Source organism: Pricia antarctica (assembly GCF_900101815.1).
Classification (GTDB): Bacteria; Bacteroidota; Bacteroidia; order Flavobacteriales; family Flavobacteriaceae; genus Pricia; species Pricia antarctica.
Genome location: NZ_FNAO01000004.1, coordinates 1 through 57,671 on the forward strand (window position 1 = coordinate 1; position 57,671 = coordinate 57,671).

General features: G+C 43.9%; 50 protein-coding genes and 1 pseudogene. 18 read left to right on the forward strand and 33 right to left on the reverse strand.

Annotated features, from left to right (window positions below; genetic code table 11):
* Positions 1-96: 96 nt before the first annotated feature.
* The 4 genes and pseudogenes from BLT07_RS07570 to mnmE all read right to left on the reverse strand — a co-directional run.
* Positions 97-468: pseudogene (locus BLT07_RS07570) on the reverse strand (protein-tyrosine-phosphatase); the annotation flags it as partial.
* Positions 469-978: 510 nt separating this feature from the next.
* Entirely contained in the window at positions 979-1,446 is a 468-nt protein-coding gene (locus tag BLT07_RS07580) for a DUF6428 family protein (protein WP_091867397.1), read from the reverse strand.
* Between the two features lie 48 nt (positions 1,447-1,494).
* Positions 1,495-1,824, reverse strand: coding sequence for an ArsR/SmtB family transcription factor (locus tag BLT07_RS07585; protein WP_091867399.1), 330 nt, complete (start codon positions 1,822-1,824; stop codon positions 1,495-1,497).
* 411 nt (positions 1,825-2,235) lie between these two features.
* Positions 2,236-3,696: a tRNA uridine-5-carboxymethylaminomethyl(34) synthesis GTPase MnmE gene (gene mnmE / locus BLT07_RS07590; RefSeq protein WP_091867401.1), complete on the reverse strand. Its 1,461-nt coding sequence runs from the start codon at positions 3,694-3,696 to the stop codon at positions 2,236-2,238.
* A gap of 126 nt (positions 3,697-3,822) precedes the next feature.
* Here mnmE and BLT07_RS07595 point away from each other — a divergent pair, with 126 nt between their 5' ends.
* A complete protein-coding gene (locus BLT07_RS07595) occupies positions 3,823-4,284 on the forward strand; it encodes a hypothetical protein (RefSeq protein WP_091867403.1) in 462 nt (153 codons plus the stop codon).
* A 253-nt stretch (positions 4,285-4,537) separates the two neighbouring features.
* Entirely contained in the window at positions 4,538-4,903 is a 366-nt protein-coding gene (locus BLT07_RS07600) for a DUF4870 domain-containing protein (protein WP_091867405.1), read from the forward strand.
* 76 nt (positions 4,904-4,979) lie between these two features.
* Here BLT07_RS07600 and dnaN read toward each other — a convergent pair whose 3' ends face one another.
* From dnaN to BLT07_RS07620, 4 genes are all read right to left on the reverse strand, one after another.
* Positions 4,980-6,098 carry a DNA polymerase III subunit beta gene (gene dnaN, locus BLT07_RS07605; protein WP_091867407.1) on the reverse strand — a complete coding sequence of 373 codons (1,119 nt, stop codon included), beginning with the start codon at positions 6,096-6,098 and terminating at the stop codon, positions 4,980-4,982.
* Positions 6,099-6,228: 130 nt separating this feature from the next.
* Positions 6,229-7,893 (reverse strand): gliding motility-associated ABC transporter substrate-binding protein GldG, encoded by a 1,665-nt coding sequence (gene gldG, locus BLT07_RS07610; RefSeq protein ID WP_091867409.1) that lies wholly within the window; start codon positions 7,891-7,893, stop codon positions 6,229-6,231.
* Between the two features lie 102 nt (positions 7,894-7,995).
* Entirely contained in the window at positions 7,996-8,727 is a 732-nt protein-coding gene (gldF, locus tag BLT07_RS07615) for a gliding motility-associated ABC transporter permease subunit GldF (protein ID WP_091867411.1), read from the reverse strand.
* Positions 8,728-8,889: 162 nt separating this feature from the next.
* Positions 8,890-9,720, reverse strand: coding sequence for an SAM hydrolase/SAM-dependent halogenase family protein (locus BLT07_RS07620; RefSeq protein WP_091867413.1), 831 nt, complete (start codon positions 9,718-9,720; stop codon positions 8,890-8,892).
* A gap of 155 nt (positions 9,721-9,875) precedes the next feature.
* On the opposite strand from BLT07_RS07620, the gene BLT07_RS07625 reads away from it, so the two are divergent.
* Together BLT07_RS07625 and BLT07_RS07630 are read left to right on the forward strand one after the other, a co-directional pair.
* The gene (locus tag BLT07_RS07625) at positions 9,876-10,829 is read left to right on the forward strand and encodes a PhoH family protein (protein WP_091867415.1); all 954 of its coding nucleotides are present in this window, start codon (positions 9,876-9,878) and stop codon (positions 10,827-10,829) included.
* Between the two features lie 34 nt (positions 10,830-10,863).
* Entirely contained in the window at positions 10,864-11,811 is a 948-nt protein-coding gene (locus tag BLT07_RS07630) for a phosphoribosylaminoimidazolesuccinocarboxamide synthase (RefSeq protein WP_091867417.1), read from the forward strand.
* Between the two features lie 54 nt (positions 11,812-11,865).
* On the opposite strand, the gene BLT07_RS07635 is transcribed toward BLT07_RS07630, so the two are convergent.
* The 14 genes from BLT07_RS07635 to BLT07_RS07705 form a co-directional block, all read right to left on the reverse strand.
* Positions 11,866-12,537: a 3'-5' exonuclease gene (locus BLT07_RS07635; protein WP_091867419.1), complete on the reverse strand. Its 672-nt coding sequence runs from the start codon at positions 12,535-12,537 to the stop codon at positions 11,866-11,868.
* On the reverse strand, positions 12,534-14,453 hold the full coding sequence (locus BLT07_RS07640; protein WP_091867420.1) for a DUF294 nucleotidyltransferase-like domain-containing protein: 1,920 nt from the start codon (positions 14,451-14,453) through the stop codon (positions 12,534-12,536). Before BLT07_RS07640 ends, BLT07_RS07635 begins: the two co-directional genes overlap by 4 nt.
* A 304-nt stretch (positions 14,454-14,757) precedes the next feature.
* The gene (locus BLT07_RS07650) at positions 14,758-15,237 is read right to left on the reverse strand and encodes a Dps family protein (RefSeq protein ID WP_091867424.1); all 480 of its coding nucleotides are present in this window, start codon (positions 15,235-15,237) and stop codon (positions 14,758-14,760) included.
* Between the two features lie 97 nt (positions 15,238-15,334).
* Positions 15,335-16,186: a formate/nitrite transporter family protein gene (locus BLT07_RS07655; protein WP_091867426.1), complete on the reverse strand. Its 852-nt coding sequence runs from the start codon at positions 16,184-16,186 to the stop codon at positions 15,335-15,337.
* A gap of 85 nt (positions 16,187-16,271) precedes the next feature.
* Positions 16,272-17,582: an NAD(P)/FAD-dependent oxidoreductase gene (locus tag BLT07_RS07660; RefSeq protein ID WP_091867428.1), complete on the reverse strand. Its 1,311-nt coding sequence runs from the start codon at positions 17,580-17,582 to the stop codon at positions 16,272-16,274.
* A 179-nt stretch (positions 17,583-17,761) separates the two neighbouring features.
* Positions 17,762-20,791, reverse strand: coding sequence for an aminotransferase class III-fold pyridoxal phosphate-dependent enzyme (locus BLT07_RS07665; protein ID WP_091867430.1), 3,030 nt, complete (start codon positions 20,789-20,791; stop codon positions 17,762-17,764).
* Positions 20,788-22,506: a signal peptidase I gene (gene lepB / locus BLT07_RS07670; RefSeq protein ID WP_091867432.1), complete on the reverse strand. Its 1,719-nt coding sequence runs from the start codon at positions 22,504-22,506 to the stop codon at positions 20,788-20,790. The genes BLT07_RS07665 and lepB overlap by 4 nt, the downstream gene beginning before the upstream one ends.
* A gap of 32 nt (positions 22,507-22,538) precedes the next feature.
* Complete coding sequence (dapB, locus tag BLT07_RS07675; protein WP_091867434.1) at positions 22,539-23,240, reverse strand: 4-hydroxy-tetrahydrodipicolinate reductase; 702 nt, start codon at positions 23,238-23,240, stop codon at positions 22,539-22,541.
* Between the two features lie 24 nt (positions 23,241-23,264).
* Entirely contained in the window at positions 23,265-23,918 is a 654-nt protein-coding gene (locus tag BLT07_RS07680; RefSeq protein WP_175455280.1) for a DUF5683 domain-containing protein, read from the reverse strand.
* Complete coding sequence (locus BLT07_RS07685) at positions 23,911-24,816, reverse strand: ParB/RepB/Spo0J family partition protein (RefSeq protein ID WP_091867436.1); 906 nt, start codon at positions 24,814-24,816, stop codon at positions 23,911-23,913. The genes BLT07_RS07680 and BLT07_RS07685 overlap by 8 nt, the downstream gene beginning before the upstream one ends.
* 21 nt (positions 24,817-24,837) lie before the next feature.
* Positions 24,838-25,611 (reverse strand): ParA family protein, encoded by a 774-nt coding sequence (locus BLT07_RS07690; protein WP_091867438.1) that lies wholly within the window; start codon positions 25,609-25,611, stop codon positions 24,838-24,840.
* Between the two features lie 114 nt (positions 25,612-25,725).
* A complete protein-coding gene (locus BLT07_RS07695; RefSeq protein WP_091867441.1) occupies positions 25,726-26,058 on the reverse strand; it encodes an FtsB family cell division protein in 333 nt (110 codons plus the stop codon).
* Between the two features lie 54 nt (positions 26,059-26,112).
* The gene (gene udk / locus BLT07_RS07700) at positions 26,113-26,721 is read right to left on the reverse strand and encodes a uridine kinase (RefSeq protein WP_091867443.1); all 609 of its coding nucleotides are present in this window, start codon (positions 26,719-26,721) and stop codon (positions 26,113-26,115) included.
* Between the two features lie 82 nt (positions 26,722-26,803).
* Positions 26,804-28,432, reverse strand: a complete 1,629-nt coding sequence (locus BLT07_RS07705) for an acyl-CoA carboxylase subunit beta (RefSeq protein ID WP_091867445.1) — start codon at positions 28,430-28,432, stop codon at positions 26,804-26,806.
* A 134-nt stretch (positions 28,433-28,566) separates the two neighbouring features.
* On the opposite strand from BLT07_RS07705, the gene BLT07_RS07710 reads away from it, so the two are divergent.
* The 3 genes from BLT07_RS07710 (at position 28,567) to ettA (ending at position 31,649) form a co-directional block, all read left to right on the forward strand.
* On the forward strand, positions 28,567-29,550 hold the full coding sequence (locus BLT07_RS07710; protein ID WP_091867447.1) for a Gfo/Idh/MocA family protein: 984 nt from the start codon (positions 28,567-28,569) through the stop codon (positions 29,548-29,550).
* A 125-nt stretch (positions 29,551-29,675) separates the two neighbouring features.
* Positions 29,676-29,858, forward strand: a complete 183-nt coding sequence (locus BLT07_RS07715) for a CAL67264 family membrane protein (protein ID WP_026809274.1) — start codon at positions 29,676-29,678, stop codon at positions 29,856-29,858.
* A 99-nt stretch (positions 29,859-29,957) separates the two neighbouring features.
* Complete coding sequence (ettA, locus tag BLT07_RS07720; protein ID WP_091867449.1) at positions 29,958-31,649, forward strand: energy-dependent translational throttle protein EttA; 1,692 nt, start codon at positions 29,958-29,960, stop codon at positions 31,647-31,649.
* Between the two features lie 78 nt (positions 31,650-31,727).
* On the opposite strand, the gene BLT07_RS07725 is transcribed toward ettA, so the two are convergent.
* Complete coding sequence (locus BLT07_RS07725) at positions 31,728-32,546, reverse strand: MBL fold metallo-hydrolase (protein WP_091867451.1); 819 nt, start codon at positions 32,544-32,546, stop codon at positions 31,728-31,730.
* A gap of 277 nt (positions 32,547-32,823) precedes the next feature.
* On the opposite strand from BLT07_RS07725, the gene BLT07_RS07730 reads away from it, so the two are divergent.
* The 6 genes from BLT07_RS07730 to BLT07_RS07755 all read left to right on the forward strand — a co-directional run bounded on the left by BLT07_RS07730 (position 32,824) and on the right by BLT07_RS07755 (position 40,732).
* The gene (locus tag BLT07_RS07730) at positions 32,824-33,711 is read left to right on the forward strand and encodes a hypothetical protein (RefSeq protein WP_091867453.1); all 888 of its coding nucleotides are present in this window, start codon (positions 32,824-32,826) and stop codon (positions 33,709-33,711) included.
* Positions 33,712-33,983: 272 nt separating this feature from the next.
* On the forward strand, positions 33,984-34,436 hold the full coding sequence (locus BLT07_RS07735; RefSeq protein WP_091867455.1) for a hypothetical protein: 453 nt from the start codon (positions 33,984-33,986) through the stop codon (positions 34,434-34,436).
* A gap of 5 nt (positions 34,437-34,441) precedes the next feature.
* On the forward strand, positions 34,442-35,800 hold the full coding sequence (locus tag BLT07_RS07740) for a DUF5458 family protein (protein WP_091867457.1): 1,359 nt from the start codon (positions 34,442-34,444) through the stop codon (positions 35,798-35,800).
* Between the two features lie 287 nt (positions 35,801-36,087).
* Positions 36,088-37,128 carry a DUF4138 domain-containing protein gene (locus BLT07_RS07745; protein WP_091867458.1) on the forward strand — a complete coding sequence of 347 codons (1,041 nt, stop codon included), beginning with the start codon at positions 36,088-36,090 and terminating at the stop codon, positions 37,126-37,128.
* Positions 37,125-37,664, forward strand: a complete 540-nt coding sequence (locus tag BLT07_RS07750) for a conjugal transfer protein TraO (RefSeq protein ID WP_091867460.1) — start codon at positions 37,125-37,127, stop codon at positions 37,662-37,664. Before BLT07_RS07745 ends, BLT07_RS07750 begins: the two co-directional genes overlap by 4 nt.
* A 260-nt stretch (positions 37,665-37,924) precedes the next feature.
* Positions 37,925-40,732 (forward strand): DUF5011 domain-containing protein, encoded by a 2,808-nt coding sequence (locus tag BLT07_RS07755; protein WP_091867462.1) that lies wholly within the window; start codon positions 37,925-37,927, stop codon positions 40,730-40,732.
* 63 nt (positions 40,733-40,795) lie between these two features.
* On the opposite strand, the gene recG is transcribed toward BLT07_RS07755, so the two are convergent.
* A complete protein-coding gene (gene recG, locus BLT07_RS07760; protein WP_091867463.1) occupies positions 40,796-42,901 on the reverse strand; it encodes an ATP-dependent DNA helicase RecG in 2,106 nt (701 codons plus the stop codon).
* A 118-nt stretch (positions 42,902-43,019) separates the two neighbouring features.
* Here recG and BLT07_RS07765 point away from each other — a divergent pair, with 118 nt between their 5' ends.
* Positions 43,020-45,140, forward strand: coding sequence for a M1 family metallopeptidase (locus tag BLT07_RS07765; RefSeq protein WP_091867465.1), 2,121 nt, complete (start codon positions 43,020-43,022; stop codon positions 45,138-45,140).
* 77 nt (positions 45,141-45,217) lie between these two features.
* Positions 45,218-46,129: a patatin-like phospholipase family protein gene (locus BLT07_RS07770; RefSeq protein ID WP_091867467.1), complete on the forward strand. Its 912-nt coding sequence runs from the start codon at positions 45,218-45,220 to the stop codon at positions 46,127-46,129.
* Positions 46,130-46,141: 12 nt separating this feature from the next.
* On the opposite strand, the gene BLT07_RS07775 is transcribed toward BLT07_RS07770, so the two are convergent.
* From BLT07_RS07775 to BLT07_RS07810, 8 genes are all read right to left on the reverse strand, one after another.
* Positions 46,142-46,660, reverse strand: a complete 519-nt coding sequence (locus BLT07_RS07775) for a DUF7935 family protein (protein ID WP_091867469.1) — start codon at positions 46,658-46,660, stop codon at positions 46,142-46,144.
* A gap of 117 nt (positions 46,661-46,777) precedes the next feature.
* On the reverse strand, positions 46,778-47,548 hold the full coding sequence (locus tag BLT07_RS07780) for a hypothetical protein (RefSeq protein ID WP_091867470.1): 771 nt from the start codon (positions 47,546-47,548) through the stop codon (positions 46,778-46,780).
* Between the two features lie 218 nt (positions 47,549-47,766).
* Positions 47,767-49,485: a phytoene desaturase family protein gene (locus BLT07_RS07785; RefSeq protein ID WP_091867472.1), complete on the reverse strand. Its 1,719-nt coding sequence runs from the start codon at positions 49,483-49,485 to the stop codon at positions 47,767-47,769.
* 51 nt (positions 49,486-49,536) lie between these two features.
* Positions 49,537-50,226, reverse strand: a complete 690-nt coding sequence (locus BLT07_RS07790; protein WP_091867474.1) for an SGNH/GDSL hydrolase family protein — start codon at positions 50,224-50,226, stop codon at positions 49,537-49,539.
* Between the two features lie 86 nt (positions 50,227-50,312).
* Positions 50,313-50,774, reverse strand: a complete 462-nt coding sequence (locus BLT07_RS07795; protein ID WP_091867476.1) for a hypothetical protein — start codon at positions 50,772-50,774, stop codon at positions 50,313-50,315.
* A 167-nt stretch (positions 50,775-50,941) separates the two neighbouring features.
* Entirely contained in the window at positions 50,942-52,477 is a 1,536-nt protein-coding gene (locus BLT07_RS07800) for a S10 family peptidase (RefSeq protein WP_091868204.1), read from the reverse strand.
* 364 nt (positions 52,478-52,841) lie between these two features.
* A complete protein-coding gene (locus BLT07_RS07805) occupies positions 52,842-53,606 on the reverse strand; it encodes a TIGR02757 family protein (protein WP_091867478.1) in 765 nt (254 codons plus the stop codon).
* A 144-nt stretch (positions 53,607-53,750) separates the two neighbouring features.
* Positions 53,751-54,428, reverse strand: a complete 678-nt coding sequence (locus BLT07_RS07810; RefSeq protein WP_091867480.1) for an ABC transporter ATP-binding protein — start codon at positions 54,426-54,428, stop codon at positions 53,751-53,753.
* Between the two features lie 183 nt (positions 54,429-54,611).
* Between BLT07_RS07810 and folE the strand changes: the two genes are divergently transcribed.
* Positions 54,612-55,211 carry a GTP cyclohydrolase I FolE gene (folE, locus tag BLT07_RS07815; RefSeq protein WP_091867482.1) on the forward strand — a complete coding sequence of 200 codons (600 nt, stop codon included), beginning with the start codon at positions 54,612-54,614 and terminating at the stop codon, positions 55,209-55,211.
* 120 nt (positions 55,212-55,331) lie between these two features.
* Positions 55,332-55,634, forward strand: coding sequence for a hypothetical protein (locus tag BLT07_RS07820; protein WP_091867484.1), 303 nt, complete (start codon positions 55,332-55,334; stop codon positions 55,632-55,634).
* Positions 55,635-55,648: 14 nt separating this feature from the next.
* Here BLT07_RS07820 and BLT07_RS07825 read toward each other — a convergent pair whose 3' ends face one another.
* The gene (locus BLT07_RS07825; RefSeq protein ID WP_175455281.1) at positions 55,649-56,449 is read right to left on the reverse strand and encodes a helix-turn-helix domain-containing protein; all 801 of its coding nucleotides are present in this window, start codon (positions 56,447-56,449) and stop codon (positions 55,649-55,651) included.
* 411 nt (positions 56,450-56,860) lie between these two features.
* Between BLT07_RS07825 and BLT07_RS07830 the strand changes: the two genes are divergently transcribed.
* On the forward strand, positions 56,861-57,670 hold the full coding sequence (locus tag BLT07_RS07830; protein WP_217633301.1) for a collagen-like protein: 810 nt from the start codon (positions 56,861-56,863) through the stop codon (positions 57,668-57,670).
* Position 57,671: the final 1 nt, after the last annotated feature.

Here is a 57,671-nt window from a genome sequence, read left to right on the forward strand (position 1 = left end):
TTCTCGAATTCCGTTTGTTCTTCTTTTCTCATGGTTCTGTCTGAATAAAATTAATGATTAAAATTTATTTCAGACAGAGTTCAGTTTACACTCTCTAACCGGGTGTTCGTTTTCAGCGTATTTTATACTGTAAACGGGATTGTTGCCTTCTGAAATCGTTTTGACTTCAAATCCTGAATTTTGCAAAGTTTTCGCGACCATCGGGAAAAGTGCCGTGCTTTCCGTACCACCTGAATAACAGAAAACATTTTTGATATGGAAATGGTACGCCAATGTCTGCGCCCAAACCTGGGACAAGTGGCTTCTTCGTGAATTGTGCGTGCAGATGAAATTTATGCGTATTTCTCTACTGTAATTTAGTTTGGACTGGATAAAATCGACCAATGGGCGCAAGGTTTGTTTACGTTCTTTAGAAATTGTTGAAGTATCCAATTTTTCGATTATCAATTTTACTGTATGTCCAATCATATACCTATGTTTAAATTCCCACGATTTCATTTCTTCGATCCATTGGTACGTTGTCTCTCTTAAACCATCGAGTTTCCCCAATTTTTCGCGACAACCAATTTCCCTAAACCCACATTTTTTGTACAATCGAATACTGGCGGTGTTTTCTCACATAATGCCGCATACCAATCTCTATACTCCTTAGGATTCACTGATTTCAATCAGCATTTGTAAAAGTCGGGTTACGATACCCTTACCCTGTGCTGAAGTTGGCGCATAAACGCTTACCTCTGCGACGCCGCCATAAACACATCTTTAGGAAACTTTTGACAGGGAAGCCCAGCCCAGCATATTTTCATGTTCCACAATGGTAATACGAACCCCAACCGCAAGTGCTTTTTATCCCATTCTTCCAAGGATGGAACATTTGTTTCAAATGTTGCATTTCTGATTTTGATTTCCGTTTTATAAATTCGGGCAATACTGTCCAAAATATTTTTATCAATTTTCCGAAAATCCATAGTGCTGAATTTAACAACAACCGCTATTAGGTTCGCAACAAGTTGTGGGTGTCAGCTCCGAAAGTTTCTTTTTTGGGGTATCAGTCGGGATACCGCAATCGTCCTTTGCCAAACAGTCGGTCTGTTTTGTTGTCAACAAGAAGTTAGTTCCGTCAAAATCAAGTCCGAATTTCCCGATTGTGTCGGTTTGATATTCCACTTCGATTTCCAGATCGCCCAATTCCAAGATCTTTTCCGAAAGTTCGATGATGGCCTTTAATTTTTCAGGATGTAACCTGTGGTCATAATCGTTGGCGTTCCAAAGCTGAAAGTTCGCTACTTCCTCTTTTCGTACCGTCCCGCCACAATCAATGAAATCTTTGGTTATTTTTCCCACTTCGGTAACGTGAAAGTGGTTCGGCACTAGTTCTCCGTTTGGTAATTGGAAAGCAATTTTTTCCAATTGTTCAAGTCTGTTTTTAACTTCCGATAGTTTCATAATTTTATTGTTTTATTGCGATTATACGATTGATGTACCCAAATTTTTTCAACAACAATCTTCATTAGCGATATCTTGGTCTAAAAACTGCAGCATAACATTTTTCATTTTACTCCAGTTCTCCATATTGATGCAGTAACAAACGCTTGTACCTTCTACATTGCCTTTGATAAGTCCTAAATGTTTTAATTCCTTAAGATGTTGCGAAATAGTCGGTTGGGCAAGACCGATTTCATTGACCAGATCGCCACATACACACCTGTCGATTTTGAATAGATGCTGCAAGATAGCTACCCTTGCAGGATGTCCAAAGACTTTGGCGAACAAAGAAATTTCGTTTTGTTCGTCTGTAAACATTTCTGTTTTGGTTAATCCCATCTTCTTTTATTTGTTAATTGCAATATTACGATAAAACTTTATATTAGGGAATAAAACAGCAAATTAAATGGTAACCATCCACGCATTAAATCAATTCCTATATTTCTCTTTCTAGAAAGCGATAAATCTTAACTGAAAATTGTCCATTCCAAAAAATTACGTTTATCGCTTTTTCTTTTTACACGACCGATTTTACGAGATTTTTTCTCAAAGACGCGAAACGATCCCCTAATGAGTCCCATTTTTGGTCTCTTTTAGTAGTTTCGTTAATTGACCTTTTATGGGACACTTTAGGCCATGATTAAGTCTTTGACCTTTTTCATGAGGTTTTCTTTTATAACCTTCGTCGAAAGCAGCATCAGGCAGGCCTTGAATTTTTTGAAATTAGTATGCTTCGTAAAAAATGGGAACCTATTTCCCAATACAAAAATTAGCAAAAATATTCCCCAAAAGTTCGTCGTTCGTCACTTGACCCGTAATCTCGCCAAGATGATAGAGCGCCTCTCGAACATCAATGGCCATAAGGTCGCTTGGTAGTTCTTCGTCGATCCCCAGCTGTACTTTATCGATTTCCTCAAGGGCTTTCAGCAGAGCGTTGTAGTGACGAGTGTTGGTGACAATGGTCTCGTTGTTTCGCAGGGCGCCGGTGTTGACGAACTGCAATAATCGGGATTGGAGTTCTTCTACACCTTGCCCCGTTTTGGCGGAAAGAAGCACTAAATCGGACTGCCTGGTAGACCGATTGGAAACCTCCTCGAATGGTATGCGAAATTGAGATTCGAGGTTTGAGATTTCTTCCTCTGAAAGCCTGTCGATTTTGTTGGCCACTAATACAAGAGGTTTTTGAGGATATTTATTCTTGATTTTTTTGATTTCGAGAAGCAAATCCTTAGCTTTTAATCCGGAATTTACCTGTTCGTTCGGCGCGCTTATAACCGCACTGGCGTCGAACAGGTACAACGTTACCTCCGACTTCCCAATCTTCTCAAAAGTCCGTTTAATACCCATTCCCTCGATCACATCTTCGGTCTCGCGAATACCTGCCGTATCGATAAATCGGAAGCCGATGCCCCCGATACTTATTTCATCTTCGATGGTGTCGCGTGTCGTTCCTGCGATTTCGGAGACTAAAGCGCGCTCTTCGTTTAATAGTGCATTTAGTAAGGTGGATTTCCCAACGTTCGGCTCTCCCACTATGGCTACCGGAATACCGTTTTTAATGACGTTGCCGACGGCGAAGGAATCGATCAGACGTTTGAGCACCTTTTGTATTTTATCAATCAAAGCCTTGAAATCGTTTCGGTTGGCGAATTCGACATCCTCTTCGGCAAAGTCCAATTCAAGTTCGATCAAGGAAGCAAAGTTGAGGAGTTCTTCCCGAAGGTTTTTTATTTCGTTACTAAAGCCACCACGCATTTGTTGGATAGCAATCTGATGCGAGGCAGCGTTGTCACTGGCAATCAAATCGGCTACGGCCTCGGCTTGACTGAGATCCATTTTTCCGTTGAGAAAGGCGCGAAGGGTAAACTCCCCGGCATCGGCCATGCGGCATCCGTTTCTTAGAAACAACTGAATGATCTGCTGTTGTATGTACGGCGAACCGTGACAGGAGATTTCTACCACATTCTCTCCCGTGTAGGAATTTGGGGCTTTGAAAATGGAGACCAAGACTTCATCCAAAGTTTGCTTTCCTTCAACAATGTGGCCCAACACAATGGTATGGCTCTTTTGCTCGACCAATTTTTTTCCATGGATGGATTTAAAAAAAGGAGTGGTTGCAGCGATGGCATCACTGCCCGAAATCCGGATGACGGCAATAGCGCCCGCCCCCGAAGGCGTGGCCAATGCGATGATGGAATCATTTGGAATCATTCCTCAAAAATACGTAAAATGTTGCGGAAAGCGGAAGTTCGAACGCTGGGCAATTTAACGTTAAAATTGTAGCATCGACATGGGATTAATGTATACCTTCGAACCATAAATTGACAAAGAAATCGTATGAAATATAAAAGATTTATTTCCATGGTTACGCTCACATTGGCCGTGGGCGCTTTTTCCTATGCCCAAGATGGCAATGTCGGCAATGACTCCATTTTAAAAGTGCAGCAGGCGGAGCAGAAGGCCAAAGAAATGCAAGCTCAAATAGATCAGGCCGAGAAGGAAGCTACAAGGGCGGACAAAGAGGCGAAAAAAGCGGAAAAAGCACAGAAAAAGCTGGAGAAGGAAGCGAAAAAAATCGAGGATTTAAAAGAGGACGTAATCCATACAAAAGAGGATATCGCAAAAGGAAATCGTAAAGTAAACAAGCTTCAGGAAGATATGGAGCTGGATAAAGTAAAGGGAAAACTTTCGCCCAACGATATCGATAAAATCAACAATAAAATTGAGAAAGAGAAACTGCGCGTGATTAAGAACAAAGAAAAGCTGCGCAAATTGGAAAAGAAGCTTGAAAAAAGCTAGCCTATGCTTAATGTAATTTTATAATCCCGTTCCCGTTTCAGGAACGGGATTTTTTTTTCTTTTGTGGGCCAGTGGGGCCAGTGTGACAGCGTACAGAAAAAAACGAACTCAGAGCAGTTGATATCATGAAAAAATGACCCCGCACTAGCACCTAATCTCAAACATCAACCATCTATCATCCATCATCCGGTTCATTGTAACATTTTCCATTTTGATTCGTCTTATTGATAGAAACCCTTAAAAATAATCAAAAATGGAAGTCATCAATCAAAGCAAAGCACTGGAAAGTAACAATTCATTATTGGTGCTGACTCACTTATCTCAATTATTGACCTATGTTACCGGCTTCGGCGGGCTTATCGTCCCTTTGGTCATCTGGCTCACCTCTAAGGATAAAATTGCCGGAATGGACGAGCACGGAAAGTCCATTGTAAATTTTCAATTGAGCGTGCTGCTTTTTGTGGTTCTTAGTATTCCCGCAATTCTAGTGCTCGGCTTAGGTATCTTGAGCCTGATATTTATCGGAATCATCGCCTTCGTGCTACCCATAGTCAATGCGGTAAAAGCCAGCAACCGCGAATCACCGAGCTATTTTATGACGATTCGGTTTATTGCTTAGATAATTCTGAAACCAAAAAATCCTGAACGAAATGTTCAGGATTTTTTTATCTTAAAGTGAAAAATCTCAAAAAAGATTACCCGTTCAACATCACGGGCATCACTAACATCGTTACGTTTTCCCCTTCATCGAGCCCATCGGCGGGCGTAAGGATTCCCGCGCGATTGGGAAGGCTCATTTCTAAAGTAACCTCTTCGGAGTTGAGGTTGTTCAGCATTTCGGTCAGGAAGCGGGAATTGAACCCGATTTGCATATCGTCGCCTTGGTAGGCGCAGGTCAATCGTTCTTCGGCCTTATTGCTGTAATCGATATCCTCGGCGGAAATATTCAGTTCGGTACCGGCGATCTTTAATCGGATTTGGTGCGTCGTCTTGTTGGAGAAAATCGCAACCCGACGTACGGAACTCAAAAATTGATTTCTGGAAATCGATAATTTATTCGGATTCTCCTTGGGAATCACCGCCTCGTAGTTCGGATACTTCCCATCGATCAAACGACAGATCAGTACGGTTTCCTCAAAGCTGAATTTGGCGTTACTGTCGTTGTATTCGATAAGGACATCCGACTCACTTCCCCCTAAAATCCCTTTTAACAGGTTCAAGGGCTTTTTCGGCATGATAAATTCCGCCACTTCCGAAGCGGACACATCGTCACGTCTGTATTTTACCAATTTGTGCGCATCCGTAGCGACGAAGGTCAGGTTTTCCGTGGAAAACTGAAAGAAAACGCCGCTCATCACAGGTCGTAAATCATCATTTCCCGACGCGAATATGGTCTTATCGATGGCAGTGGCCAGAATATCGCCCATTAAAGTAGTGGAACTCGGATCGGCCAATTCTACCGCTTTCGGAAACTCCGCGCCTTCGGCATAAGCCAGTGCATATTTACCGGAGTTTGAGCTGATTTCGACCGTATGGTTGTCCTCGACTACAAAAGTCAAGGGCTGTTCGGGGAAGGTTTTTAAGATATCCAATAATAAACGCGCGGGTACGGCGATGGTACCCTCACTTTCGGAATCTACTTTTAAGACCGAACTCATAGTGGTCTCCAGATCCGAGGCGGACACAGTTAGTTTGGCCTTGTTCAGGTCAAAAAGAAAATTATCAAGAATGGGCAGCGTGTTACTATTGTTGATTACGCCCCCCAAAATCTGTAGTTGCTTTAAAAGGTAAGTGCTCGATACTATGAACTTCATAGGGTAGTTTTATTTCAATTTTGTGTCAAATAGGGTTCTGGAATGTCTTGAAATTGCACGGAAAGTTCAAAAATCATGACAAACAAAGATATCTGAATTGCTCTTTTTAGCGAAACAAACTTATCAACATCTAGGCACCGTATTTTCGTCTTCTAAAAAAGGTGAAACCTAGTCCGAAAACAAGGGTTAAGACTAGCGGAAGTCCTATGTTCACTAGTTGCCACTTGGTTTTATGGGCGGCTATTTTTTGGGTATCCAAAAAGGGTATGGCCACCTTTTTATTTCTAATGTTTATAAGTCCGCTATCGTCTAACAGGTAATTGACGGCGTTTATCAAAAATTCTTTGTTCCCGTAATAATTGTTGGTCCATTTATCGTACCCCAGTTCCAAAGGACGGCCGTTGCGCACTTGATTTTTGATGATATCGCCATCGGAAACCACTAGCATTTTATTGGATTTTCCTTTTTCAAGAGGATTTCGGAGTTGCGCCGGTTTGACGCGGTTGGCGAAAACGGAGGTGAAATCGCCGGCTACCAATACAGCCAATGCCTTGTTGCCATTGGTATAATTTTCTTTTTTCGGGGAACTATGGATGATGTCGAGACTAATTTGTTTCGGCGTCCCCTCTAAACGGGATAAGGGCGAACTTTGAAGAAGTACCGTTTTTTTATTTGCATTGGCTAGCGTATCGATAGAACTGGCAAATTGTAACCGGATGGCTTCCAGATTATTATTAATAGGATGATTATTGCGCGAGAAAACCATAGGATGATAGTACCAAGGCACGGGGTTGTATTGGGATGCATTCCCTTCCCCGGTCGCCAATACGATCTGGGTAAAATACATATCGTTGACCAAATCAGGATTGACCCGGATACCGTACTTAAAAAAGAAATCGTTCAGGTTCAAGTTTCGAGGGAAGGCCATTGCGGCTTTCTGTTCGTTAAAAAGACTGTCAAGCTCCATGCTAACCGCGTCGATCAACCATATTGTTTTTCCGCCATTAACGATATACTGATCCATCACATATTTTTCACTTTCTGAAAAAGCCTCGGTCGGTTTGGCAATCAGGGCGAGATTATATCCTTTTAATTGATCTAAAGTTTTTTGCGGATTTCCGGAAACGGAATCCAGCGTTATTGCGCCGATATTGTAATAATCACGAATGGAGGTCAAAAAATCGGCTAAATAGATATCCTCAAGTTCGCCATTGCCCTTGATGACGGCAATCTGTTTCTTTTTTTGGATGGCGATTTTAGAAAACGCATCCGCAAAGGCATATTCCAATTGCTGTACGGAATTATTGACCCGCTCTTCGATAGTAGCCCCTAATTTGTTTTTCAGCAGCGGCACTTTTACCGTTTTATTCCCATAATTGACCATGGCCCACGGAAAGACGATGTCTTGCGATACCTTACTATTATCTTCCACGGTCACCTGGGCTGGTGTGAGACCCAATTTCTGTAGTCCAGCTACACTTTCCTTGATATTCTTGGTATTTTCTAAAGGATTTACGAACGTGAACTTGATGTTTCCGTTCTCCGATGCAAATTCCTCCAAAATCTGGCGGGTTTCTGTCCTCAGTTTAACGAATTCCGGGGGTAGGTTGCCTTCCAACAAAACATCGACGATGACCGGTCTCCCCAATTCCGAAACGGCATCGAGGGCAGCTTCGGATAACGTGTACCGATGGTCTTCGGTAAAATCGAATCGGGTGTATATAAAACCGGAAAGCGCATTGATCAATATCAAAAGCAATAGGGCGGCAGCGATGGAAACCAAAGTTTTTTTCATTTTTGTTGGATTTATTTTTCCGCGGCTGTGCTTCGTTTTTATTGTGAATTTGACTTTTTTTGGAATTTGAACACCTCTGGGACGCAGCCCTAGAGATAATCACTATCGTGCCGTATTTTTAAGTTGAACAACGCTAAGGAAAAGAAAGAAGGCGGTAAGACTGATAAAATAAACCAGGTCCCGCGTGTCTAAAACGCCCCTTGCGATACTTTCGAAGTGATGTTTCATTCCCAAGTTTTGAACGAGGACGGCATCTTGGCCAACGGCAAAAAGGGAGGACAAGACCTCGAAACCGTAAAACAGCAAGAAGCAGAGTAGCACCCCGATAATAAACGCCACAATCTGGTTTTCCGATAGGGTAGAGGCGAAGAGACCGATGGCAGTATAGCATCCCATTAAAAAAATAGTGCCAAAATACGAACCTATGACCGGCCCCATATCCAGATTTCCGACGGTCGTACCCAATCGAGAAACCGAATATACATATAGTAAGGTAGGCGCTAATGCAATCATTCCCAAAACAAATGTGTCCAGAAATTTTCCGAGTACCGTTTGCCAAATGCCGATAGGCTTAATATACAGGAGTTCGAGTGTGCCCAATTTCTTCTCCTCCGAAAAGCTTTTCATGGTAATCGCGGGAATCAAGAACAGAAACACCCAAGGTGCCAGCAAGAAGAAATTGCCCAGGTCGGCAAAGCCATAATCAAATATATTGAACGGACCTTTGAAAACCCACAGAAAAAATCCGTTGAGCGCCAGAAAGAGTCCGATGACCAAGTACCCGGTTACCGAGGTGAAAAAGGAGCGTATTTCACGTTTGAAGATGGCGAGCATGGGAATTGTTGAGGTTTATGGTGTTTTATTTGATCTTCGCTCAAGGCGGCTTTGCTGTACATTTCGTCATTTATATCGTATCTAGGTCCGGATTTAGCTCTACAGAGTAAATTTAATAAGATTTTGAAACCTTTTACCAGTAACTTTCACCCAGTAATCTCCCTAAAGAAAAGAAACCGTAACCGTATCGCGAAATTCCAGTCCTAACAATGTCGAAGCACCTCCCACCGTGTTCAGGTCGCTTTTATAGATAGCCAGTTCAATATAGTTCGCGGAATTAAACAGCGCCAAAAGGTCTCCCGCACCCTTGCGTTGACTCCTATCAAGATCGAAATTGATAATGTCACTGTATTTGTTGTGAATACGGCTTATTTTTGTAGATCGGGCGGCGAGTTCGTAACCCCTGCCTTTCCGATAGGCCTCAAAAAAGTTCTTGTGGATATTGGTCACCACATTTCCATAATTATCGACGTAGATAATGCTGCCGATAATTTTGTTTCCATCGTCGGTCACGCTGGGGGTGAATTCGCGAAGCTCTTTCAAAGCATTGAATGGCTTTCCAACGACTTCAAGGGTGCCTCCGCGGGCGATGTGGCAGGCCACTTTAATGAATACATCAAGAACGGGGAAAGAACCGTTATCGGGATTCGGAATATTGATTTCAACTACCTTCTGTGGCTTTTTTTCGGAAGTTATCAATCCGATAATGCCGTTATTGGAAGTGATAAAATAATGGCCGTCGATCAGAAGGGCAATGTGCTGGTTTTCAGGGGTAGGCTCGGCATCGACCCCGACAATATGGATACTGCCTTCGGGAAAATTTTTATAGGAATTTTTCAGGATGTAAGCACACTCATGAATATTAAACGGACTGATATCGTGCGAAATATCAACGATTTGGGCATCTGGTAATTCTCTGTAGATACTACCCTTAAGGCATCCGACAAAATAATCTTTGAGTCCGAAATCTGTAGTTAAGGTGATGATGGCCATGCAGCACTGTTAATATATTTTTGGAGCTACAAACTGTTTTTTGATTAAGTTTGTTAGGAACTAGTCCAATAAAAGGATGAACAAACAAAATTAATGCAAAAAAATAGCCAAGCGAAATAATTCCATATTGGCTTTCACTTAAACACTCAAAGTTTTTGAACGAACTCATACTAGAACTTACAGAAATCAGTCCAAGGGAATTTTTTGGGCAGGGCAACCAACATATCGATCTACTAAAAGAATATTTCCCTAAACTTAAAATCGTTGCCCGTGGTAACAAAATAAAGGCCTTTGGCGATGAAGAACTTTTAGAGGAGTTCGACCGCCGGATTACCATGTTGACCACTCATTTCGCCAAATACAATAAATTGGACGAAAACGTAATCGAAAGGGTGCTGACCAGTAATACGGCCGCCGACTATGAATCGCCTGATAAAAGTGGGGAGACACTGGTACACGGGGTCAATGGTCGATTAATCAAGGCCCAGACCGTGAACCAGCGTAAATTGGTCGATGCGGCCAAGAAGAACGATATGGTCTTCGCCATAGGTCCTGCCGGAACCGGCAAAACCTATACCGGTGTGGCTTTAGCTGTCAAGGCCCTGAAGGAAAAGCAGGTAAAACGTATTATTTTGACCCGGCCGGCAGTGGAAGCAGGGGAAAACCTTGGCTTTTTACCCGGAGATCTAAAAGAAAAGCTCGATCCGTACATGCAGCCCCTGTATGATGGCCTACGCGATATGATTCCCGCCGAAAAGCTCGCGCATTTGATCGATACCGATATCATCCAAATCGCTCCCTTGGCCTTTATGCGTGGGCGTACACTCGATAATGCATTTGTAATTCTTGACGAGGCCCAGAACACCACCCACGCCCAGATGAAAATGTTCCTGACCCGAATGGGAAAGAACGCCAAGTTTATGATTACCGGCGACCCTGGACAAATTGACCTGCCAAGAAGAACGGTATCGGGACTAAAGGAAGCCCTTTTGATTCTGAAAGATGTACATGGTATCGAAATCATCTACCTCGACGACAAAGATGTCATTCGACATAAACTGGTCAAAAAAGTGATTGATGCCTATAAGAATATTGAACACCAAGGTTGAGCAAGGTACGGATTAAAACCACAAACAGCGTAGCATGAACAACACTATCACCGACACTCATTTCAATTTCCCAGGCCAGAAAAGCGTTTATAAGGGCAAAGTCCGGGAGGTATATGCATTGGAAAACGATATACTGGTCATGGTCGCTACCGATCGGTTGTCCGCTTTTGATGTGGTGATGCCGAAAGGGATTCCTTACAAAGGACAAATTTTGAACCAAATCGCTACGAAAATGATGGCAGCTACGGCTGATATTGTTCCGAACTGGTTGACGGCCACTCCCGATCCGAATGTAGCGGTGGGCCATGCTTGTGAACCTTTCAAGGTTGAGATGGTAATCCGGGGCTACATGTCAGGCCATGCGGCACGGGAATATAAAGCCGGAAAACGAATGCTATGTGGGATAGCGATGCCCGAGGGCATGCAGGAGAACGATCAATTCCCCGAACCGATAATCACTCCGGCTACCAAAGCGGAGCATGGCGATCACGATGAGGACATCTCTAGGGAGGATATTTTAATTCGGAAAATTGTATCCAAAGAAGAGTATGCCGTATTGGAAAAATACACCCGGGCCCTCTTTCAGAGAGGTACCGAAATTGCCGCTGCACGCGGATTGATTTTAGTGGATACCAAATATGAATTCGGCAAGACCAAAGGCGGTGAAATCGTACTGATCGATGAAATCCATACGCCGGATTCCTCCCGCTACTTCTATGCGGATGGGTATCAGGAACGGCAGGATCGAGGAGAACCCCAAAAACAACTTTCCAAGGAATTTGTTAGGCAGTGGCTAATCCAAAACGATTTTCAAGGTCTTGAAGGGCAAAACGTTCCCGAAATGTCCGATGCTTACATCGAAACCGTATCGGAAAGGTATATTGAACTCTACGAAAATATTACCGGGGAGACTTTCATCAAGGCCGATATTTCGAATATTCAAGAACGTATCGAAAAGAACGTTTTAGGTTATTTGGGATAGTATCACAATCAACGGATGCTGATTATTTTGACGTTCAAAAAACTCCATATCGACTCATCTCAACAGCTCCTTCACCGAAAAACTCGGTTTCACTTCCAATTTCCCCAAAATATTCAAAAAGGCGATGGCAGTAATATAGGCATCACCTAAGGCAGTATGCCTATCTGTAGTGGGAATATCAAATTTTTCCGCCATCTCGTCCAATGAATAATGAGCTTGTTTTTCTAGTAACGGAGAAGCGATCAAAGTGCGCTTATACAGCGAGGAGGTATCCAAAAATTTGTTTTTTAATTTGGGAAGTCCGTGGCGTTTAAGAGCTGCATTGATCATGGCGCGGTCGAATCCGGCGTGATGTGCCACAAGAACTGAATTGCCAATAAAAGACAAGGCGAGCTGAATGGCTTCCAATTCTGTAATTTTGGGTTCCGATTCTTTCTCCAGAATACCGTGAACCGCTATGTTTTTGGCATGGTAAAAATGTTGGTACAGATACACCTCGAAACTCTGATTAACCGTTATAGAGTTGTTTTGTAAGGAGAGGGCACCTATGGAAAGTATTCTGTCTTTTTCGATATCGAGACCTGTAGTTTCCGTGTCGAAAACTACAAACCGGATTTCTTCCAGGCTCTCCGGCAGCCCGATTTCGAATTCTTTGACGTAGGCCCTCCAGAAATCGGGATAATTCCTTTTCTCTTTGCGAAACATCTTTTTTAAGAATCGCATCATCCTAACATTTGGGTTACCTTAAAACGGAATTTTATTAGTTCCTGTAGTTCTTTGATGGTCTTGAATGTACGCTTCAACTTGATTTTTTCTTCCTTTGTCAACGTATCTAAAGCTATAAAACGGCCGGAATCGTTGTGCAGTAGTCCCTGTTTTGTCCGAAATTTCAGTAAAGCCTTTGTCGCAAAGGAGCATGCGGAAAAAATAGCCTCGTTGTTGGGTTCGAGCTCCGCCAGCCGTTCAAAACGCAGTGCCGTATTGTTTATCGATTTGATTTGGTGCGAAAGTATCAAAATCCGCGCCCCATCGATCAGGGGCATCAAAGCCCTGCGTTTTACATCGAAGAAATCTTTATGTGCACCATCCTCTTCGACCAAAAAGCTACGGAAAAATCCGGTCGGTGACGGATTTTGCAGCGCGCCACTGGCCAAATGGGTGAAGAAAATCGGATACTTTTCCGTTCCCTTGAAGATATGCGCGGTCAGTTCATCGACCAAGTTGACATCCCCATAGGAAATACTATAATCAAAGAATATGGAGGATAAGAGGACTTCTTCCGGCCCTGGATTGGTTATCCAATGGGACACCCGATCTTTCCATTCCGAAAGGGACAGGCACCATTCAGGGTTCGAGGCCATCATCTCCGCTGGGCAGTATTCATAGCCGATTATTTTTAGCCCTTTGTTCACCGCTTTTGAAAGATTCAGAAAATAAGCCCTGGTTTTCGACAATTCGTTCTCGGGTACATTTTCAAAAATCAGGGCGTTGTCTTGATCGGTATGTAGTAATTGTTCGCTACGGCCCTGGCTGCCCATGGCAAGCCATGCAAATTTGACCGGGGGCTGATTTTCGAAGTCTTTCAAGGCAATTTTGATGATTTTTTTGATACAGGCGTCATTCAGCTCGGATATCACCTTTGAAGTAAGGGTCAGGGGAATATTCTGGTCCAGATACCCTTTTAGCAGTCCTGTAATACGGCGGCGGATGGTTTTTATCTCCTTGAATTTGCCCGCCCGCTTTATGGCCTTCATCAGAACAGCGGGATTATTGCCGAGTTCTAGCATGACATCGTGTTTTGACAACATGCCCACGGCCGCAGTGTTCGGCGTGCCGTCTTCTGTGAGGCAAAGATGGCTGATACCATTCTTCATCATCGCCATTTGGGCCTGTGCTATCGTCATTTTCTTCGGATAGGTGATTACCGGGGCGGTCATAATTTCTTTAGCCTCTGCGGTGATGGGATGGATACCGGTAGCAATTTGGTTACGGATGTCCTTATCGGTAATAATGCCCTGGGGAAGTCCGTTTTCGACGATCAACATAGCACCTACTTTTTTTTTGGTCATGGCAAGCGCAATGCTTTTTACGCTGGCATTTTTGGGACTTGTGACCAATTTTTTCGAATAATTTACATGTTGCAAGTCCAGCAGCCCCTTATCGAGCTGAGGCTGCAGGGCGGAGGATTCACCCAATAATTTACCCTTGTAACTATTGGAATAGGGGTTTCTCGTATTCGACGCAAAGCTCTCGAGCAAAAAGTTGGCAACGCCTTCGTATTTTTGTGTATAGGGCTTGAAATCAGCTATCGGAACGGCGTACAGTATACTCTCTTCATAGGCCTTTGCCTCGAGTTTGTAATTTTCATTCGCCATCAAGGGGCGCAATCCGAAGATATCGCCCTCGTCGCAAAGGTCTATGATGGCATTGGTCGAATTTTTTCGTAGAACTACGGCTCCTTTATGTACGATATAAAAGTGTTCGTGTGGCTGCCCATCCTCTTCAAAAATAACACTTTCCTTGGTTTTATAAAGGATGGAAACCTCATGAGATAGGGTATCCAAGTCTTTGGGATGCATTTCGTTAAAAGGAGGATATACCCTCAAGAAATCGGCCACCCTTGCCGAAATGGTATTTTTCATTGCCTAGTTAGGTTGAAGTTATTTCTTTTCATTTTGCTTTTCTGGATATGCTTTATCTTGCATCATTATGATAGCACGGTAGGGAAAGCTGAAAACAATCGAAAAAATTGCGGCCTCAAGGCCAAATTGCTTACGATGATAAAACTACGTAATACGGGCAGTAGTGCCAAAAAGATTTATATCATAAAAAAATAGCTCCATACCTTTAACAGTATGGAGCTAGTTATATTTGACCAAAATTTTATTTGGCATCTGTCCAGAAAGAGCGTAACCCTAGTTAAGGCTCGATATTTCTCGATACCTTCTAAGCCTTGGCAATGGTTGCCCTAAGCATCCATGCCATTTCTTCGTGTTCTTGAAGCAGTCCGGTCAGAAAGTCTGCGGTACCCACGTCTTCATATTCTTCCTCGACCTTAGCAATATTTCCTCGTATGAATTGGATGATCGAATCGTGGTCTTCGAGCAGTGCAGCAGTGAAATCATGGCTGGTATTGTCACCCTCGTATTTTTCAGTGAGGTGGGTGAGTTTCAGAAAATCGCCCATCGTCGCCGGTGCATAATGCCCAATCTTTCGAATCCGTTCGGCCACACCGTCCGCAAACCTTTTTATGGCATTGTAATGCTCCTCAAAAAAAAGATGCTTGGTGTGAAAATCATGTCCTTCCAAGTTCCAATGGGCACGCAAAGTTTTTGTGTACAGTAAAAATTCGTCCGCCAATAGTTTAGCGAGTACGTCGGTGGTTTGCTGCCTATTATCTTTTGATATACCTATATTCGTCTTCATATATATTATATTTTTAAGTTCAATTGTAATTTACGAAATTGAGCGGTTGTACTTTGATTGTTTCGATACTATAATTGCCCGTTTTGATAGGATCTTTTTAAACCTCTTTCGCATAATTAGATTCAAATATCCTATATTTAAATAGCCCCACGACAATGGCACCACCGACGCTGTTTCCGGCTAGGGCGAGCAGTAAGAACCACAGGTAATCCCATATTGAAACCGCATCGGAGTACAAATAGGCTCCAAACGCTTCAATATTGCCCACGATACTGTGATGAAAGCCACCAAAACCAATGACACCGGTAATCATAGAAATAATTACTATACGGGTCAGGGAGGTCTCTGTACTATTGAGCAGCCAAGTTAAAAGCCCCATTAACCACCCAGCCGTAATCGCACTTAGAAAAAGTACCCATGCATCATGGGTGAGCACGTGTGTGCCTACTAAGGCCATAGTATCTGAAGTAAACAGACCCAAATGGGGAGCTAGGGTGCCTATAAAGAAGGTGAAAATAATACCTCCGATAACATTACCGGCAATCACCACTCCCCATAGGCGCAACATTTCGAATAGGGATCGCTGCCCATTAAGAACGGGTAGTGCGAGCAACGAAGTCTGTTCGGTAAAGAGTGCAGATTTTCCTAAGATGACTAAAATAAATCCTATGGGATAAACAAAACCGAACGATGTAATCAGCAGGTTCTGATCGACCTTACCATCGAGCAGCGAATACAGGGTACAGACCAAAACATAACTGAACCCGATTTCTAGACCCGCTAATATCGCGCTCAAGAAAATCGCCTTGTTCTTTATTTTGAATATTTCTTCGCCCTCGTGTATAACACGGCTCAGAATATCACTATACCTCTTACCTCCTTTAATTTTGTCGGATTTCTCCTCCAACTTTTTTTGATGTAATTCCTGTTTTTTTTCTTTTTTTTTCATGGTTGTTGTTTGGGTTTAGCTTCTCCCATATAAGTATCGGATTAACGTAGGCAGGAGTGTCTTCCCTAAAGATCCAACCATCACTTTATTTGTTTTCGTTCATTTCCATTGGGGTGGTCATGACCAGGTTTTCGTACACATTTTCACCCACCATTATACCTTGGGAATTTCCTTTTCCGATATAGGTATTGGCCCAATTCCAAAAGGTTTTCCACTTGTTTCTGTAATCGACCAAAAGAAAAAGGTGTACAAAAAGCCATGCCATCCATGCGAAAAAGCCGGTTAACGTGGTTTTTGGAAAAGTCATATCGGCAACCGCCTTTTTATCGCCTATAATGGCCATAGTACCTTTATCTAAATATGAAAACGGCTCTAACTCTCTATCTTTGACCATTCTCGTAAAATTTTTCGCCAAAGCCTTGCCCTGCTGTTGTGCCACACTTCCCAGTTGGGGATGACCCTCAGGCCAGTCCGGATCGGTTTTTTGGATACAAGAATCGCCTATGGCAAATATAGAATCGGAACCTACAATCTTATTGAATGCGTCTACCACAAGCCGGTTTCCTTTTTCGTAATAGTCATCTGGAATGCCGTCAAATTTTATTGCGGTAACACCAGCGGTCCAGATCAAGGTTTTGGTTTCGATCATTTCGCCATTCTTAAAAATAACTTTGTCATCTTTATAGTCGGCGACCATCGTATTGAGTTTAACATTGATGCCCAAATTTTCGAGACTTTCCTTAGAATATTTTTGGGATTTTTTGCTCATGGGCGGTAATACGGTAGGCGCAGCGTCGACCAAATAAATATTTAAGGCTTCCTCTTCCAACTCGGGATAGATGTTCTCCAATTTTCGATTACGCATTTCCGCGATCATTCCGGCAATTTCCACTCCTGATGGTCCGGCACCGGAAATTACGATATTCCGCATCTTTCGCTTCTCGTCCTCATCGGTGCAGAACGAATATTTCTCGCCTTCCATTATGAGATAATTCCGGAGTTTGATGGCGTCGTTTACCGATTTCATGGGAAGGGCATTTTTTTCGATATTCTCCATTCCGAAATAATTACTTTTTGTACCTGTGGCTATGACCAGATAATCGTATGACATCTCACCGGTCGATAAAATAATTTTACGCGCTTCCGGAATTACTTTTTTAAGTTCTCCCAGTCTGAAATGCAAATTATCTTTACCGTTGAAAAGTGTTCGGAACGGTATTGAAATACTCGAAACGTCTAACATACCCGTAGCAAGCTGATAGAGTAGCGGCGGAAAAAAATTATAATTGTTCTTATCGACCAAGGTTACCTGTACCCCTTTTTTATTGCCGAGATATTTAGCGAAATTGATGCCCGCAAAACCTCCGCCAATAACTATTATTTTTTTATCTTTCATCACTATTTTCATTTGATTGCAAGCGGGTAACTTACTAATTGTCCGCATATTCCATTAACTCATGTCGGTAACATACTAACGCGATAGTGGTTGAAGATATCGACGGGTAATTTCAAGAAATGCTATGATTGTTTCTGAAATTGTTCGATTTCAAGAACTCGTTCCCATTAAACCATCCCTCAATACCTCCGCATAAAATCCTCTTTAAGAACTTTCCTTAAATAAAACAACAGTTCCTCCGCATTATCACGGGAAAATACCATCGGCGGTTTGATTTTAAGTACATTATGATCCGGGCCGTCGGTGCTCATTAGAATGCCATAGTCTTTCATGCGGTTGGCCAAATAATTGGCCTTATCGCTCAGCGGGTTCATTTCGATATCGACAAGTTCAACGCCTAAAAACAGCCCTTGCCCGCGAACATCGCCGATAATCGGAAAATCCTTGGCCAGATTTTTTAATCCTGATTTCAAAAATTCACCGACTTGTAGGGCGTGTTCCTGTAAGTTTTCTCGCTTGACCGTTCGCAATACCTCGGCCCCGATGGCACAGGAAACGGGATTTCCGCCAAAGGTGTTGAAATACTCCATACCATTGGCAAATTTTGCCGCGACTTCTTGTGTACAGGCGACCGCGGCCAGTGGGTGACCGTTGCCCAAAGGCTTGCCGATGGTCACGATATCGGGTACGACCTGGTGCAATTGAAACCCCCAAAAGAACTTGCCTACACGCCCGCACCCCACTTGTACTTCATCTGAAATACAGAGTCCGCCAGCCTTTCGAACATAATCGTATGCCTTCTCCAAAAACCCTTCCGGCAATTCGATCTGTCCCCCGCAGCTAATAATGGGTTCGACGATCAGTGCGCCAAGCCCTCGGCCTTTTTTATGTATGGCATCGATTTGAATTTGGACTTCCCCCGCATAACGGTATCCGGTATTTTCGCCCCGATATTTCCCCCGAAAGGCATCGGGAAGGGGGAAGATATGGGTGTGCTCGGGAGCACCTTGCCCGCCTTTGCCATCAAATTTATAGGAACTAATATCGATGGTGCTATTCGTATTGCCATGGTACCCGACTGCGGATGCGATAATGTCCCGCTCACCGGTAAAGGCCTTGACCATGCGTATGGCCAGTTCGTTCGCCTCGCTTCCCGAATTCACAAAATGGAGTACCGAAAGTTCGGGCGGTAAAGTTTCCAGCAATTCTTGAGCCAGCGTGTTAATAGTATCGTGCAAATATCGGGAATTGGTGTTAATCAACGCCATCTGCTCCTGTCCCGCCTTGACCACGGCCGGATGTTCATGTCCCACATGGGCTACATTGTTCACGGTGTCGAGGTATTTTCGACCGTATTGATCGATCAGGTATTGGCCCGCCCCCCGAACCATTTTAATGGGCACCTCATATTGCAGGCTCAGGCTTTTGCCCAGATGTTGTTTTCGATATTCGATTAGTTGATCGTTCGATGCTGTTTTGGTCGGTTGGAGTATTACGGACTTAAACAAAAAATTAGGATCTGGACAGATACTTTTCCACACCTCAATCTGGTTGAAATATCCAACACCGGGAAAATCGATGGTATATCCGAGCATCGACAAGATAACCTGAAAGTGGAGGTGGGGCGCCCAATTTCCGTTTTCTTCCGGATGACCCAAATACCCGATGTCTTCTCCTTTATTGACGAACTGGCCTACTTCCTTTTTATGAATCGAAGCTACGGATAAATGCCCATAAAGCGTAAAAAACTCAAAATTTTCGGTTTTGTGTTTTAGGATGATCAGTCCCCCATACTCCTTATGCCCGGCATCGTTTACTGACGTCATCACCTCGCCGTCGAACAGGGCGTTTACCCTAGTGCCAACTGGCAGCCAAAAATCTACTCCTAAATGGATGGTCCGATTTTCGGGTCCGCTGTTGCCGATTCGGCCATACTCAGAAGTGGTGTAAACGTTTCGAGGTTCTAGATAGCCCCCGGCAATTAGTTTATCGGGATGTTTTTTTTGCAACCTATCCATCTTAAACTGAAAAAGTTCCAAGTCATCGAAATCGACTTGTTGGCCCAGCCATTTACTCGAAACGCTAAGGTCTAACCGATGTGCCTCGGTTTGGTCGACCGTAGGAAATAGTTCCGATAGCCGAAACGTGTTTTGTCCGGCCCAATTTTTAAATTCCGATTCGTGGGGGTGCGGAATAAACCCGCAAGCCTGGCGAAAACTGTAATGGGCAAAATCGGTAGGTAGGGCATACCATTTTTCGAGCAATGCCCAAGCCGGTTTGTCGCTGACCAGCAAGTAGGCATTATCGGGCACTTCGCGCTTACTTATTGCGGCTTTAGTTACCGAGATGACCAATCGCATGGCGATGGCATTGTAAAGGTGTTCCAATTCCCTTTCTTCCAGGGTAAATTGGGAATGGTAGCCTTTTACAATAGGAAGGGCAGCTTCCAAAGGATCGTTATGCCCCATGATGGCGTAGGCGCATGCAATGGCCAAATCATTGATGATTTGGGTATGTATGGCATCCCCATAATCTATGGCCGCCTTGACCGTTGGATGCATAAGATCATCGGAAACCACGATATTTAAATCGTTGGCATCATTGTGCACGACCGCTTTTCGAAGCTTGATGTACGCACTTTGCGCCATTTCGAAATCCTCCTGAAATGAAGCCAGTATCTTTCTTTCTTTTTCGTTGAATAGATCTAGATGGGATGTGGTCCAAAGCGATGCTGCGATATCCCATTCAAATTTCCGATGGGCCTGTGGGTGGTCAAAACCCTGCAAGGCCTGGGTCAATTTGCCGCATTGTTCACCCAGACTATGCCGAAGATCGTCTAATTGAGGAATGACATCGCTCCAAATCCGTCCGGTTACCCATGTGAGCAAACGTACCATTCTCGGGTTTCCCTGGTCATCGATAAATGATGAAATGGCGTTTCCCTTTGTATCGATACTAACCTTGGGCGCAATCAGGCCGTTTCCGTTTCGAGCTACATGCCGTAAAATTTGTTGTTGAAAATCGAGATACTCCTGATTCTCATCGGGACGCGATATTTTTAGGATAAATCCTTCCCCTGCATCCACTTTTATCCTAAAATTTAGATCGAGATAGCCGGGTAGAGGAGAAGATTTTCCGCTGACGTTAAAAAGCTTTTGGGCTATGATCTCCGCTTGTTGGGGTGTTATTTTAATGGCGTTAAAGTTCATTTTTTGGCCCGCCGCCTTTTCCACAGCCAACTTCCCACAAAATAGGCCACTAATGCGATTAAAAAATACTTAAAATATGACACCGGTTCGCCGCTGCCATTGACGGTCGTGAAGATCCGATTCCACCTTGGTTTCCACTTCCAGGGACTGTTCGGCTGACCTTTGGCATTGACGAAATTGTCGAAACTCGCCCAAATAAAAATCGGAGTGCCTACAATATGATTTTCCGGTACGTATCCCCAAGCACGACTGTCTTCGGAGTGGTCACGGTTGTCGCCCATCATCCAATAATAATCCTGCTTGAAGGTGTAGGAATCCGCTACTTCTCCGTTCAATTTAATCTGGTTGCCTGCAATACTAATGGTATTGCCTTCATATTCGCGGATGATTTTTTTGTACAGGGGCAAAACCTTTAGATTCAGTGCCACCGTTTTTCCTTTTTCGGGGATATAGATGGGCCCCATCTGATCATAATTCCACGGATAATTTACATTTTGCGGGAAGTTGTTTCCACCCTGTCTTCCTTTTGGGTCTACCTCTCTTGTTACCGAATCTATGGAGGATTCTTTTCTGAGTTTGGCAACCATTTCGTCGGTTAGCGGTGCCGTTCGCTCCCGACCGGTTTCCTCTTTTAAGGCTATCCCATTTTTTCGGACCACTTCAATGGGTATTCCATCGGATTTTGTATACACATCAAATTGGCCGTCCGGTCGTTTTCTAAATCCTATGGAATAGGGGTTTATGGCGTTAGCTTGCTGCTGATTCAAAGCTCCTACGATATACTTGCGTTCAAAACCTTCGGCACCTACACTTTCCAGTATTTTTGAGGAGACTCCCTTTTGGGCATAAATAGTGTAATCGTATTGGGGTTTCGCCCGGTCGGAGAGCTGCAATTGCTTGCCGTTTATGTAGACATAGCCATCGATTACGGCCAGAGAATCTCCCGGAATCCCGACACAGCGCTTGACATAATTCGATTTTTTGTCGATCGGTTTATCAACGCCCTTTTCCTTTTTAAAAAATTGGCGTACCGTATCCGCGGGCCAGCTAAACACTACGATATCATTTCTATCGACCTTGGTAAAACCGGGCAAACGGAAATAGGGTAGCTGTGGTTTGCTGAGATAGGATTTTACCCCCAAAACGGGAAGGGTATCGTGCACCATCGGCGCGGCCACCGTAGTCATTGGTGCACGGGCGCCATAGTTGAACTTACTTACAAAAAGAAGATCGCCCACCCGCAGCGTTCGCTCGAGCGAAGGCGTGGGGATTACGTAGGGCTGAATAAAATAGGTATGCACCAGGGTTGCGGCAATTACTGCAAAGGCGATGCTACTGACCCACTCACCGGTCGCGGTTTTGGGGTGCAGGTCTCGATTTTCGACATATTTGACGTCGAGCGCATAGTTTACATAATAGATATAGAACCCCAGAGTAAGAATCACGAGCCAGGTTTCCCCCAAACTGTTTCTCCCAAAACTTCGGATGGTCTCTATCCAAATAATGGGAAACATCAAGAGGTTGATTATGGGGATGAATAGGAGTATCGTCCACCATGTAGGCCGATTGATGATTTTCATCAGTATAATGGCATTGTAAATGGGTACGGCCGCCTCCCAAGCCTGTCTGCCGGCTTTCACATATAATTTCCAGGTGCCCAAAAAGTGGATGACCTGTATGATGAGAATGAATATGATCCACTGTATTGCGTCCATTGAAAAAGGGTATTGGATTAATTATTACTGACTTACTTCAAATCAAGCACATCTTTCATGGTGAACACGCCGGTTTTTCCCTGAATCCATTCCGCTGCGATTACCGCGCCTAGGGCAAAGCCTTCACGATTGTGGGCGGTGTGCTTTATTTCTAGACTGTCGACCTTGCTCTCGTAATCGACGGTATGCGTACCCGGGGTATCGCCTATTCGTTTGGATGAAATGGGGATTTCTGCGGTATCGACATGGCCCAATTTCCAAGTTTTGTAAGCGCTGTTTTCGATAATACCTTCCGCTAGGGTGATGGCCGTTCCGCTTGGGGCATCCAATTTTTGGGTGTGATGGATTTCTTCCATAGAAACCTTATATTGATCCAAGTTGCGCATCATTCGTGCCAACTGCTTGTTCAGTTCGAAAAAAACGTTGACACCAAGACTAAAATTGGAGGCATAAATAAAGGCACCGTTTTTTTTATGGCATAAAGCGACGGCATCGTCAAACTTTTCGAGCCATCCCGTGGTACCTGATATCACGGGAACACCGTTTTCGATACACCCCGAAATATTGCCAAATGCGGCATCGGGCATGCTGAAATCGATGGCGACATCCATTTTGGAATAATCGAAATCCCCGGAATCCACATCGATTTTAGCCACGATATTGTGGTCTCTGTTTTGGGCGACCGACTCGATCATCTTCCCCATTTTTCCGTATCCGAAGAGTGCAATGTTCATTTGAATTGTTACTTTTTTGTTTATCTAAAACTTAACCACCACAGCCATCCCATAGTTCGGAAGATTCGTTACCGGGTCAAGATCCAAAAAGGGCTGCATATCAAAGCTCAGGTCTTCATCTACATTGAATTGCTTCAGGTGGGCATCTACATTGGCATCTACAATATTTAATATGTAGACGGCTATCGCTCCAACCAGCCATAAATCTCGATCGCGTTGAAAGCGCTCTTGAGCGCCCTGTAAATCTCCAAGGTCTTGAGTGGGTATTTGTCCTTGACCATTGAAAAAATCATAATATTCGTCATCAATAAAACCTGCCTGTCTTCTTTTAAAGGCCGTTCGAAAACTTTGATATTGATTGTCATTATAAATATATCCATAAATAGCACCACCTAGAACCCCCCAGACAAGCGGTGTTTTCCAGTAGCGCTTGTTATAAATTTGTCCCAATCCGGGAAATACGGCCGATAAAAAGGCCGCTTTACTGGGTGCTAATGGGTTGATGCTTACCTTTTTCTTCTTTAAAGTATCGACAATGATAATTCCCTCTTTTTTCAAATCGTTTTGAAAGGAATCGATTTCTTGATCGTTGGTATGGGGAATACTATCTTGCTCTTGTGCGCTGCCCACTAGCGCAAAAAGAACAAATAAAAGTACCGTAAACAGGAATTTACTCACCAAGTATCAATTTTTTGATGCGTTTGAACTCTTCTTGGGAATGGAACGGGATGGTTATTTTTCCATTGCCTTTGTCGGAAGCCGTAATAGCGACCTTAACGGATAGGTGTTCGGTAAATTTATCAAGGTTTTCTGTGGCGAAACCAGGAGTTGTAGGAGTTTTTTTAACATTTTTACCGCTATCTTCCTTCCCTTCACGATAGTCCTTGACCGCCCGTTCGGTATTGCGGACGGACAGATTTTGGCCCACAATTTTCTCGTAGAGTGCAATCTGGTCGGTTTTTTTGTCAATATTCACCAAAGCTCTACCATGACCCATACTTAGAAAACCATCACGTATCCCGGTTTGTATAATGGGGTCTAACTTTAGCAAACGCATGTAATTGGTAATTGTGGAGCGTTTTTTTCCCACCCGCTCGCTCATTTTTTCCTGGGTCAACTGTATTTCATCGATCAGGCGTTGGTACGAAAGGGCTATTTCGATGGGATCCAGGTCTTGCCGTTGAATATTTTCGACCAAGGCCATTTCAAGGGATTCTTGATCGTTCGCAATACGGATATACGCGGGAATCGTTTGCAATCCGACCAGACGAGACGCCCGATACCTTCGCTCCCCGGAAACCAATTGGAATTTGTTAAAATCCATTTTCCGGACGGTAATCGGTTGAATGACGCCCAATTCCCGAATTGAACCGGCCAGTTCGTGTAAAGCCTCATCGTTAAAATTGGAACGCGGCTGAAACGGGTTCACTTCAATAGCCGCGATATCAAGCTCAACGATATTACCGACTACTTTGTCCGCATTACGATCTGTGGCTGTCTGAATGTCGTTATCGGGGTCCTTTAAGAGTGCGGAGAGTCCACGCCCGAGTGCTTGTTTTTTGGTTGCCTTCGCCATTGCGTTGCGGTTACTTTATTTTTAAACTACTGCCTTGTTTTTTGTTAAGACCTCATTGGCCAGGTTCAGATAGTTGGCCGCGCCCTTGCTACTGGCGTCGTACTTAATAATGCTCTCGCCGTAGCTGGGGGCCTCGCTCAAACGCACATTGCGCTGTATGATGGTATCAAAGACCATATCGGAAAAATGCTTGCGCACCTCTTCGACCACTTGGTTCGACAGTCGTAAACGGGAGTCGAACATGGTCAATAGCATACCTTCGATATCGAGATCGGGATTGTGTATTTTTTGGATACTTTTGATCGTATTCAAGAGCTTGCCCAAGCCTTCAAGGGCAAAATATTCACACTGTATGGGAATAATTACCGAATCGGCCGAGGTCAGGGCATTTAAGGTCAAAAGACCCAATGAGGGCGCACAATCGATAAGAATATAATCATAGCTATCCCGCAAATCGGCAATGGCTTCCTTCATTTTGTATTCCCGTCTATCTTTGTCGACCAGTTCAATTTCAACGGCAACGAGATCGATGTGCGCGGGAATTAGATCGAGGTTTGGGGAGTCGGTAGCAATGATAATTTCCTTTGCGGTAACGCTATGTTCAAGCAACTGATAGGTTCCCAACTCCACGGTGTCGACGTCGATACCAAGTCCCGAAGTGGCATTCGCCTGGGGATCTGCATCGATCAGCAGTACCTTCTTCTCCAATACCCCCAACGAGGCGGCGAGATTGACCGTCGTGGTCGTTTTTCCCACACCCCCCTTTTGGTTCGCAATAGCAATAATCTTGCCCATTATCCGTTTAAATTAGGGGGTAAAAATACGATTATTTACCATGCCTTCGAAACCATTTTGTTAACACGAAGTGAACAACGCTACCGTTTTGTGTTAAAGTTGGTTAAGGGGCGGCTACTCTTTTGCAGGTTGCTTCAAGCTATCCTCATACTCGATCAAGTAGATTTCCTCGTTCTTTTTCTTGAGGTAGTAGTGTTCCCGCGCGAATTTCTCGAGTTCTTCGGGATCGGAAAGTTTTTTAAGGACTTTTTTATCCTCTGCAATTTCAGTTTTTAGGAATTCCTGTTGTTTTTCGAGCTTTTTTATTTCCTTTCGGAGTTCTAAGTGGATGAGCAGGGAATTGGTATCAAAAAAAATCATCCAAATAACAAAAACGGTCAAAACCAATACGTACATATTGGTAAAGACCTTGAACCATTTCTTTTTTCGTAAATCCTTCAATCCCATATTCATCCTAGCTTAATAGGAAACAATCGTATCCACCCTCAAATTCTAATCATCCTAATCCAGTTTCTCATTGATGATCGTTCGTACCATATCAACTGCCACAGTGTTGTATTTATTGTTCGGGATGATAATATCTGCATATTCTTTGCTGGGTTCGATGAATTGCAGGTGCATGGGCTTGATGTTCGTCTGGTATTTGTCAAGGGTCTCGTCGAGGTTCCAGCCGCGTTCGTTGACATCCCTTTTTAATCTTCGGATGAGCCGCTCGTCGGAGTCGGCATGGACGAATATTTTGATATCGAGCATTTTCCGGATCTGTGCGCTGGTCAAAATAAGGATACCTTCAACAATCAAAACCTTGCTAGGAGATATTGGGATGCTCTTGTCCGTGCGATTGCATTCCAAAAAAGAATAGACCGGTTGTTGGATAGATTTTCCGGCTTTCAGCAGTTTGAGGTGTTCTTCGAGCAATTCAAAATCGATGGACTGCGGATGGTCAAAGTTGGTCATGCGACGGTCGGACAAGGATAGGTGCGAAAGGTCTTTGTAGTAGGAATCCTGAGAAATCACGCCGACTTCCCCGTCCGGTAGCTCATTGATGATCTGGTTTACGACCGTTGTTTTTCCGCAGCCGGTGCCGCCCGCGATTCCTATAATTAACATGCTGCTTGAATTTTTTCCAAAAGTAGGAAAAGAAAATAGACCGCCGGACCTCTAGAGCCAAGAACCAGGACCGGATGTATTATTACACTTGCAAAACCCCCATATTAAAAACCTTTTCAATCGGTGAATGGTCGGCTGCTTCGATACCCATGGATATCCATTTTCGGGTGTCCAACGGGTCGATGATAGCGTCCGTCCACAATCGGGCGGCGGCGTAATAGGGGGATACCTGATTGTCGTATCGGTCCTTGATTTTGTTGAAGAGTTCGGCCTCCTTTTTCTCGGTAATCGTTTCGCCTTTTTTCTTTAATGATGCCTTCTCGATTTGCAACAGCACCTTGGCTGCGGAATTTCCGCTCATCACCGCCAGTTCGGCACTGGGCCAGGCTATGATCAAACGCGGGTCATAGGCTTTGCCGCACATGGCATAGTTGCCGGCACCGTAACTGTTTCCTATAACCACGGTAAATTTTGGAACCACGGAATTGCTGACCGCATTGACCATCTTGGCGCCATCTTTAATAATGCCTCCATGTTCGCTCTTGCTGCCGACCATAAAACCGGTAACATCCTGTAAAAAGACCAGGGGAATCTTCTTCTGGTTGCAGTTGGCGATAAAGCGCGTGGCCTTGTCCGCCGAATCGGAATAGATGACGCCCCCGAACTGCATTTCCCCTTTTTGGGTCTTGACCACTTTGCGATGGTTGGCCACGATGCCTACGGCCCAGCCGTCTATACGGGCGTAACCGGTCAAAATCGTTTTGCCATAGCCTTCTTTGTACTGTTGGAATTCGGATCCGTCAACCAAGCGTTTTATGATTTCGAGCATGTCGTATTGCTCGTTTCTTGCATCGGGTATCAGGCCAAAAATATCATCGGGATTTTCCTTGGGTATGTGTGACGTTTTCCGGTCGAAGCCTGCCCTGTCAAATGCACCGATTTTATCGACAAGATTTTTAATGGTTTCCAGCGCATCTTTATCATCTTTGGCCTTGTAATCCGTCACTCCGCTGATTTCGGAATGGGTCGTTGCACCGCCAAGCATTTCATTGTCCACATTCTCGCCGATGGCGGCCTTGACGAGATAGCTGCCTGCTAGAAAGATACTTCCCGTCATTTCGACAATGATGGCCTCGTCGCTCATTATGGGTAGGTAAGCGCCCCCGGCCACGCAACTGCCCATTATGGCCGCAATTTGGGTGATGCCCATACTGCTCATCACGGCATTATTGCGAAAAATACGTCCGAAATGTTCTTTATCCGGAAAAATTTCATCCTGCATGGGCAGATACACCCCCGCACTATCGACCAGATAAATGATGGGCAGCCGGTTTTCAATGGAAATTTCCTGCGCTCGTAAATTCTTTTTTCCGGTAATGGGAAACCAGGCACCTGCTTTGACCGTCGCATCGTTGGCGACCACAACACACTGCTTTCCGGAGACATATCCGATTTTGACGACAACGCCACCTGACGGGCATCCGCCGTGTTCTTCATACATACCCTCACCTGCAAAGGCGCCGATCTCGATGCTATCCTTATTTTTATCCAGCAAATAATCGACACGTTCCCGCGCCGTCAGTTTGCCTTGGTCATGTTGCTTTTGTATACGCGATTTCCCACCGCCCAGTTTCACTTTGGCCAGTCGGTTTTTTAACTCGGAAACAAGAAGTTTGTTATGGTCTTCGTTTTTGTTGAATTTCAGGTCCATCGAATGAGGTTCTTTTAAGCCATAAAGATAGGGTTTTTGATTTGAGCCGTTAGAGGTAAGACATGAGATATCTCCTATTTCATGTCTCAAATCTCGTATCTAAATACTATTTTTGAAAAAATAGAAATCGAATTATGGCAGATAAAATACGATGGGGGATTGTGGGGCCCGGGCACATTGCGCACAGTTTTGCAAAAGACCTGAAATTGGTCGAAGACGGGGAATTAACGGCGGTAGCGTCCCGTAGTTTGGATCGGGCGAACGAATTTGCCGATGAATATGGTGCCGAACATCGGTATGGCTCCTATCAAGAACTGTTTGAATCCGATGTCGTGGATGTGCTTTATATCGCCACACCGCATACATCTCATTGCACTCTGACCGTCGAAGCCCTCAATCATGGAAAGGCCGTACTTTGTGAAAAACCCATGGGCATCGATGCCGACCAGGTGAAAAAGATGATTGCAGCGGCAAAAAAGAACGGCGTTTTTTTGATGGAAGCACTGTGGAGCCGTTTTAACCCCTCAATAGTTAAAGTAAAGGATTTGATAGGGCAGGGTAAAATTGGAGAGGTCACCTATCTCAATGCCAATTTTGGATTTTATGGTTTGGATAGGGATGAAAATGGACGATTGCTTAATCCGGATTTGGCAGGAGGATCTTTGTTGGATATCGGAATCTATCCCATTTTCCTAGCGTACCTTATTCTTGGGAAACCGGACAATATCGAAGCGGTTTCCTTATTTCATAAAACGGGTGTTGAAATTCAGACCTCCATGATTTTCGAATATCCCCATGCCCAGGCGACATTGGCTAGCGGTTTGCGATCGAATATGCAGATGCGTGCCGAAATTGCAGGCACCAAAGGTTCGGCATTTTTACACGACCGCTGGCACGAAACGCAAGGGTATTCCCTTGAAATCGATCAACACATGCAGGATTTCGACCTTCCAACTAACGGCAAAGGCTATAGCTACGAAATCGAAGAAGTGCACAATTGCCTCAGAAAGGGAGCCCTACAAAGTGAAAAATGGACGTTACAAAACAGTTTAGATCTCGTCAATTTATTAGATGAGGTACGCAGCATTACCGGAACTACCTTCCCGTTTGAAGAGTAGATCACAAAGGCATTACGCCTGGCTTACTAATGAACTCATTGCGGCAAACAAAATAGCATCTCGCACAAAAAGTTCCTGTTATATTTCCGATATTTGATTTTCTTGTAACTCAAACCAAAAACACCATGGGAATGAACAAAAATACCGTACTGGCATGGGCCACATTTATAATGATTATCGTCGGTCTTGCATTGATCGCCCTCGGCGCATTCCGTTACGACGATGTTGCCGGATGGGGTTTCGCTTCTGTCGGTATCGGTTTCTTCGCTATCGCATGGGTGTTCAACGCCCTCAAAGGCAGGGTGTAGGAAGTGCTAGTATCAAGTTCAACTGAAATACCTCGTACTCGACCGAAATATACCCTGACCTCATAAACAGCCTAACTAATAAATTCCTAAACCTTCGCAATGTCCGACGATAAAAAAGTTATTTTCTCCATGTCAGGGGTCACCAAGACCTACAAGAATGCCAACACACCTGTACTAAAAAATATTTATCTCAGCTTCTTCTACGGTGCTAAAATCGGAATTCTCGGACTGAACGGTTCGGGTAAATCCACTTTATTAAGGATCATAGCGGGGGAGGATAAGAATTATCAAGGCGATGTGGTCTTTTCTTCGGGATACAAAGTCGGCTATCTGGAACAGGAGCCGCAGCTCGACGAAAACAAGACCGTGTTGGAAATTGTTAAAGAAGGTGTAGGCGAGACCGTTGCGATACTTGACGAGTACAACAAAATTAATGATATGTTCGGACTTCCTGAAGTCTATGAGGATGCGGTCAGGATGCAGAAGTTGATGGACAAGCAAGCCGTTCTTCAAGATCAAATCGATGCCTCCAACGCTTGGGAACTTGATACTAAATTGGAAATTGCCATGGATGCCCTCCGCACTCCCGAGGGCGATAAGCCAATCAGCGTACTTTCTGGAGGGGAACGGCGCCGGGTAGCACTTTGTAGACTTTTATTGCAAGAACCGGAAATTCTGCTGCTCGACGAACCTACCAACCATTTGGATGCCGAATCGGTTCACTGGTTGGAACATCATTTGGCACAGTATAAGGGGACGGTCATTGCCGTGACCCACGACCGCTATTTCTTGGACAATGTCGCCGGATGGATCTTGGAACTGGATAGGGGAGAGGGCATCCCTTGGAAAGGAAACTATTCAAGCTGGCTCGACCAAAAGTCCAAACGCATGGCGCAGGAAAGCAAGACGGCCTCAAAACGCCAAAAAACCTTGGAGCGGGAGCTGGAATGGGTACAGCAGGGTGCCAAAGGCCGGCAGAAAAAGCAAAAGGCACGTCTGAGCAACTACGATAAGCTGTTGAGCCAAGACCAAAAACAGCTGGACGAGAAGTTGGAAATCTATATCCCCAATGGTCCGCGATTGGGTACCAACGTGCTCGAAGCTAAGGATGTCAGCAAGGCTTACGGCGATAAATTGCTTTACGAAAATTTAAATTTCAAACTCCCCCAAGCAGGTATTGTCGGTATCATTGGCCCCAATGGCGCCGGAAAGACCACCATATTCCGAATGATCATGGGCGAAGAAAAGCCCGATAAAGGACAGTTCGAGGTGGGGGAAACCGCAAAAATCGCCTATGTGGATCAAAGCCATTCCAACATTGATCAAGAAAAAACGATTTGGCAGAACTTCAGTGATGAACAGGAACTTATTATGATGGGCGGCCGTCAAGTGAACTCCAGGGCATATCTCAGCCGGTTTAACTTTTCCGGAAGCGAGCAGAACAAAAAGGTCAAAATGCTTTCCGGTGGAGAACGCAACCGCCTACATCTAGCGATGACCCTCAAGGAAGAAGGTAACGTATTGCTTTTAGATGAGCCAACCAATGACCTGGATGTAAATACCTTACGGGCCTTGGAAGAAGGTTTGGAAAACTTCGCCGGCTGTGGCGTAGTCATCTCCCACGACCGTTGGTTCTTAGATCGTGTCTGTACCCATATTCTGGCCTTTGAAGGCAATTCAGAAGTCTACTTTTTCGAAGGATCGTTCTCCGACTATGAAGAAAACAGGAAAAAGCGGTTGGGAGCGGATATTATGCCCAAGCGAATCAAGTATAAGAAGTTGATTCGCTAAACGCTAAACGCTAAACGCTAAAAGCCAATTGCTAACCAATACAAAAAAAGGGCCTTTGCGAATGGTGCTGCGCGACGGCTAATACTCCTCTCCCGGATACCAATCCAACTGTACCACCTCAATATCAGAATTTCCTTTATTCACCAATTCCTCGAACTTGGCCACATCACTGACATCGGGTTTCCCTCTATAATGATAAGGGTAGACCTTTTTCGGTTTGAAGGCTAGCACCGCCTCCGCGGCACTCTCCACTGTCATAGTGTAGGGCAGGTTCATACACATGAAAGCCACATCGATATCCTTTAAATTTCGCATTTCGAGAATATCTTCGGTATCCCCCGAAAAATAGACGCGTTCATCGCCCATGTTCAGAACGTAGCCATTGCCACGACCTTTGGGGTGGAAATCCTTGGCTTCTTCACGAAGATTATACATCGGTATGGCCTCTACGGTAATATCATAACGTTCTTTGGAATCACCGTTGTTCAAAACATCAATTTGTGGCGTAAATTCATCCGGCATCTCATCGGCCACGGCTTGCGGCATCATGATTTTGGCCTTTTCGGTATCTAGCGCTTCCAATGTTTCGACGCTAAAATGATCGGCATGAATGTCCGTTAACAAAATAAGGTCGGGGGTTGGTTGCCCCTCAAACGCCTCGGCACCGCCGACGGGGTCAACATAAATGGTGATATCTTTGCATTGCAGTACCGCTGTAGCGTGAGATATGGGAATTATCTCAATATTATCCATACTGGAAGGGGGCTGTGGCGCGTCGGTAGATCCGTATGTAGGTTCGGAATCTAAAATAGTTTCCTGTTTTTTATTCTCCTTACATCCGAAGAGTAAAAAACTGCCAATCACAGCCATAGCAATTAATTTTCCACTTTTTTTCATATTCAATTAGTTTTAAATCCTATTAGTCCTTATATTCCATAATTCTGACAAATCTCTTAAAAATATTACGGATGGAAGTTCGAAGATAACAATGGTAAGGCACATGTTATATGTTTTACATAGGGAAACTTCTTAAATTTAAGATAAAATTAAAATATTTTGTACTTTTGAACGGAATAAACGGTGTTTACATCGGTAAAAAATCTAAAAATAACATCCCACCGTATATAACAGGGATATTTACAAACAAGCAAATCAAGTAATTAATTTTCACATTATGACTGAAACAAAAAATAACAACGGACTAAAGGTGTTGGCAGGTTTACTGGGTGTCGTGCTCTTAGGAACCATCATCTACACGGTCAGTCTTTACCAGGACAAGAAAAAGACCGAGACCGCAATGACTCAAGAAAAGCAGCTGGTAGTCGAGGATCTCAATAGCTTAAAATCCGAATACGACAAAGCGATTCTGGAGAGTAATGCTACGAACGAGGAATTGGTTTCCGCACGTGACAACATTTCTAAATACATCGATTCGGTACAGAATATGAAGGCCGACATTTCTTCCTTATCCCGTTATAGAAGGCAAGTGGGTGTTTTGAAAGCGGAAAGGGAGCAGTTGTTAAAGCAAGTCGATTCTTTACAGAAATCGAATACTTTAATTGCCATGCAACGTGATAGTACATACACGGAGTTGGAGAAACAAACGGTATTCAACGATTCTTTAGTGGTGCAAAATACGCAATTGGCCGATGCGGTAGAAAAGGGATCAGCACTGAACCTTGCTAAATTCAACGTTGACGCCGTCAAAGAGCGTAACAGCGGAAAATTATCTTCGACCAACAGGGCCAAAAGAGCCGATAAATTTAAAATATGTTTTACCGTTGCCGATAACGTTATCGCCGAGGCCGGTGATAGGGAGTTTTACTTAGAGGTACTTGATCCACAGGGCAACGTCTTGGGCGAAAGCTATTCAAAGACAAATGATGATGGGGCTTCGGTAACCTACAGTAAGGGCACCAGCTTCTATTATGAAAATAAGTCTTTAGATGTTTGCGATTATATCAGCAAGCCAACCGGTGATTTTCAGGAGGGAAATTATATGGTGAACGTGTATGACGAAGGCTTGAAATTACTGGGTACTTCAAAATTCACAATGAAATAGGAGACATTATCTTCCATTTAATACAAAGGGGCCGACTTGAAAAAGTCGGCCCCTTTTTTATTCCCTATATCAAAAGCATCATTTAAGGATTTTACTACACTCATCGCCATCATAAATCTATTAGCATTTTATCGATATTACATACCTCTTGATAGAATAATATACAATACAAAGCAAAAAAAACAGTTATAGACTGGTAAAATCATGTATTGTAAAATTTGATGCGTATGGCATTTCTATTTTTAACGATTAAAACATAAACTTTAAATATTATGGCTATTGATAACGTAGGTATTGGCGGTAATGAAGTGAAAGGCGATGCTAACGAAGCCCTGAACGACATACCACAGAACAGAACTCTGATTGCTGGAAAACTTACCCCGAACGCCCCGGTAAAACCTGAAGTAGTTGAAGGACTACGAACAGTAGAAGACGTTTTTGAACATTTTGAACCAGAACTAAAAATTCCCTTTGCGGATAAAAATGGGGGTATGGTAAACGAAAGTCTTAAATTCAGGAATTTAGGAGATTTCGGCAAGAAAGGTATTATTAATAACAGTAGTTTTTTAAAGGAGCTCGAAATTGAAAGTGACCAGTATAAAAACATTATCAAGCAATTGAAGACCAATAAAATCTTGAAGGTCGCTCTTGAGGATACCGATGCCAAACAATCTTTGGTGGATACTATAGATGCCCTAATCGAAGAAATCAAAACCAATAAATAATAGAAATGGCAGACCCACAGAATATTCAGCAAACCGCAAAGTTAAGCGATAAGCCCTACGCGGAGCAGATAAAGCAAAAATCGGATGAATTCGTAAAGTACGGTGGCTATGATCTTTTGGAATCTGCCATTGATGGGGTACAGAACTTAAATCCGGATAGAAAGGCCCGACGGAAAATGTTCCTTTCCGAAAACAGTAAAAGGCAAGAACGTAGCGAATTGCTTAAAACTTTGCAACTTTGGTCCGATACCCTAAAATCGGGTGAAGATATTATAGGTTTGGTACAAGCCGCTGACGACAAGGCCCAAGAGTCTCAAAAGGTACTTACCAAAAATTTAAAGGCTGCTCTTGCAGAAACACGGGAACTCGAAACTTCGTATCGGTCAGTAGCTCTTTTTTATAAGAATACGGATATGCCTTCGTTAAAGAACGTATCCATCATGAATGCCGAACTGGAACAGCTTTCCGATTTGGACAATACCCGTTTCATCGACCACGTTCGTGAAGAACTGGTCGATAAATATGACCGTTTGGATCTTAGGGAAAATTACGGTCTTCTGGTTTTGCCTGGCTACTTGGGATCCAAATCAGTAGTAGATAAATGGGCGAAGATTGCCTATGAAAACAAGGTGACCTTGATTACCGATTTTGCACATTTAGATGAACCGGACGATGTCATGGAGATGTTCGAAAGTGCTAATCTTGCCGGTGGTGACCCGTTCCTATCCAATACCATCATGACCTGTAACTGGTTGGTTGGCCGTGGCAAACACGACGAAGTGGGCGAGGAAGACGATGTACACGTTCCCCCTTCGGGCGCTTTAGGTGGTAAAATTTACAAGACTTTGATGTCTCAGGTAACCGCCGGTAAGAAACATGGCGGACTAAGTGAGGTCGATGGGGTGCGTTTCGATCTTAGAAAAAGCGAAATTGCAAATCTTGAAAATCTCGGACTTGTGCCTATGGTCAACGAATACGGTAAGGTTATGGCCTTTTCGGCCAAAACACTCTTCAACGGTGACAACCTTGGCTTACAGACATACTCTGTTGTACGTGTTTTCGACTATGTCGCCAAAGTTTTGATGGACTTTTTAAACCGAAGGGCTTTCGAGAATTTCAATACAAAGACCAGAAACGAAATACAGACACAAATCGTGCGCTTTCTAGACGATATTACCGGACCTGATAAACTGATCGAAAATTTCGAAATCCGTAGATTCGAGCAAGACCAGAAACAGAAGGACCGTATTTATATGGACATTCGTCTTAAACCTTATTTTCCCGCCAAAAACTTTTTGATTAAAATGGATGGACAAAAAGGCGACGAAGGTACCGATTGGGATACGGAATATGCACAAACATAAATAACTAACGGTGCCTAAAGGCAATATCTGTAAAGGTCATATTTCCAAATTTTAAAGGGATTTACTTTCTAGCGTTTATAATCGCCGGATAGAAAATCCCTTTTTTTTGAGAAAAAGTGCGATAAAGTCCAGTGCCATCCGTTGGTCACCCTGAAAGGTTCGCAAGCAATTCGACTCTTTTGGTACAAGTAAGTAGGAAGTAAAACCTATTGCAAGTGGTCGAATACTACATTCCTTTTATCCAAAGTCAACAATATTGAGTAGGTTTTACGGTTTTATTAGTAATCATGAAGAGCAGCTTTATTATTTTTTTATTGAACGTATGCTTTTGTTTTGGCTGCTTGGGTCAAGTTCAAGACACGAAGCCTGTTGCGCTTTTGGCGAATGAGCATTCCACCACAACCCTATTTTTTCCATCCGCTATTTCCAAGACTATTGATCCTGCGGATAATTTCAAGTTCGAGTATCAGAACGATGATCCTAGCATAGGACTTTTAAGCGGAAAAAATGGCAGTCCGAGTAATCTTACGGTAATCACCGTTGATGGATATATCTATTCTTTTGTTCTTCAATATTCCGAAAAAATAGAAACCTTCAATTTTATGCTGGCCCTCGATAGGGCAATGGGGCGCATCCCAAATCATCAATTGCGACCTGAACTACTTGAAAACAAAGAGCTAAAGATGGATTCAGGGACGGAAGAAACTGATAAAAGCGATATCGCATACATAGAATCCATTGAACCGCCCTCCAATGATACCTCTTTCGACTCGGAAACATCGGACCCGACAGATAATAGCTCCTTAAATCTTCAAGCCCCATTGATAGCGGATGATGGAGGCTTTCAAGATGCCAAACATGACCAACTAGGATCAAGTGATGGCGAAGGTGACTTGTATGATAACGACCGAGAAGAATACTACCGTATATTTTGCGAAAACAACTATCTGCAAAAGACTATTTTCATGCGTACTTTCCGTCAGAACAAACGGGTAGTGCTGAAGTTAAACAATATTTTGACAGATCATGACGAAATCTATTTTGTGCTCCAGGTCGAGAATAATTCCCGAAAGGAATACAGCGTAAACGGATTGAGTTTTTTCCATAAAGAGGGGGTTGGTCAGTTACAGAAAATCATGAAACCAATCTATGTTTTTAATCTTCAGGATAAAATCGACCCCCAAAGTATTAACGAGGTGGTATTTGTCTTTAAACGATTTACCATTTCGAAAAAGGAAGAAGTATATGTTGTTCTAGATGAACTGGAAAACAATAGAATGGTGATGCTACCGCTGGATAATAAACAAATTAACGCACCCACAAATTGAAACCACAAGCCTACTTTCTGATTTTGTTTCTTTTTCCAGTGCTTGCCCAATCACAAAGCTACTCCAATACTGTTTCTGTGAACGCTGGTATTTTTGGAGAAGGTTATGGCGGCGAGATTACGTACAATACAAATCTTAGCCAAATCACCTTTACACAAATCGGCCTTGATGTTTCCATGGCCACGTTCAATTTTGAGAAGACCAGCGTGCCCTACTCAAGTTTTACGGTGAGCTACTCCTATTTTCTTACCGTGTACAGTAGAAATCGGAAAATGCAGTCCCTTAGTATTGGCGGGGGTGGCATTGCCGGATACGAACTGGTGAATAACGGCAACGGCGATATATCGAACATAGTTTCTCTTGATGGTAATAGCAAGTTTATTTACGGGGGAATGGCCACTATTGATCTTGATATCATCGTTAGCGAACATATTTCATTCGTCGTGAAGTCTTCACAATTTTATCATGTCAACAGTGATTTTGGAAAGTTCACCAATTTTTCCGGGGTCGGCTTACGCTATTATTTTAATCTTTAAGTTTATTCCACTGGCTTATTCTCGGTCGGAAATATTTACTCTCATCCTAGCCTCTTTCTGAATGCAAAAGATTAATAAGAATGTACATTTTATCGGGAAGTGGATCGACCAAAGTTCGTTTTACGGGAGGTGGCGAACCATTTCTTTTAGTACCTATTTTCAAAAAAACGCCTACACATCCTAAAAATCCGCATTTCAACCAAGATAGATACTAAAGCATGGCTAACATCGGTTAATATCAATACCCCAAGGGAAAACCGATGAAAAACCTTATTCAATCTACGGCTATAATTTTTTCGATTTTCATTATTTTACTTGCCTGTACCAAAGAGATTAATCTTAAGACCGAGGTCGAGTTCAACGTGACCGAGCAGCACAAGTCCGATGGCTTTGTCAATGAAGATTTACCTACCACAGTAACCGTAGTGCCCGAAGAGATACTGGAGGAATTTTCGTACTCGTACTCTTATTCAGTTTCTAAGGGAGAGGGTCATTTTCGGGACAGATTGGGTACTATTTTTGCCCAAAATGAGGATATTGCCTTGAACCCGCTGTCCACTACGATGATGTATGTAGGAATTAAACCTGGAGATCATCTCGTAAAGGTAATAGCAACGGATAATTATGGGTTTACCGAGGAAGTCGAAATCGATTACTCCATTGCGGAGATACCGCCTGTTATATGGACGGCTACGAGTCCGGTTAAACGAATCGAGTTGGGCAACAGTGCACATATAACGGTAAAATTCGAAAAATCCGAAGCCAATAGCGCTGCAACTTATAAAAGAAGGTACCACTTAGTAGCAGGTTCGGGTACGCTCACCGGACACTCCGAACAGGTCGACATCCAATCTGACGGATTTCAACCTATAGTCCCCGGTACCTATTCCTTGAATTTTACGCCCGACGCACTTGGAATGGTGGAACTTTTGTTTGAATTGAAAGGGAGCGATGGCGAAGAATTTAGTGTCAAACTTGGGTTTGAGGTATTGGAGGAAATTGTGGATGCAGTAATTCCCGAAATAACCTTGTTGGGAGACAATCCCTTAACGGTTCAAAGGGGTAGCAATTACAAAGACCCCGGAGTCCAAGCTTTGGATGATGTGGATGGCGACATCACTGGGGATATCGTTGTAGATACTTCCGAGGTCGATATGTCGCGATTGGGCACATATAAGGTAACCTATAATGTAAGTGATTCATCAGGCAATGCAGCTGTTGAAGTTGTAAGAACGGTAGAGGTGATAGCGGGGGATGACTCTGGAAACCCAGACAACGATATTTTGGCCTTCGAGATAAAAGGGCAGATTGAAGTTTCCATTCCCGATGACGTTAGCCATTCGGTTACCTTGAGCGTTCCCTTTGGTACTGAGGTCGTAGTCGCCCCGACTGTTTTGGTCGTATCCTCTGCGGCTACTGTTTCGCCCGCCCGGACGATACCACAGAATTTTGAAAATCCGGTCACCTATAAGGTGATATCTGAAAAAGGAATTGTCCAAGAATGGGTGATACGCGTAATTATTAATGCCCCGGTAGATTCGACGCCGCCGGTTATAACCCTGACCGGTAACAATCCTCAAATAATCGAAGTGGGTCAGCCCTATGCGGAACTAGGGGCGACTGCTACAGATAATTTTGATGGTAATGTGACAAGTGCGGTTATTGTCAACAACAGCGCTATAAATATAAATCAATTGGGCGATTACTCCGTTACCTATGACGTGACCGACGCGGCTGGTAACCCTGCCGTTCAAGTCACCAGAATAGTACAAGTAGCGGATACAACCTCCCCCGTGATTACACTTGCAGAGGGTAGCCTCAGTCTCGCGGTCGGTGATACCTATATGGAGCCGGGCTATTCCGCCTTGGACAACTTAGATGGCAATATAACTGGCAAGGTAACGGTTGGTGGTAATCTAAACACCAAAGCAGTAGGCGATTATACGATAACCTACAATGTAACTGATGAGGCGGGCAACGACGCAGTGCAGGTAACCCGAACGGTAGAAGTAGTGGATACCATCGCTCCGGTTATAACACTTACCGGTGCTAGCGTAACGATGGAGGTTGGTGAAGAATATAGCGAACCCGGATTTTCCGCTATCGATAATGCGGATGGCGACATAACGGGTAATGTTACGGTCGGCGGCAACCTGAATACCAATGTTGTAGGAAGCTATACCGTGACCTACGATGTAGGCGACACTTCTGGCAACGAGGCAGTGCAAGTAACCCGTTCGGTCGAAGTAGTTGATACCACTGTTCCAGTCATTGAACTTATGGGCAGCATTATAACGGTCGGTATTGGTCAAACTTACGTAGAACCCGGATATTCCGCGAACGACAATGTTGACGGTAACATTACCGGTAGCGTGGTGGTTGGGGGTAATCTAAACACCAACGCTTTAGGTACTTATACGATAACCTATGACGTGCGCGATGTCGCTGGTAATGCCGCGGTACAAAAAATACGGACCGTAGAGGTAGTCGATACCACTCCACCGGTCATCTCACTTTCCGGTGGCATGGTGAGTATGAAAGTATATCGGAACTTTCCTGAGCCGGGTTATTACGCTTCGGACAACATTGACGGAAACCTTACCGATAGGGTAGTTGTCGGAGGGGACTTGAATACCAATAGTGTGGGGATTTATTCTGTGACCTACACTGTAAGTGATAACGCCGGAAATACCGCATTGCAAAAGAGCAGAACGGTAGAGGTTACACCGCTTGTTACCAGTTTCAATCCAAGTACTGGAATATATAGGGCTCCGGCAGGTACAACCGTTACAGTGACGCTTTCTTCAGGTGGTAGTGGTTCCGGAACCGGATCGGCCAGCGGAGGTGGCGGAAGCGCGAATACATGCTGGGGTGGCACGGGTACCGGTTGTGGGTCTACGGATAGCTATACCTTCATTATGCCGGCTAGTGGCCAGGTTTCGTTTACCGCAAACCATTACGGAGGGGGTAGTAGTAATAGCACCCAACTGACTATAGCATCCAATAATGAAAGTCAAAATTATAGCATGAATGCAGGCACGGCAGGGAGTAGTATACCCACAAATTAAATATGGACGGCAATTTAGTAGTTACTCTGGCTGACCATATCTAATTGATAAAGTAGTCAAAAATCAACTAATATAATTCCAAATATTCTTATACTTCACCAATTGCCCATACCCATGCCGAACGATCAGATTATCGGGATGTTCCAGCCCCGGATCTTCCTTTAAAAGTTTGATGGCATAATAGCGGGCAGTTTTTAAAATGTCATTGTCCTTGACAATATCCGCTATTTTAAGGTTAAGAACACCGCTCTGTTGCGTGCCCATCAAATTTCCCGGTCCCCGCAGACGCAGGTCGACTTCGGCGATTTCAAAGCCGTCGTTGGTGGCGACCATGGTCTGTAAACGGGTCTTTGCTTCGGAAGATAGTTTATGACTGGTCATTAAGATGCAATAGCTTTGGTCGGCACCTCGTCCTACGCGACCGCGCAACTGGTGTAGTTGTGATAGCCCAAAACGTTCGGCACTTTCGATGATCATTACCGAGGCGTTGGGCACGTTGACCCCTACTTCGATTACCGTTGTGGCGACCATAATCTGGGTCTCGCCTTTTACGAAACGTTCCATCTCATAGTCCTTGTCGGCCGGTTTCATCTGGCCGTGTACGATGGAGATTTGATAATTGGGTAGGGGGAAATCCCTAACGATACTTTCATAACCGTCCATTAGATCTTTGTAATCCATGGCTTCGGATTCCTGTATTAGGGGATAAACAATATAGATCTGCCTTCCCTTTTTAATCTCGTCTCGGATAAATCGAAAGACTTTCAGACGGTTGGAATCATACCGATGTACGGTCTTAATCGCTTTTCTTCCCGGAGGAAGTTCATCGATTACGGAAATATCAAGGTCTCCGTACAGGCTCATCGCCAAGGTACGTGGAATGGGGGTGGCCGTCATAACAAGAACATGGGGCGGAATCTCGTTTTTATGCCAAAGCTTCGAGCGCTGGGCCACACCGAAGCGGTGCTGTTCGTCAACGATCGCTAGGCCTAGATTTTTGTATTGGACTTTGTCCTCCAACAGGGCATGGGTGCCGATCAGAATCTGAAGTTCGCCGTTTTCGAGCTGTTCGTGAATCGGCCGGCGGGCGGATTTCTTAACGGAACCGGTCAATAGGGCACAGGTTACATGGGAACCTTGGAGGAGTTCTTTAATTCCGTTGTAATGTTGGTTCGCCAAAATTTCAGTGGGTGCCATCAGGCAGGCCTGAAAACCATTATCGATGGCGAGCAACATGATCATTACGGCCACAATGGTCTTTCCAGAGCCGACATCGCCCTGTAACAGGCGGTTCATCTGGGCGTTGCTGCCCAAATCGGAACGGATTTCCTTGATGACCCGTTTTTGCGCATCTGTCAGTTCAAAAGGAAGATGGTGGGCGTAGAAATCGTTGAAAAGTTCCCCGACCTGGTCAAAGGTATAGCCTTTGATCTTTTGTTTCCGCTGCATTTTTTTTGAAAGTAGCTGCAATTGGATGTAAAAGAGCTCTTCGAATTTTAACCGGAATTGCGCCTTGGCCAACAACTCCTGATTTTTTGGAAAGTGAATGTTGAACATCGCCTCACTCTTCGGCAGCAGTTTCAGCTCGTGCAAAAGGGCAGGGGAGAGGGTTTCCGAAAATCGTCCCTTGGTTTCCATGAACAACTGTTGCATCAATTTGTTGATCGCTCGATTGGTAATCCCCTTATTACTCAGCTTTTCTGTGGAAGGATACACGGGCTGCATTGCGATTTTGAGTCCCTGTTCATGCTCGGTCAACAATTCCATTTCGGGGTGCGGCATCGAGAACTGGCCGTTGTACCAATTGCATTTTCCGAAGATGACGTAGGGGGTGTTCAGCTTTAGATTTTCCCGGATCCATTTTTGTCCCCGGAACCAGACCAGTTCCATTTCACCGGTTTCGTCGATAAAGGAAGCGACCAATCTTTTGCCTTTTTTTTGTTCGACGGTTTTAATATGGACGATTTTTCCAAGAATCTGCACATCGGCACTGCTGCGCTGTAGCTGGGTTATCTTATAATATTGGGTTTTGTCGATGTAGCGATTGGGGAAGAGATTGAGCAGGTCTTGAAAGGTCTGAATGCCCAGTTCCGATTGCAAGGTTTCGGCCCGGTTCGGGCCTACCCCTTTGAGGTAGGCAATCGGGGTTTGTAAAAAATTGGCGTTCATAGAGCTAAAATAGAAGTTCGGCAATTGAAACGCAAGTATTAAAAGGAGTAGCTTCTAAGTATCCGATATCTAGGACAATTGTTGTAATTTTCCTCTAAAATGCCGATATCTTTGCTTTATGAAGTTATTTCTTTTCCTTCTAGTCCTGCTTGAATCCTTTTTCATAAGTGCGCAACATCAAGATAAGGTCGACTTTGTTCGGGGCGAGATTGTAATAAGAACTCTTCCCAAAGAAAAACGGATTTTAGGTGAAGTGGCCTACACGTTCAAGGTATTGTCGGATGTGGATTCGGTTTTTCTGGATGCCCAAAACATGCACTTTTCTACCGTCAAGCTGAACGGGGCCAATGCTGAATATTCCAATACGGATACAATTATTTCCATTCATAAAAAGTTCAAAAAGGGACGGTCGTATAAACTGTTCCTTGATTATTCGGCAATCCCGAAGCAAACAGTCTATTTTTTGGGTTGGGATGATCGGGATATGGAGAATCAACATGCCGTACCACCTGAGAGGCGGGCCGTACCCTCCGAAAAGCAGGTCTGGACACAAGGCCAAGGCAAATACACCAGCCACTGGCTGCCCAGTTTTGATGACATGGAGGAAAAGGTGGAGTTCGACCTGAATATCACCTTTGATGCTTCGTACGAGGTGATTGCAAATGGAAAACTGATATCTGCAAAAAGGAATTCCACAGGAAAAAAAAGCTGGCAGTTCGATATGCAGCATCCCATGAGTAGTTATCTTTTAGCTTTTGCAATAGGAAACTACGAAAAACAGGAGCTGGTTTCCAAAAGTGGCATCCCGATACAGAATTTTTATTATCCGAAAGATAGCCTACGGGCGGAACCTACCTATCGGTATACCCGACGGATTTTTGATTTTCTAGAGGATGAAATCGGAGTTCCTTATCCTTGGCAGAATTACAAACAGATTCCCGTTCATGATTTTCTGTACGCTGGTATGGAAAATACGGGAACTACGATTTTTTCGGATGGCTATGTCATCGATTCCACCGCATTCGTCGATAAAAACTATGTCAATGTCAACGCCCATGAACTGGCGCACCAATGGTTTGGGGACCTGGTGACGGAAAAGGATGGCAACCACCATTGGCTTCAAGAGGGTTTTGCTACGTACTATGCCTATTTAGCGGAAAGGGAAATTTTCGGCGAAGATCATTTTTACTGGAAATTGCATATCACTTTGATGCAACTTCAAAGTATGGCCGTAAAAGGGGAGGGAGAAAGCCTGCTCAATCCGAAAGCCAGTAGTTTGACTTTTTATGAGAAAGGAGCTTTGGCACTTTTTATGCTGCGTGAGCAACTAGGGGACAAAGCTTTTCGCAAAGGCATCCAAAAGTACTTGCAAAAATACAGCTTTAAAAATGTAACGGTGTCGAATTTTTTGGAGGAAATGGAAAATGCATCCGGTAGCGATCTATCCGATTTTAAAAAAAATTGGTTGGATAATTCAGGCATCCCTTATGACGGGGCCAAAAAAAGACTTGCCGCGCATTGCGCATCCTTAAGGCTACTTTATGATATGGAAAGAGATTTGAGTAAGACGCCGCGTGACAGTATCGACTACGCGAAATACTGGAACAGCAGCCCATCCATCCATTTGAAAGAATATATCCTAGAAAAATATCAGAATACCCTTTCCGAAGAAATCATCGAAAAGGCATTTGCTTCCGATACGGTTACCATACGGCAGGCGCTTTCCCTGGTAGATGATATCAAACGTTATCCGAAAGCAGCTTTTGAATCCCTATTGAACGACAAGAGCTATGTTACCGTTGAAAACACGCTGTTCAAACTTTGGCAAGCGTATCCGCAAGACAGAAAAATGTATCTGGATAAAACGAGGGAACTCCTCGGACTCCCCAATAAAAATCTACGTCTTTTATGGCTAACCTTGGCCATGCTCACAGAGGATTATCAGGGAAGCAAAACCAAGGTGTATTTTGATGAATTAAGTGGCTATACCGACCCCCGATATTCGTTTGAGATTAGGCAGGGCGCTTTTTTTTATTTGAAAGAAGCCTTTGGGTTTACCGACCAAAACCTAAAGGATTTGATTCAGGCCACAACCCATCATTCTTGGCAGTTCAAGAAATTCGCACGGGATACATTGAATGAATTGTTGAAAGATCCGGATTATAAAAAACGGGTTAAAAACCTTACAAAAGAACTAAACAGTGAAGAATTGCGTTATCTGAATAGTATTGAGTATTGAGAATGAAGTAACCTTCACTTTTAAACATATCGGACGACAAGCTTTAACCAGTAAACACGAACCATTAAAAAATCTCCATGAGAGCATTGGTCATTTCCGGCGGTGGTAGCAAAGGCGCTTTTGCAGGCGGCGTTGCACAATATTTGATGCAGGAGCTGCACCACACTTACGATCTATTTTTGGGCACCTCTACCGGAAGTCTGCTGATTTCCCATCTGGCCCTGCAAAAAATCGATAAGATCAAGCAGGTCTATACCTCGGTCAATCAGGATAGTATTTTTAGTAACTGCCCCTTTACGATTCAAAAAAAGTACGGCGTAAATACCATTGGTATCGACCATTGGAACGTACTTAAGAATTTTTACAAGGGAGCAAAGACATTTGGAGAGAGCCACAATCTTCACGAACTCATAAAAAATACGCTGACTCGCGAAGAATTCAATGATTTAAAGCAGGGTCCGATGGAAATTATTGTAACGGTCTCGAACCTTTCAATGAACCAAGTAGAGTACAAAAACATCAACGATTATGATTACGAGGAGTTCTGCGAATGGATTTGGATTTCGTGCAATTATACTCCCTTTATGAGCTTGGTGCGTAAAAATGGATGCGAATATGCTGATGGGGGATTGGGGAATATGGTACCTATCGAGGAAGCTATTAAACGTGGGGCGACCGGTGTCGACGTCATCGTACTACAGACTGAGGTCAGCCATTTAAACCGCCTTCCTTCAAGGAATCCTTTTTCGTTGATGACCACTATGTTTGAGTTTATGCTCGACCGCATCGAGCACCAGAACATCCGCATCGGAAAATACGTGGCAAACCACAACGACGCTATTATCAATTTCTATTATACACCCACGGTGCTCACTACGAATTCTCTTATTTTTGACCAAGAAAAAATGACGGCTTGGTGGGAGAGTGGTTTTAATTTTGCCAAGTTCAAAAATACGGAACTGAATCAGATTAAGCCGGAAGTGGAGTAAGTGGGCAGTTGCCTACCAAAGATTCCCGATCTCTTTTTTGACAAACGACAAGGCTGTTGCAGAGGGTGAATCCTTTTCCATGGTTTGGGTAAGAATATCTTCGCGCAATTTGTCTGCCGAATCGGTTTGGCTCATGGCGGCTTTACGAATCATTTGTACCGTTGCGCTTTTAGCGGCCTTGATAATGTTCCAGCACTCGTCGGTCATGTAGATTTGCTGTGATAGATTGTGATCGAACTCGTTTTCGATACTTTTTATGAGCAGGGCCTCGTAGGCATTTTTATCCGCAGATTTTGGCGCTACGCGAACAACAAGGCTGGCAATGGCAATGCGTTCTAAAAATAACGCCATACGCTCGTATGCCTGTAAACGGATAGGGAGGGTATTCTTTTGGGTATCCTTATGAAGTAAAAAACGTCGACGGCCTTCTTCGTTCTTGGTATGAAGCTTAAAAAAGTAAAAAGCTACCATACCGGTTACGACGGCAGGTAGCAAAAAACCGAATAGTTGTAAAATTCCTTCTCCAGACATACTTCTTTGAATTGGTTACTGGATGTAGAACGAATTAATATCGTAAAAATTATATGGAGTATGTCAGATTCAGATAAACTTTTTACCATCACGGCTGACCGCCGCCACCTTTACGGCTCAATTCTTCATTTCATCCCGGACCATCAAATAAAAGTCGTCGAACTTTGGGTGTATTTTTAACTGAACCCCTTCTTTCAGGTTTCCGTCTCTTCCAATGGCAGTAATGCGTTCGGGTGCTATGGCAAATTTGTCCTGTAGTACAGTCGATAGCGCGAGAGCCTGCTGTGCGGGCACATTCAGGTCACCGGTCATACTGAGCCCTTCAATATCCAACGCCGTGGTAGGATTGGCCTTTAAAACGTTCGCTATTTTTTCTGCCCATGCTTCTGCTTCGGGGGTTAATTTGATGCCCGTATCGCTTCCATAGAGACTGGCCAAATCCGCTGAAACGACTATGGCCCCATTCGATACGGCAAGTTTGGCTTCTTCTCCCAAGGTCTGTTTTACGTTGGTCAAGACCACAATTATGGTCGAGTCATTACTGGCAATGGCATTTTTGATAGACCGTAGTTTACCCTCGGTCGCCTGAAGGCTCTCGATGGCGCTGTTCGCGATATCAGAATTTTTATTTGAAACCGCCGTAAAATTGCTGATGTTCGACATCAGCGTATTATTCGATGCTTGAAGGTCTGCCACTTGGGCCTCAAAGGAAGTCGCCCTAGCCTCCGCTACTTTTTCGTTTCTTCTAGCATCTAAAACTTCTGATTTAATAGAGTCCAATTGCGATCTCAAGCTTTCTATTTTTTCGATCAATTCACTTTTTCTTTGGGCCTGCAAGGTCACGGAGGTACATATTATAAGGAAAAGTGTTGTTAGGAATGTCTTCATTAATTATTGATTTTAGGGGAAATTTTTAAATTAATTTTTTAGTAGGTAATGTATGTCATAAATCCGCGCAAAAATAAAGCATTCTTTTTTCTTGTGGAAATATTCGCTCTCTGGGTATGGAAGTACCTATTACATAAAACGGTGTTTTCATCAAGGGATGCTATCCCGATTGGAACGCTCAAAGGGCTATTGTATTGTATGTAGCCTAATGAAATTTGCTATTTTATGACTTTGGATAGCGCCCTAGTCCTTTTAACCTCTATTTTCTTGATCATCCATTCCGGATAACCGGATGCATCTTCTGCCTCATAGATTCTTAAGTGCTGGTTTTCAGAAGGAGCTTTCAGTTCATCGGGATGGCAATCTAAAATTTGTGCAGCGGTATCGACCCCGGAATGGGAGGCGCCGGCTACTCCATGTGAAAGGATACTGGCACCGCAGAGATACAGATTCTCGATTTCGCTTTTGGCTTTGAACGCAAACGGGCCAATGTTTTTCAAACTTTTTTCGGTGCCATATACGTTGCCGTCGGTAGTGTTGATGTAGTATTCATTCGTGATGGGCGTGCCCAAATCTTTATGCACGATATGATTGCTTATGCCTGGAACCTCCTTTTCAAGGCCTCGGATCATTTTTTGGGTAAGACGTTCTTTGAAGTCCAGATATTCTTGGGTGCGTTGCGCATCCTCATTTTTGTATTTTTCGAAAGCTTTATAGTCGATAAAGGTGATAGCTTCGATACAGTGATGCTTACCATCAAAACTTGCGGGATCTTTAAGCGTAGTGCAGCTGATGAACATAGCCTCGAAAGCATCGCCTTGATCGATATCGGCGTTGAGAATTTGTTCGAAAGGATCGTTGCCGTCTGCTTCGGGCATCAACCAGAGGTTTCCGGAATCCAATCCCGCTTTGCGCACGTCCATATCCACCGTCAAAAAAAGCATGAGCGAGGTGCAGGAATATTTGGTCTTGGAGAGTTTCTTTTGCAATTTGGGACTTAAGTTTTCCTTTCCGATCAATGAATTGTAGGTAATTCCGACATCGGCGTTGGATACGATGCGGTCCGCAAATAGTTGCTTCCCGTTTTCCAACGTCACTCCGACCGCACGTTTCTGTTGCTCGCCCTCTAAAATAATTTTGCTGACTCCGGTACTTGTCCGGATTTCACCGGTATGTTTTTTTAGTGCATTGGTCATGGCCTTTATCAATGCGCCGCCACCGCCCATGGGGTAATATCCGCCCTGATAATAGTGGTACATCAGCGCGCTATGCAACACGAAAGGGACTTTGGAGGGTGATACCCCATGGTCGCCACATTGAACATTAAGCATATTTTTTAATAGCGGATCTTTAATATGCCAGCCGATGACCCGACGAAGACTGAAAAGTCCGTATTTGCCAAAATGTCGGGTGCGGTACGGCAGGGTCAATTTTTGCCAAAAACCCTTTATATAAGGCATCGAATAAAGTTCTTTGCTGACTTTTCGGGTAAGTTCTAGATATTTACGGATGTTTTTCTCTTCCTTGGGAAAACGAACTGACAAACGATCGACCAATTCTTCAAAATTAGCCGGATAATCGAAACGTTCCTCCCCGATATGAACGTGTTCATAGGCATCGGGATTCATACGGAAAAAGACCAAATCGTTGGCAATACCCAATCCTCGATACAGGTCACTAGTGGATTCACCCTCGCCCAAAAGCCCTACATAGTGAACTCCTGGGGTAAACCGATGTCCGTTGAGGTAAAAACTATGGCACCAGCCGCCTGGTACGTCATGTTGTTCGAGTACCAGTACCTTTTGACCGGCGCGCGCCAAGCAGATTGCGGCCGCGAGACCACCGGCTCCGGACCCGATGACGATGGTATCCCATTTTTCAGGAGTATCCAAAGCAGGGGTATCGCTATTTTCTGGCTGTTTTTTTTGGGAAGCCATGTGGGGTCTAAATCACTAAAGGTTTAATTCGTCCAAAACGGAGTACCTAACCTATTTCTTCAAGCCTTCCTCAATCGCCTTCTCAACTAAAGGCTCCATCACTTTATAACCTGCGACGGTTGGGTGTACTTCATCGTCCGCGTATTTTTTGGGGAGTCCGTTGCGGTCATCTGCCATGGCGGAAAAATAATCGAGATAGATATGTCCCTTTTCCTCGGCATAAGCTTTAATCATTTTGTTCAGTTCAATAATTTTAGGCGCCGGTTCCATTCCGGGTTTCCAGGGATAGTCAAAAGCGGGCAGGGTAGAAGAGAGCACTACTTTGATTCCGTTCGCATGGGCGATTTCCGCCATTGATTTGATATTATCGGCAATCATCTCCAAAGTCGAGGGCCCCGTGTTTCCCGCAATGTCGTTGGTACCGGCGAGAATGACTACTACTTTGGGTTTTAGGTCGACGACATCCTGACGAAAACGGATGAGCATTTGTGGCGTGGTCTGTCCGCTGATTCCTCGGTTCACGTACGGTTTTCCTTCGAAGAATTCCGGTCTTTTGTTGAGCCATCCTATGGTGATGGAGTTGCCCATAAACACTACACGGTCGACATCGGCGGCGGGTGTTCCTAGTTTTTGATTAGCTTCCTGAAACTCCTTAAGATTGGGCCAGTCTTGGGCTTGAATACCTTCGGCAAGGCCTAGGGCTACTAAAAAGGCAAGTAAAGTGGATTTTAAGTTTTTCATGGTTCTTTTTTTATCAGTGTATCTCTCTGAATCCTCCCCGAGCACCGCTGTTGAATGGTTATAACACAGAGATTCGCAGCGATAATTCATTTCAGATTATCGAATTGTTTTTGTTCTTCCAAAGTCAACGGCAACTCCTTTTTAATTTTCTCCGCTGTTGGCCGCTGAACGAAGAGATAAACGATCAAGGCTATGGCAATGATCAAATATAAGGCATTTCCACTCCAAAAATAAGCCGTCAAAGCCAAAAATCCGGGGCCTTCTAAAAGGGCGTATTTGATTAACGATGTGATCTGATGTTTTCTTAGTTTAATTGATAGATTTTCTTTCCTTGATATGGATTCTATCCGTTTTTTGAACACCAACTGGCTTAAAAAGTAGCCTGCGGCTGCCACTATCGGTACTATGTAAATAAAGATATCTTGCTGGTTCATACGTGCCGTAAAATCACCATTTTGATAAAAGGCGAAAACGGCACAAAGCACTAAACCTACGCAGAGGGCAAGATGGATTGTCGCTAGTATTTTTAGAAATCTTTTGGGCTGCATAGTGTTGTAATTACGTTGGAGCAAAGGACATATTGTCAAATAGAAGTTCTTTTAACGAAAAAACAGTCTAAGGATTTATTGGTGAAGGTATATTCGATTGCTAATTGAAGTGATCCTCAATATTCTAAATACTTCACTAAACCTTAGCTTATCAATATAGTAAGCGTTTAATACTTCGCACTTTCTCCCTTCGCCAAAGTCCGTTCGATAAACGCCCTGATGTCGTTGTTGGACTTTTCGAGATCGTCACGTCGCAAATACATCATGTGGCCGCTGCGATACCCCTTAAACTCAAAACGGTCTTTCATGCGACCGCTGGGATCGACTTGCCACATCGTATATTTGGCGCCAAAGTAGGTGACGGCACCGTCATAATAGCCGCTTTGAACCAGGACATTCAGATATGGATTTTGTGCCATAGCCTGGCGCAAATCATCGCGAGTGGTATCATTTTCATTGTCCCACGGATGCACGGGCCCGAACATATTGTATTTGATATCCGTCTTAAAGTTGAGTTCTTCCTGCATATAATAATTGATGGCGGGGGTGAAGGAATGTAGCCAAGAGGTAAGTTCGGGGTTATAATCTGGGTCCATACCCGCTACTTGCCGGTCGAAGCCCAAATACCGGCTGTCGAGCCTTCCTAGGGTATAGGCTCCTTTATCCTTTAAAAGATTTTTCCAGAAATAGGATGGGGGTACGACCAGATTTTGGTCGAGAATCGCTTCTTTGGATAAACCGGAATAATAGGCCATTTTTTCGGCTACGGCATTTTTATCGGTATCCGTGATGTTCCAGCCTTTGGCCAAAGCGGGAATCAGGGTGTTCAAGGTGTATTCTTCGGATTCCGGAAGGATTTTAAGCAGGTCCTTATTCTGAAGTTCTGCCGGAAGTGCCTTATGGTACCAAGCGGCAGCCGTAAAATACGGAAGGTTGAGCGCATCGGAAACCGGTCCGCCGTTGCGAAGGATTTTATAATCGGCGGGCGAGACCATGATTACGCCGTTCAGATACATCCATTGCTGCTCTTGCAAGGCCAAGGACAGGCCCATCACACGGGTACCGCCATAACTTTCGCCAATAATGTATTTCGGCGATCGCCAGCGGTTATTACGGGTTACAAAAGTGTTCAACCATTCCGCTAAATATTTTATATCGGAATTGATGCCGAAAAACTTCTTGCGATCTTTTTCGTCCAATTCCTCGGGAATTGTTCGGGAATATCCCGTATTTGCCGGATTCACATAGACAATATCAGTAACGTCCAACACCGAAAACGGATTATCCTGTACGCCATATGGTTGCACGGGATAGCCTTCATCGTCGATTTTCAGCGCACGCGGCCCCGTATAGGCCAAATGCATCCACACCGAAGCCGAGCCCGGACCGCCGTTGAAGGAAATCAACAAAGGTCTCGCGGCGCGGTCCTTGACATTGTTACGGGTATAATAGGTATACTGAAGTGCAGCGATCGGTTGGCCGTTTTCGTCCCAAGCAGGCTGCATACCCGTAATGGCGGTGTACTCGATGGGGGTTCCATTGATCGTAACGCTGTGTTGCGTGGTAATGGTCGTGTCGATGGGAATTTTACGCTGATGTTCCGATTGCAACTCGGCTTTAGGCTCGGGGGGATCCTTTTTCTGGGCTTGGAGAGGAAATTGAAAGCTAAATAGTAAAAGGATACCGAGATATAATTTATTCATCAAAGGAGGGTTTTGGGTAGGCTTTAAAAATAGGTAAAAAAGTTTGGGGTTTAGGCGTACGGTAGTTAATATATCCACTTTCCCTACTTTCAAATACAAACTATCCAATCCTTTTCTTCCAGAAGTTTGAAAAGAGGTTAATCCCATTGGGTTGTATTCTTCGGTCTTGCCTCGTTTGTTAGAGCAAAGTTTGAAAACGAATAGTTTCATCCAATAAAAAAAGCTTTCTTCTGCAGAATGGTTCTTGCGCCTTCCCCGAGGATTATGTACTATTTGAGTCTATCTTGGTTCAATCGTAAGACCTTTAATCGATAACATCTCACCATCCAATTCATCCTAAAAATCTTACTTCGGACAAAAACGCTCAAAATTTCTCAAAAACCCCCAACCCAAATAATGCAAAATCATATTTGACCGGATCAACGGAATCGAGCTTGCGCAGGCTTTTGTCAAGTTCGGCAAGGGCTTTGGCGTCGTTCTGTTTCCGCTTGAGCAGTTTTAGCTTTCTAGCGACAGTACCGGAATGTACATCAAGGGGGCAGGATAAGTGTTCCGTTCCGATACCTTTCCAAAGACCGAAATCCACGCCCGTAGTATCCGGTCGAACCATCCATCGGAGAAACATGTTGATCCGTTTGGCAGCGGAGCCTTTTAGCGGGTCACTGACATGTTTTTGGGTACGGTTGGGGTGGGGGAGTTCGAAGAATATTTGTTTAAAGGAGGATATGGCCGATTGTAGGAAAGCATCTTGATCGTTTTTCGCGAATACGGCTTCCAGTCCACCATGGTGGGTATATATGTTCTTTAGACTTTTGACAAAATAGGAGGCATCCCGCCCATTGAACGTACGATGTACGAAGCCGGATAGTTTTTCGAGATCAACTTCTTGATGGCTCGTTACAAAATCAAAGGGAGCATTGTCCATTAGCTCCATCAATCGGGTCGCGTTGTTTATGATGCTTTTTCGGTTGCCCCACGCAATGGTCGCGGTCAGAAAGGCACTGATTTCGATATCCTCTTTTTTGGAAAAACGGTGGGGAATCTGGAGGGGGTCGCTCTCCAAAAACCTGGGGTGTTCATATTGATGGACTTTGACATCGAGAAAATCCTTGAGTTCCGTTTTCGTCATTTTTTTATTGGGAAAAGCTATACACGAATTAGTATTACTACTTTTCAATATTTTATCAATCTAATCCTCAGGGTTTCTGGAAAACAGCCAGCCGATAGGCCGATATGAAATTTGGCATCTCGACTGCGCTCGATGTGACATTAATTACGCAACAACTTCTTTGTTAACGATCATTCCATCTACCATAGTGAGTTTTCTGTCGGCCATATCGGCCAGTTGCTCGTTATGGGTCACGATGACGAAGGTTTGTCCGAATTGGTCGCGAAGGTCGAAAAAGAGGCGATGCAGATTGTCCGCACTTTCGGAGTCGAGGTTTCCACTGGGCTCGTCGGCGAAAATGATCGAGGGGTCGTTGACCAAGGCCCGCGCCACGGCGACCCGTTGCTGCTCACCGCCCGAGAGTTCGTTCGGTTTGTGGCCATACCGCTTTGAAAGGCCCAAAAAATCAAGGAGCTCCTTGGCCTTGGTTTCCGCTTGGGCTTTCGACGTGTTTTTTATAAATGCGGGAATGCAGACATTTTCAAGTGCCGTAAACTCCGGCAGCAATTGATGAAACTGAAAGATAAAGCCGATATGCTCGTTTCGGAAGCGGGCCAAATCTTTATCGGATAAAGTATTGGTAGCTACACCGTTAATCAGCAGTTCACTTTCTTTGGGATTCGAAGGCCCGTCCAAAGTGCCCAGAATCTGCAATAATGTAGTCTTCCCCGCGCCGGAAGTACCCACAATAGAGACGATTTCCTTTTTTTGGATGTGCAGGTCTACGCCCTTAAGCACCTGAAGATTCCCGTAATATTTTTGAATGTTTTTGGCCCTGATCATAATTGATTTTTGGAAAAGGAATTGAAGCGATCTCCTTTAAAATTCAAAAATACTAAAAACAATACATTGAAAAAGATGATATACGATTCTGTTGATTGAAAAGATTATCTTGTAACCTACGGATTAAATGCATATTTTTGTTCAACATTAATCCAAAAAGAATAAACAAAATAATTTTAGCCTATGTCCCCTTACACTAATCTTGAGGAATACAACATTGAAATTGCCAATGATGTAAAAAAAAGCTACTCCAAAATAATTGACGAACTTGGTGAGGACGTCAATCGAGAGGGACTCGAAAAAACTCCGGAAAGAGCAGCTAAAGCCATGATGTTCCTGACGCAGGGCTACAAACAAGATGCCGTCGAAATCTTAAAAAGTGCCATGTTCGCGGAAAGTTATGATGAGATGGTCATTATTAAGGATATTGAGCTTTATTCGCTCTGCGAGCATCATTTATTGCCTTTTTTTGGTAAGGCCCATGTAGCCTATATTCCCAATGGTCATATTGTCGGACTGAGTAAAATTCCCCGTGTGGTTGATGTTTTTGCCCGCAGGTTGCAGGTACAGGAACGTTTGACCCACGACATTTTGGAATGTATCAATAATACGCTAAAACCAAAAGGGGTTGCCGTAGTCATAGAGGCGGCCCACATGTGCATGATGATGCGTGGCGTTCAAAAACAGAATTCTGTTACAACAACATCGGGATTTCGAGGTCAATTCGAGAAAATCGAGACCCGGAACGAGTTTCTGAAATTGATAAGTTCGAATCTTTCATGACAAGTGCAGATTGTAGTTCAAAAAAAATTTGGTGTTTAGTGAAAAAAGTACTTTTTGCTTACTTCCCATTATTTTCTGGTACTGTTATTGCTTTTATAGCCGGAAGTCTTAATTTTCACCATGTCCAAAACAGAAGACAACAAATATAAAAAGCTGCTGCTCTGCCTAGTACTTGATGGTATTGGCATGCTCTCTTTCGCCATTCCCTTTATCGGTGAATTTTCCGATATTATTTGGGCACCGATTGCCGGCTGGCTCATGACACGTTTATACAAGGGCAAAATAGGTCAAGGTGCAGGTATTATAACCTTTATCGAAGAAATCATTCCGGGCCTTGATGTTATTCCCACTTTTACCCTCATGTGGGTCTATACCTATGTATTCAAACAGGCGCCAAAAAGCAGAACTATTGAGGTAAAGTAGTAAATAGCTATATTTTAGACCATTCCGAGCCGAATGCCCATGCTTACCATTTCCGAAGAGGATTTGGAGCCTGTCTTGTGCAACATATTCTGCCGATGGTTATCGACGGTCTTGGTAGATATATGCAACAGCGAAGCGATCTGTTTGCTGCCATGACCTTTGGTCAACAACTGTAAAATTTCCTTTTCCCGACGCGTTAACCTAGGGGGAGTAAATTCGGTTTGGGATAGGGTATTTGCGTTTAAACAGTAAAATTGTTGACAAATATGCTCCTTTTGGTTTAAAATAGTCATCATGGGTTCTCCTTGGCTTTTAATATGGGAAATATCGGTAACCAGTACCAGCCCATATACAATTTTGTAATTTTCATTCATAATAACTTCCGGGTATTGCACCATAATCCAATAATAGTCCCCCAGAGCATTTAGCATCCGGAAGAAAAGAGTGACTTTTAGATCGCCCATTGCCCTACGGCCGTCGTACAATTCAATCCAAAATCGACTGAATGCCAGTATTTTGTTTAAATCTTCGGGATGGGTGACCCCATGCAATTGTAATTGCTCAAGAGATGAAAATCTTTCATTTGTAAAAGGGGTAAGAGAGTCTACATCGCCGCCGGAAGCACAGTGTTTCCCTTTCGGAAAATCCAAAATAAACCAAAAGTACCGACCTAAGGCCAATTTTTCAAAACTTTGGATAAGGGGAACAAAATAGGGCAGAGGGTCTATACAATCAGTTCCGCTTTTGTCCGTAGCAAGTCCGGAACGGAAGGTATGATAATCCATGGGAGCGAGCACTTTGATATCGGTATGCATAGGCAAAAGGGGTGAAAAACCTTTCCGAATCGTCATTGTCCTCAGGCGTACTTAAAATTAGGGAAAAATCCCTATATCTTTTGCATTTTCCTTCACATATATTTATCAAATAAATTCTCCCCCCTAAGTATTGTAATTTTTGTAATAGGAGAATCCTCACATGTACCTTCAATTAGAATTAACTGGTAACTTGAGGTAATAATGTACCGAATGAACGGTAAGATTATCTAAATGTACAAAGTTTCCCACCCATTGCACAATATCGATTTACGATCCGTCTTTGACAATCTATTTTCGTGCAATATAAAAACAAACAATTTGTAAACGAGGGCAATGAAACCTGTAAAATTTCCACTTGTTATTCTCTTTTGCGATTGTTGAAACGCAAATCAAATCTAAAAGATGAAAATTATGAAAGCAACAATGAACTTTTTAAAAAACGGGCTGATAGTATTGGTCCTCATCGCTGCCTCGTGCACCAAGGATTCGGTAGACGGACCAGCGGGTCCGACGGGCCCCCAAGGGGAACAAGGCCTAAACGGGGAACAAGGGGTTCCAGGAGAAAAAGGAGATCCCGGTGCTGCGGGAATAGATGGGGAGGCTTTGGGTGTGCCCGGTCCTCAAGGAGACGTCGGTGCAACCGGCCCACAAGGCCCCACTGGCCCTAAGGGAGATACAGGCGCGACTGGTGCTCAAGGGCTTCCTGGAGTGAATGGCCAAGACGGTGACGACGGGCAGGATGGGCAAGATGGGCAAGATGGTGAGGACAGCAACATGAGTGCACGTTCTGTAGTAGTTAATCCCCTAATATTTAGTGAGGATACTTATTTCGAAACCGCTGTTTCCATCGCGAATAATGAAGTGGTTCTCGGCTACATACAGAGCAGGTTAGATACCGGCCAATTCTATCCTGGAACTTGGTATGCGATCCCGACCCCAAAATTTGTCGGTTTTCATTTTGTGGATTATGTCATTACCACTAGTTGGGACAATGACAGTTTTCGTTTTGATATGTTCGAAACGGATGGTAGTTTAAAGTTTATACCCGCTGGGAGAAGCATCGATATAAACGCATTGAAGCTTATCATCATTACCGTAAATCCCGTAGCTGTGGCAAAAACAACACCTACGGAGGCCGTAGTTTCCCGACTTGAAAACAGTCGGGTTGACATTAACGATTATGAAGCGGTGTCCAAATACTTCGGCATCGACGTAAATTAAA

Coding starts and splice junctions, on each gene's coding strand:
- BLT07_RS07580 (WP_091867397.1), bottom strand. CDS start 1,446: ATGAAACTATCGGAAGTTAAAAACAGACTTGAACAATTGGAAAAAATT.
- BLT07_RS07585 (WP_091867399.1), bottom strand. CDS start 1,824: ATGGGATTAACCAAAACAGAAATGTTTACAGACGAACAAAACGAAATT.
- mnmE (WP_091867401.1), bottom strand. CDS start 3,696: ATGATTCCAAATGATTCCATCATCGCATTGGCCACGCCTTCGGGGGCG.
- BLT07_RS07595 (WP_091867403.1), top strand. CDS start 3,823: ATGAAATATAAAAGATTTATTTCCATGGTTACGCTCACATTGGCCGTG.
- BLT07_RS07600 (WP_091867405.1), top strand. CDS start 4,538: ATGGAAGTCATCAATCAAAGCAAAGCACTGGAAAGTAACAATTCATTA.
- dnaN (WP_091867407.1), bottom strand. CDS start 6,098: ATGAAGTTCATAGTATCGAGCACTTACCTTTTAAAGCAACTACAGATT.
- gldG (WP_091867409.1), bottom strand. CDS start 7,893: ATGAAAAAAACTTTGGTTTCCATCGCTGCCGCCCTATTGCTTTTGATA.
- gldF (WP_091867411.1), bottom strand. CDS start 8,727: ATGCTCGCCATCTTCAAACGTGAAATACGCTCCTTTTTCACCTCGGTA.
- BLT07_RS07620 (WP_091867413.1), bottom strand. CDS start 9,720: ATGGCCATCATCACCTTAACTACAGATTTCGGACTCAAAGATTATTTT.
- BLT07_RS07630 (WP_091867417.1), top strand. CDS start 10,864: ATGAACAACACTATCACCGACACTCATTTCAATTTCCCAGGCCAGAAA.
- BLT07_RS07635 (WP_091867419.1), bottom strand. CDS start 12,537: ATGATGCGATTCTTAAAAAAGATGTTTCGCAAAGAGAAAAGGAATTAT.
- BLT07_RS07640 (WP_091867420.1), bottom strand. CDS start 14,453: ATGAAAAATACCATTTCGGCAAGGGTGGCCGATTTCTTGAGGGTATAT.
- BLT07_RS07650 (WP_091867424.1), bottom strand. CDS start 15,237: ATGAAGACGAATATAGGTATATCAAAAGATAATAGGCAGCAAACCACC.
- BLT07_RS07655 (WP_091867426.1), bottom strand. CDS start 16,186: ATGAAAAAAAAAGAAAAAAAACAGGAATTACATCAAAAAAAGTTGGAG.
- BLT07_RS07660 (WP_091867428.1), bottom strand. CDS start 17,582: ATGAAAGATAAAAAAATAATAGTTATTGGCGGAGGTTTTGCGGGCATC.
- BLT07_RS07665 (WP_091867430.1), bottom strand. CDS start 20,791: ATGAACTTTAACGCCATTAAAATAACACCCCAACAAGCGGAGATCATA.
- lepB (WP_091867432.1), bottom strand. CDS start 22,506: ATGGACGCAATACAGTGGATCATATTCATTCTCATCATACAGGTCATC.
- dapB (WP_091867434.1), bottom strand. CDS start 23,240: ATGAACATTGCACTCTTCGGATACGGAAAAATGGGGAAGATGATCGAG.
- BLT07_RS07685 (WP_091867436.1), bottom strand. CDS start 24,816: ATGGCGAAGGCAACCAAAAAACAAGCACTCGGGCGTGGACTCTCCGCA.
- BLT07_RS07690 (WP_091867438.1), bottom strand. CDS start 25,611: ATGGGCAAGATTATTGCTATTGCGAACCAAAAGGGGGGTGTGGGAAAA.
- BLT07_RS07695 (WP_091867441.1), bottom strand. CDS start 26,058: ATGGGATTGAAGGATTTACGAAAAAAGAAATGGTTCAAGGTCTTTACC.
- udk (WP_091867443.1), bottom strand. CDS start 26,721: ATGTTAATTATAGGAATCGCGGGCGGCACCGGCTGCGGAAAAACAACG.
- BLT07_RS07705 (WP_091867445.1), bottom strand. CDS start 28,432: ATGGACCTGAAATTCAACAAAAACGAAGACCATAACAAACTTCTTGTT.
- BLT07_RS07710 (WP_091867447.1), top strand. CDS start 28,567: ATGGCAGATAAAATACGATGGGGGATTGTGGGGCCCGGGCACATTGCG.
- BLT07_RS07715 (WP_026809274.1), top strand. CDS start 29,676: ATGGGAATGAACAAAAATACCGTACTGGCATGGGCCACATTTATAATG.
- ettA (WP_091867449.1), top strand. CDS start 29,958: ATGTCCGACGATAAAAAAGTTATTTTCTCCATGTCAGGGGTCACCAAG.
- BLT07_RS07725 (WP_091867451.1), bottom strand. CDS start 32,546: ATGAAAAAAAGTGGAAAATTAATTGCTATGGCTGTGATTGGCAGTTTT.
- BLT07_RS07730 (WP_091867453.1), top strand. CDS start 32,824: ATGACTGAAACAAAAAATAACAACGGACTAAAGGTGTTGGCAGGTTTA.
- BLT07_RS07735 (WP_091867455.1), top strand. CDS start 33,984: ATGGCTATTGATAACGTAGGTATTGGCGGTAATGAAGTGAAAGGCGAT.
- BLT07_RS07740 (WP_091867457.1), top strand. CDS start 34,442: ATGGCAGACCCACAGAATATTCAGCAAACCGCAAAGTTAAGCGATAAG.
- BLT07_RS07745 (WP_091867458.1), top strand. CDS start 36,088: ATGAAGAGCAGCTTTATTATTTTTTTATTGAACGTATGCTTTTGTTTT.
- BLT07_RS07755 (WP_091867462.1), top strand. CDS start 37,925: ATGAAAAACCTTATTCAATCTACGGCTATAATTTTTTCGATTTTCATT.
- recG (WP_091867463.1), bottom strand. CDS start 42,901: ATGAACGCCAATTTTTTACAAACCCCGATTGCCTACCTCAAAGGGGTA.
- BLT07_RS07765 (WP_091867465.1), top strand. CDS start 43,020: ATGAAGTTATTTCTTTTCCTTCTAGTCCTGCTTGAATCCTTTTTCATA.
- BLT07_RS07770 (WP_091867467.1), top strand. CDS start 45,218: ATGAGAGCATTGGTCATTTCCGGCGGTGGTAGCAAAGGCGCTTTTGCA.
- BLT07_RS07775 (WP_091867469.1), bottom strand. CDS start 46,660: ATGTCTGGAGAAGGAATTTTACAACTATTCGGTTTTTTGCTACCTGCC.
- BLT07_RS07780 (WP_091867470.1), bottom strand. CDS start 47,548: ATGAAGACATTCCTAACAACACTTTTCCTTATAATATGTACCTCCGTG.
- BLT07_RS07785 (WP_091867472.1), bottom strand. CDS start 49,485: ATGGCTTCCCAAAAAAAACAGCCAGAAAATAGCGATACCCCTGCTTTG.
- BLT07_RS07790 (WP_091867474.1), bottom strand. CDS start 50,226: ATGAAAAACTTAAAATCCACTTTACTTGCCTTTTTAGTAGCCCTAGGC.
- BLT07_RS07795 (WP_091867476.1), bottom strand. CDS start 50,774: ATGCAGCCCAAAAGATTTCTAAAAATACTAGCGACAATCCATCTTGCC.
- BLT07_RS07800 (WP_091868204.1), bottom strand. CDS start 52,477: ATGAATAAATTATATCTCGGTATCCTTTTACTATTTAGCTTTCAATTT.
- BLT07_RS07805 (WP_091867478.1), bottom strand. CDS start 53,606: ATGACGAAAACGGAACTCAAGGATTTTCTCGATGTCAAAGTCCATCAA.
- BLT07_RS07810 (WP_091867480.1), bottom strand. CDS start 54,428: ATGATCAGGGCCAAAAACATTCAAAAATATTACGGGAATCTTCAGGTG.
- folE (WP_091867482.1), top strand. CDS start 54,612: ATGTCCCCTTACACTAATCTTGAGGAATACAACATTGAAATTGCCAAT.
- BLT07_RS07820 (WP_091867484.1), top strand. CDS start 55,332: ATGTCCAAAACAGAAGACAACAAATATAAAAAGCTGCTGCTCTGCCTA.
- BLT07_RS07825 (WP_175455281.1), bottom strand. CDS start 56,449: ATGCATACCGATATCAAAGTGCTCGCTCCCATGGATTATCATACCTTC.
- BLT07_RS07830 (WP_217633301.1), top strand. CDS start 56,861: ATGAAAGCAACAATGAACTTTTTAAAAAACGGGCTGATAGTATTGGTC.